The 55676-nt window shown below is 61.4% G+C and carries 57 protein-coding genes and 1 pseudogene (2 of these 58 cut by a window edge); 16 read left to right on the top strand and 42 right to left on the bottom strand.

Annotated features, from left to right (window positions below):
• From M5B96_RS24695 to M5B96_RS24670, 6 genes are all read right to left on the bottom strand, one after another.
• Positions 1 to 1310 carry the 5' portion of an EAL domain-containing protein gene (locus M5B96_RS24695; RefSeq protein ID WP_248799600.1) on the bottom strand. It extends 1150 nt beyond the left edge of the window, so 1310 of the gene's 2460 nt are visible here — the first part of the coding sequence; the start codon lies at positions 1308 to 1310; its stop codon lies off the left edge, out of view.
• A gap of 212 nt (positions 1311 to 1522) precedes the next feature.
• Positions 1523 to 3403, bottom strand: a complete 1881-nt coding sequence (locus M5B96_RS24690; RefSeq protein ID WP_248799599.1) for an ABC transporter ATP-binding protein — start codon at positions 3401 to 3403, stop codon at positions 1523 to 1525.
• Positions 3333 to 3935: a DsbA family protein gene (locus M5B96_RS24685; RefSeq protein WP_248799646.1), complete on the bottom strand. Its 603-nt coding sequence runs from the start codon at positions 3933 to 3935 to the stop codon at positions 3333 to 3335. The genes M5B96_RS24690 and M5B96_RS24685 overlap by 71 nt, the downstream gene beginning before the upstream one ends.
• 36 nt (positions 3936 to 3971) lie before the next feature.
• The gene (locus tag M5B96_RS24680) at positions 3972 to 4910 is read right to left on the bottom strand and encodes a rhodanese-related sulfurtransferase (protein WP_248799598.1); all 939 of its coding nucleotides are present in this window, start codon (positions 4908 to 4910) and stop codon (positions 3972 to 3974) included.
• A gap of 117 nt (positions 4911 to 5027) precedes the next feature.
• Positions 5028 to 5324: a BolA family protein gene (locus M5B96_RS24675; protein ID WP_121138114.1), complete on the bottom strand. Its 297-nt coding sequence runs from the start codon at positions 5322 to 5324 to the stop codon at positions 5028 to 5030.
• 12 nt (positions 5325 to 5336) lie between these two features.
• Positions 5337 to 5864, bottom strand: a complete 528-nt coding sequence (locus M5B96_RS24670; RefSeq protein ID WP_218224138.1) for a DUF2059 domain-containing protein — start codon at positions 5862 to 5864, stop codon at positions 5337 to 5339.
• Between the two features lie 191 nt (positions 5865 to 6055).
• Here M5B96_RS24670 and M5B96_RS24665 point away from each other — a divergent pair, with 191 nt between their 5' ends.
• Complete coding sequence (locus M5B96_RS24665) at positions 6056 to 7450, top strand: class II fumarate hydratase (RefSeq protein WP_248799597.1); 1395 nt, start codon at positions 6056 to 6058, stop codon at positions 7448 to 7450.
• A 125-nt stretch (positions 7451 to 7575) separates the two neighbouring features.
• Here M5B96_RS24665 and M5B96_RS24660 read toward each other — a convergent pair whose 3' ends face one another.
• On the bottom strand, positions 7576 to 8538 hold the full coding sequence (locus tag M5B96_RS24660; protein WP_248799596.1) for a DMT family transporter: 963 nt from the start codon (positions 8536 to 8538) through the stop codon (positions 7576 to 7578).
• A gap of 212 nt (positions 8539 to 8750) precedes the next feature.
• On the opposite strand from M5B96_RS24660, the gene M5B96_RS24655 reads away from it, so the two are divergent.
• Positions 8751 to 8960 carry a DUF6316 family protein gene (locus M5B96_RS24655; protein WP_248799595.1) on the top strand — a complete coding sequence of 70 codons (210 nt, stop codon included), beginning with the start codon at positions 8751 to 8753 and terminating at the stop codon, positions 8958 to 8960.
• Between the two features lie 20 nt (positions 8961 to 8980).
• Here M5B96_RS24655 and M5B96_RS24650 read toward each other — a convergent pair whose 3' ends face one another.
• Positions 8981 to 10165, bottom strand: coding sequence for a thiolase family protein (locus M5B96_RS24650; RefSeq protein ID WP_248799594.1), 1185 nt, complete (start codon positions 10163 to 10165; stop codon positions 8981 to 8983).
• Positions 10166 to 10273: 108 nt separating this feature from the next.
• On the bottom strand, positions 10274 to 11782 hold the full coding sequence (gene pap / locus M5B96_RS24645) for a polyphosphate:AMP phosphotransferase (RefSeq protein ID WP_248799593.1): 1509 nt from the start codon (positions 11780 to 11782) through the stop codon (positions 10274 to 10276).
• A 140-nt stretch (positions 11783 to 11922) separates the two neighbouring features.
• On the opposite strand from pap, the gene mnmC reads away from it, so the two are divergent.
• A complete protein-coding gene (mnmC, locus tag M5B96_RS24640; RefSeq protein WP_248799592.1) occupies positions 11923 to 13935 on the top strand; it encodes a bifunctional tRNA (5-methylaminomethyl-2-thiouridine)(34)-methyltransferase MnmD/FAD-dependent 5-carboxymethylaminomethyl-2-thiouridine(34) oxidoreductase MnmC in 2013 nt (670 codons plus the stop codon).
• Positions 13936 to 13955: 20 nt separating this feature from the next.
• Here the strand turns inward: mnmC and M5B96_RS24635 are convergent, their stop codons facing one another.
• Positions 13956 to 18815 carry an NEL-type E3 ubiquitin ligase domain-containing protein gene (locus M5B96_RS24635; protein ID WP_248799591.1) on the bottom strand — a complete coding sequence of 1620 codons (4860 nt, stop codon included), beginning with the start codon at positions 18813 to 18815 and terminating at the stop codon, positions 13956 to 13958.
• Positions 18816 to 19216: 401 nt separating this feature from the next.
• Between M5B96_RS24635 and M5B96_RS24630 the strand changes: the two genes are divergently transcribed.
• Complete coding sequence (locus M5B96_RS24630; RefSeq protein WP_248799590.1) at positions 19217 to 19444, top strand: YheU family protein; 228 nt, start codon at positions 19217 to 19219, stop codon at positions 19442 to 19444.
• Positions 19445 to 19447: 3 nt separating this feature from the next.
• Here M5B96_RS24630 and csrA read toward each other — a convergent pair whose 3' ends face one another.
• The 3 genes from csrA to M5B96_RS24615 all read right to left on the bottom strand — a co-directional run bounded on the left by csrA (position 19448) and on the right by M5B96_RS24615 (position 21030).
• A complete protein-coding gene (gene csrA, locus M5B96_RS24625; RefSeq protein WP_248799589.1) occupies positions 19448 to 19648 on the bottom strand; it encodes a carbon storage regulator CsrA in 201 nt (66 codons plus the stop codon).
• Between the two features lie 168 nt (positions 19649 to 19816).
• The gene (locus M5B96_RS24620) at positions 19817 to 20149 is read right to left on the bottom strand and encodes a YnfA family protein (protein ID WP_248799588.1); all 333 of its coding nucleotides are present in this window, start codon (positions 20147 to 20149) and stop codon (positions 19817 to 19819) included.
• A gap of 65 nt (positions 20150 to 20214) precedes the next feature.
• Positions 20215 to 21030: an SDR family oxidoreductase gene (locus M5B96_RS24615; RefSeq protein ID WP_248799587.1), complete on the bottom strand. Its 816-nt coding sequence runs from the start codon at positions 21028 to 21030 to the stop codon at positions 20215 to 20217.
• A gap of 137 nt (positions 21031 to 21167) precedes the next feature.
• Here M5B96_RS24615 and M5B96_RS24610 point away from each other — a divergent pair, with 137 nt between their 5' ends.
• Both M5B96_RS24610 and M5B96_RS24605 read left to right on the top strand, forming a co-directional pair.
• Positions 21168 to 21353: a hypothetical protein gene (locus tag M5B96_RS24610; RefSeq protein ID WP_248799586.1), complete on the top strand. Its 186-nt coding sequence runs from the start codon at positions 21168 to 21170 to the stop codon at positions 21351 to 21353.
• Positions 21350 to 21502 (top strand): DUF3309 family protein, encoded by a 153-nt coding sequence (locus tag M5B96_RS24605; protein WP_248799585.1) that lies wholly within the window; start codon positions 21350 to 21352, stop codon positions 21500 to 21502. Before M5B96_RS24610 ends, M5B96_RS24605 begins: the two co-directional genes overlap by 4 nt.
• Before the next feature lie 71 nt (positions 21503 to 21573).
• On the opposite strand, the gene speE is transcribed toward M5B96_RS24605, so the two are convergent.
• The 4 genes from speE to M5B96_RS24585 all read right to left on the bottom strand — a co-directional run bounded on the left by speE (position 21574) and on the right by M5B96_RS24585 (position 23854).
• Positions 21574 to 22449: a polyamine aminopropyltransferase gene (gene speE, locus M5B96_RS24600; RefSeq protein ID WP_248799584.1), complete on the bottom strand. Its 876-nt coding sequence runs from the start codon at positions 22447 to 22449 to the stop codon at positions 21574 to 21576.
• A gap of 177 nt (positions 22450 to 22626) precedes the next feature.
• Positions 22627 to 22815 carry a hypothetical protein gene (locus M5B96_RS24595; RefSeq protein ID WP_191488733.1) on the bottom strand — a complete coding sequence of 63 codons (189 nt, stop codon included), beginning with the start codon at positions 22813 to 22815 and terminating at the stop codon, positions 22627 to 22629.
• Between the two features lie 246 nt (positions 22816 to 23061).
• Positions 23062 to 23250, bottom strand: coding sequence for a PLDc N-terminal domain-containing protein (locus M5B96_RS24590; RefSeq protein WP_248799583.1), 189 nt, complete (start codon positions 23248 to 23250; stop codon positions 23062 to 23064).
• Between the two features lie 73 nt (positions 23251 to 23323).
• The gene (locus tag M5B96_RS24585; protein ID WP_248799582.1) at positions 23324 to 23854 is read right to left on the bottom strand and encodes a hypothetical protein; all 531 of its coding nucleotides are present in this window, start codon (positions 23852 to 23854) and stop codon (positions 23324 to 23326) included.
• 271 nt (positions 23855 to 24125) lie between these two features.
• On the opposite strand from M5B96_RS24585, the gene M5B96_RS24580 reads away from it, so the two are divergent.
• The 6 genes from M5B96_RS24580 to M5B96_RS24555 all read left to right on the top strand — a co-directional run bounded on the left by M5B96_RS24580 (position 24126) and on the right by M5B96_RS24555 (position 29332).
• Positions 24126 to 24902, top strand: a complete 777-nt coding sequence (locus M5B96_RS24580; RefSeq protein ID WP_248799581.1) for an ABC transporter substrate-binding protein — start codon at positions 24126 to 24128, stop codon at positions 24900 to 24902.
• A gap of 90 nt (positions 24903 to 24992) precedes the next feature.
• A complete protein-coding gene (locus M5B96_RS24575; RefSeq protein ID WP_248799580.1) occupies positions 24993 to 25682 on the top strand; it encodes an ABC transporter permease in 690 nt (229 codons plus the stop codon).
• A gap of 14 nt (positions 25683 to 25696) precedes the next feature.
• On the top strand, positions 25697 to 26395 hold the full coding sequence (locus tag M5B96_RS24570; protein ID WP_248799579.1) for an ABC transporter permease: 699 nt from the start codon (positions 25697 to 25699) through the stop codon (positions 26393 to 26395).
• A 9-nt stretch (positions 26396 to 26404) separates the two neighbouring features.
• Complete coding sequence (locus tag M5B96_RS24565) at positions 26405 to 27517, top strand: succinylglutamate desuccinylase/aspartoacylase family protein (RefSeq protein ID WP_248799578.1); 1113 nt, start codon at positions 26405 to 26407, stop codon at positions 27515 to 27517.
• Positions 27518 to 27536: 19 nt separating this feature from the next.
• Positions 27537 to 28301, top strand: a complete 765-nt coding sequence (locus M5B96_RS24560) for an ABC transporter ATP-binding protein (protein ID WP_248799577.1) — start codon at positions 27537 to 27539, stop codon at positions 28299 to 28301.
• Positions 28302 to 28423: 122 nt separating this feature from the next.
• Positions 28424 to 29332, top strand: a complete 909-nt coding sequence (locus tag M5B96_RS24555; protein WP_248799576.1) for a MurR/RpiR family transcriptional regulator — start codon at positions 28424 to 28426, stop codon at positions 29330 to 29332.
• 33 nt (positions 29333 to 29365) lie between these two features.
• Here M5B96_RS24555 and M5B96_RS24550 read toward each other — a convergent pair whose 3' ends face one another.
• Complete coding sequence (locus M5B96_RS24550) at positions 29366 to 29884, bottom strand: ankyrin repeat domain-containing protein (RefSeq protein ID WP_248799575.1); 519 nt, start codon at positions 29882 to 29884, stop codon at positions 29366 to 29368.
• 327 nt (positions 29885 to 30211) lie between these two features.
• Between M5B96_RS24550 and M5B96_RS24545 the strand changes: the two genes are divergently transcribed.
• A complete protein-coding gene (locus tag M5B96_RS24545; RefSeq protein ID WP_248799574.1) occupies positions 30212 to 30484 on the top strand; it encodes a DUF3509 domain-containing protein in 273 nt (90 codons plus the stop codon).
• 78 nt (positions 30485 to 30562) lie between these two features.
• Here the strand turns inward: M5B96_RS24545 and M5B96_RS24540 are convergent.
• The 6 genes and pseudogenes from M5B96_RS24540 to aroC all read right to left on the bottom strand — a co-directional run.
• A pseudogene (locus tag M5B96_RS24540) lies at positions 30563 to 30742 on the bottom strand (response regulator transcription factor); the annotation flags it as partial.
• A 427-nt stretch (positions 30743 to 31169) separates the two neighbouring features.
• Positions 31170 to 31853 carry an acireductone synthase gene (gene mtnC, locus M5B96_RS24535; RefSeq protein ID WP_248799573.1) on the bottom strand — a complete coding sequence of 228 codons (684 nt, stop codon included), beginning with the start codon at positions 31851 to 31853 and terminating at the stop codon, positions 31170 to 31172.
• 29 nt (positions 31854 to 31882) lie between these two features.
• Positions 31883 to 32428, bottom strand: a complete 546-nt coding sequence (locus M5B96_RS24530; RefSeq protein ID WP_248799572.1) for a 1,2-dihydroxy-3-keto-5-methylthiopentene dioxygenase — start codon at positions 32426 to 32428, stop codon at positions 31883 to 31885.
• Between the two features lie 102 nt (positions 32429 to 32530).
• A complete protein-coding gene (locus M5B96_RS24525) occupies positions 32531 to 33151 on the bottom strand; it encodes a methylthioribulose 1-phosphate dehydratase (RefSeq protein ID WP_248799571.1) in 621 nt (206 codons plus the stop codon).
• A complete protein-coding gene (locus M5B96_RS24520) occupies positions 33148 to 34308 on the bottom strand; it encodes an MFS transporter (RefSeq protein WP_248799570.1) in 1161 nt (386 codons plus the stop codon). The genes M5B96_RS24525 and M5B96_RS24520 overlap by 4 nt, the downstream gene beginning before the upstream one ends.
• Positions 34308 to 35399: a chorismate synthase gene (gene aroC / locus M5B96_RS24515; RefSeq protein ID WP_248799569.1), complete on the bottom strand. Its 1092-nt coding sequence runs from the start codon at positions 35397 to 35399 to the stop codon at positions 34308 to 34310. Before aroC ends, M5B96_RS24520 begins: the two co-directional genes overlap by 1 nt.
• Before the next feature lie 124 nt (positions 35400 to 35523).
• Here aroC and M5B96_RS24510 point away from each other — a divergent pair, with 124 nt between their 5' ends.
• Entirely contained in the window at positions 35524 to 36477 is a 954-nt protein-coding gene (locus M5B96_RS24510) for an alpha/beta hydrolase (RefSeq protein WP_412548647.1), read from the top strand.
• A 252-nt stretch (positions 36478 to 36729) separates the two neighbouring features.
• The gene (locus tag M5B96_RS24505) at positions 36730 to 37524 is read left to right on the top strand and encodes a hypothetical protein (RefSeq protein WP_248799568.1); all 795 of its coding nucleotides are present in this window, start codon (positions 36730 to 36732) and stop codon (positions 37522 to 37524) included.
• Between the two features lie 50 nt (positions 37525 to 37574).
• On the opposite strand, the gene M5B96_RS24500 is transcribed toward M5B96_RS24505, so the two are convergent.
• From M5B96_RS24500 to M5B96_RS24430, 15 genes are all read right to left on the bottom strand, one after another.
• Complete coding sequence (locus M5B96_RS24500; protein ID WP_248799567.1) at positions 37575 to 37967, bottom strand: DUF2802 domain-containing protein; 393 nt, start codon at positions 37965 to 37967, stop codon at positions 37575 to 37577.
• Positions 37968 to 38450: a chemotaxis protein CheW gene (locus tag M5B96_RS24495; protein WP_040069887.1), complete on the bottom strand. Its 483-nt coding sequence runs from the start codon at positions 38448 to 38450 to the stop codon at positions 37968 to 37970.
• Positions 38451 to 38523: 73 nt separating this feature from the next.
• Positions 38524 to 39414, bottom strand: a complete 891-nt coding sequence (locus M5B96_RS24490) for a CheW domain-containing protein (RefSeq protein WP_248799566.1) — start codon at positions 39412 to 39414, stop codon at positions 38524 to 38526.
• 84 nt (positions 39415 to 39498) lie between these two features.
• Positions 39499 to 40287, bottom strand: coding sequence for a ParA family protein (locus tag M5B96_RS24485; RefSeq protein WP_248799565.1), 789 nt, complete (start codon positions 40285 to 40287; stop codon positions 39499 to 39501).
• A gap of 51 nt (positions 40288 to 40338) precedes the next feature.
• Complete coding sequence (gene motD, locus M5B96_RS24480; RefSeq protein WP_248799564.1) at positions 40339 to 41226, bottom strand: flagellar motor protein MotD; 888 nt, start codon at positions 41224 to 41226, stop codon at positions 40339 to 40341.
• Positions 41227 to 41236: 10 nt separating this feature from the next.
• Positions 41237 to 41977, bottom strand: a complete 741-nt coding sequence (locus tag M5B96_RS24475; protein ID WP_248799563.1) for a flagellar motor protein — start codon at positions 41975 to 41977, stop codon at positions 41237 to 41239.
• Positions 41977 to 43110 carry a protein-glutamate methylesterase/protein-glutamine glutaminase gene (locus M5B96_RS24470; RefSeq protein ID WP_248799562.1) on the bottom strand — a complete coding sequence of 378 codons (1134 nt, stop codon included), beginning with the start codon at positions 43108 to 43110 and terminating at the stop codon, positions 41977 to 41979. Before M5B96_RS24470 ends, M5B96_RS24475 begins: the two co-directional genes overlap by 1 nt.
• 52 nt (positions 43111 to 43162) lie before the next feature.
• Entirely contained in the window at positions 43163 to 45439 is a 2277-nt protein-coding gene (locus tag M5B96_RS24465) for a chemotaxis protein CheA (protein ID WP_248799561.1), read from the bottom strand.
• Positions 45440 to 45453: 14 nt separating this feature from the next.
• A complete protein-coding gene (locus tag M5B96_RS24460; protein WP_248799560.1) occupies positions 45454 to 46242 on the bottom strand; it encodes a protein phosphatase CheZ in 789 nt (262 codons plus the stop codon).
• 22 nt (positions 46243 to 46264) lie between these two features.
• Complete coding sequence (locus tag M5B96_RS24455; RefSeq protein WP_003183998.1) at positions 46265 to 46636, bottom strand: chemotaxis response regulator CheY; 372 nt, start codon at positions 46634 to 46636, stop codon at positions 46265 to 46267.
• A gap of 172 nt (positions 46637 to 46808) precedes the next feature.
• Positions 46809 to 47549: an RNA polymerase sigma factor FliA gene (fliA, locus tag M5B96_RS24450; protein WP_017124408.1), complete on the bottom strand. Its 741-nt coding sequence runs from the start codon at positions 47547 to 47549 to the stop codon at positions 46809 to 46811.
• The gene (fleN, locus tag M5B96_RS24445; protein ID WP_040069867.1) at positions 47546 to 48379 is read right to left on the bottom strand and encodes a flagellar synthesis regulator FleN; all 834 of its coding nucleotides are present in this window, start codon (positions 48377 to 48379) and stop codon (positions 47546 to 47548) included. The genes fliA and fleN overlap by 4 nt, the downstream gene beginning before the upstream one ends.
• A 121-nt stretch (positions 48380 to 48500) precedes the next feature.
• Positions 48501 to 49829, bottom strand: a complete 1329-nt coding sequence (gene flhF / locus M5B96_RS24440; protein ID WP_248799559.1) for a flagellar biosynthesis protein FlhF — start codon at positions 49827 to 49829, stop codon at positions 48501 to 48503.
• 11 nt (positions 49830 to 49840) lie between these two features.
• Complete coding sequence (flhA, locus tag M5B96_RS24435) at positions 49841 to 51970, bottom strand: flagellar biosynthesis protein FlhA (protein WP_248799558.1); 2130 nt, start codon at positions 51968 to 51970, stop codon at positions 49841 to 49843.
• 155 nt (positions 51971 to 52125) lie between these two features.
• On the bottom strand, positions 52126 to 52785 hold the full coding sequence (locus tag M5B96_RS24430) for a hypothetical protein (protein WP_248799557.1): 660 nt from the start codon (positions 52783 to 52785) through the stop codon (positions 52126 to 52128).
• Between the two features lie 403 nt (positions 52786 to 53188).
• Here M5B96_RS24430 and M5B96_RS24425 point away from each other — a divergent pair, with 403 nt between their 5' ends.
• Positions 53189 to 53479: a hypothetical protein gene (locus M5B96_RS24425; protein WP_248799556.1), complete on the top strand. Its 291-nt coding sequence runs from the start codon at positions 53189 to 53191 to the stop codon at positions 53477 to 53479.
• 101 nt (positions 53480 to 53580) lie between these two features.
• On the opposite strand, the gene flhB is transcribed toward M5B96_RS24425, so the two are convergent.
• The 3 genes in view from flhB to fliQ are tightly spaced (at most 3 nt apart) and all read right to left on the bottom strand, a layout consistent with a single transcriptional unit that may run on beyond the window.
• Positions 53581 to 54720, bottom strand: coding sequence for a flagellar biosynthesis protein FlhB (flhB, locus tag M5B96_RS24420; protein ID WP_248799555.1), 1140 nt, complete (start codon positions 54718 to 54720; stop codon positions 53581 to 53583).
• Positions 54721 to 54723: 3 nt separating this feature from the next.
• The gene (gene fliR / locus M5B96_RS24415) at positions 54724 to 55506 is read right to left on the bottom strand and encodes a flagellar biosynthetic protein FliR (protein WP_248799554.1); all 783 of its coding nucleotides are present in this window, start codon (positions 55504 to 55506) and stop codon (positions 54724 to 54726) included.
• 1 nt (position 55507) lies between these two features.
• Positions 55508 to 55676, bottom strand: partial view of a flagellar biosynthesis protein FliQ gene (gene fliQ, locus M5B96_RS24410; protein WP_248799553.1) — the 3' portion only. It continues 101 nt past the right edge of the window; only the last 169 of its 270 coding nucleotides appear in the window; its start codon lies beyond the right edge, outside the window; its stop codon occupies positions 55508 to 55510.

Genomic DNA, 55676 nt, shown 5'->3' with positions numbered 1-55676 from the left:
GCACAGATGTGCCGGAGCAATTCATCGCCGGCGGCATGACCACAGGTATCATTGACCAGCTTGAACTGGTCCAGGTCGAGGAACATCAACGAGTGGCGTGCCGACTGGCGGCTCAGGTTATACAGCGCCTGCTCCAGGCGATACTCGAATTCGCGCCGGTTGGCCAGGCCCGTCAAGGCATCATGGGTGGCCTGCCAGGACAGGTTGGCGATGTACTGCCGCTCCTGGGTCATATCGTGCAGCACCAGCACCGTGCCACTGACCTTGCCGGCGTTGCGGATCGGCGCCCCCACCAGGGTCACCGACACGGTACTGCCGTCCAGGCGCTGGATCAGCTTGGAATGCTCGCTGCCACCGCTCAGCCGGCCACTGAGAATATGTTCGATCAGGGTAAAACCTTCGTCCTGGGCATTTTCGTCAAGCAGGTTGAACAACGCCGCCAGGGGCAGGCCATAGGCCTGTCCGGCTTTCCAGTGGGTCAGGTGTTCGGCGGCCGGATTCATGTAGGCGATGGCGCCTGCCACATCGGTGGTGATGACCCCGTCGCCGATCGACTCCAGGGTAATCTGCGCCCGCTCTTTTTCCAGCTGCAAGGCATCGGCAAAGGCATGGCGCTGGGCCAGCAACTTGTGCGTGCGTAGCAAGGCCAGGGCGATCAGGCCCAGGGCTGTAGCCAGGTTGGTGATCAACAGCAAACGGAGAATGACCCGTGAACCTTCGCCCAGGGCATCGCTGAAGGCTTTTGCAGCCGGCGTCACCCCGTCGTTGATGGCAAAGATCTGGCCCTTCCAGCGCTGGATATCGGTATTACTCTCCTGGTTCGCGGAGATCGCCCGGTGCATCTGCTGGGCGACACTGTCCAGGCGCACCAGGTAACTGTCGCCCACCGTCCATTTTTCAATGGCCCGTTCCAGATAGCTGAAGTGCCGGAAGTTCAGGTACAGCCAGATGATGCTGGAGACATCGTCGGGGTGGTTGCCGCCTTGCAGGATCCCGCGCCGGGCCGCCGCCAGGTCCGGAGTCGGCGCATCCAGGGCGATCCGCAGGTCATGACCGCCCTGGGGCACGGTAATCGACTCCTGATATTTGCGGAATATCGTTTCGTCGCGGCTATCGGCGTACAGGTTGAGGTAGTAGATGGCGTCCTTCTGGCCCTTGGACCAGAGACTCTCGCCCGCGACATAACCGCGCACGGCGGAAAGTACATACAGGCTCAGGCAACCCAGCAAGGCCTGAAACAGGACAACAGCGATAAATGGCCAGACGATACCCAACAGCCGTGGCGTTCCGAGAGTCCGCGTTTGCTTCATGAGATCCCTTGCATCAGCACTGCCAGATGAGCACTCGAGAGAAATCCACCTCTGTGATAGCACAGACTAGGCTAATTTCCACGATATCGAAGGGATCAACACCCCCTTCCAAGTATCTGGAATCCATCCATCGCTCGCACGCACAGAAAAAAAGTATTTCTATCAACCAATTCAATCACTAAGCACAGAAAACCGGGAAAAACTCAAGTGCGTCAAATTTTTTGCAGGTGCCCGTAGAGCTTGGCATATAGACCGCCATCGGCAATCAGTTGCTGATGGTCGCCGTCCTCGGCAATCCGTCCGCCGTCGAACACCAGCACCCGATCCGCCTGTTTCACCGCTGACAGGCGGTGGGCAATGATCAAGGTAGTACGACCGCTGAGAAACCGACCCAGGGCCTGGTGCAGGTTGTACTCGGTGGCCGCGTCCAGCGCCGAGGTCGCTTCGTCGAGGATCACCACCTTGGGCTCGGCCAGGACCATCCGGGCAATCGCCAGGCGCTGACGCTGGCCCCCGGACAAACGCACCCCGGAACGCCCGACAATGCTGTCCAGGCCTAGCGGCAACACTTTGATCGTAGCGTCGAGCTGGGCAATTTCCAGTGCCCGCCAGCAGGCTTCATCATTGCGCTCGCGGCCCATGGTGAGATTGGCACGGACCGTATCGTTGAACAACGCCGGGTGCTGCAACACCACCGCGACGTTCTCGCGCACGGTGTCCAGGCCGATCTCGGCCTGGGAGGCGCCGCCGAAACGAATGGTCCCGGAGCGCGGCGTGTACAGCCCCAGCAGCAGTTGCACCAGGGTGCTTTTGCCGCCGCCGCTGGCCCCGACGATCGCGACCTTTTCTCCGGGAGCGATGGACAGGTCCAACTGATCGAGTACCGGCTCCTCGCCATAGGCAAAACTCAGGGCCTGCACCTCGATGCCCACGGTATCATGCCCGGCGAAGGGGTCGACGCCACCGGGGTACTGCGGTTCGTCGGCACGCGCCAGCAGTTCGTTGATCCGTTCAAGTGCACCGCCAGCGGCATAGAAGGCATATTGCAGGTTCAACAACTGCTCCACCGGTCCGATCATGAACCAGAGGTAACTGAACACCGCGAGCATCTGGCCGATGGACAGGTCCGAGAACAGCACCGTGAGCATCGCCGCCGCGCGGAAGATATCGATACCGAACTGGAACAGCAGTCCCGTGGCCCGGCTCGATGCATCGCTTTTCCACTGCGATGCCACGGCGTAGTCCCGCACCTCCCGGGCACGGGTGCCCAAACGCCCGAGGAAAAAGCCCTGGCGATTGCCGGCACGGACTTCCTGAATGGCGTCGAGGGTCTCGGTCAGGGCCTGGGTAAACCGTGAAGTGCTGTCGTTTTCCAGCTTCTTCAGGTGCTTGACCCGCTTGCCCAATTGCACCGTGGCGTAGATCACCAAGGGGTTGAACAGCAGGATCAGCAGCGCGAGCTTCCAGTGCATCCAGACCAGGATGGCCGAAGTGCCCAGCAGCGTCAGCATCGCCACCAGGAAACGACTCAGGGTTTCGCCGACGAACTTGTCCAGGGTGTCCAGATCGGTCACCAGGTGCGTGGTCACGGTGCCGCTACCGAGGCTTTCGTACTCACCCAGGGAAATGCGCTTCAGGCGCTCGATCAGCCGGATGCGGATGCGGTAGACAATGTCCTTGGCCAGCCCGGCGAACAAGCGTGCCTGCACCACGTTGAAGACCAGGGCGCCACAGCGCAGGGTCAGGGTCACCAGCAACATCAGGCCGATATAGCCGACGGCGCGCTGCCAGGTATCGGGCAGCAGGTGGTTCATCACCTTGAGCGCGGCGTCGCCGTGCCCGAGCAGGACTTCATCCACCAACAGCGGCAACAACAGGGGAATCGGCACGCTGCACAAAGTCGCCAGCACGGCCACCGTGTTGGCGATCCACAGCGCTTTTTTATGACGCAGCGCCAGGCGCCGGATTTCCGCCCAGCTCAGGCGATCCGCAGGTGGTTTGACGGGTTTGAAGCTGGGCGGCTCAAGCACAGGCCGCACGCTCCAGCCAACGGCCGAGCAGCGGAGCAAGTTCAGCCAGTGGCTGGTAGCCATTGGTCAGCAGCGCCAACTGGCCATTACGCTCGGCCAGCAAGGTCGGGAAACCGGCAATCCCCAGGTCCTGGACCCAGGTAAAATCGGCGGCGGTGGCCGCATGCTGCTCGGCCGTGTCAAAGGCACCGGCAAATTCGATGCGCGGCAAACCGGCTTGTTCCGCCAGCTCCACCAGCACACTGGCTTGCGTGACATCCCGGCCCTCGACATAAAAAGCCCGCTGGATCAGCCCCACCAACGTCCAGGCACAGTCCGGCGCCAGGCTACGGGCAGTGATCACCGCCCGGCAGGCCGGTTCGGTGTCGTAGACAAAACCGTCGGGCAAGGCGCCGTCGAGCTTGAACGGCTGGCCGGTGGTCTCGGTGACCGCCTGCCAGTGTTCAAGGATATAACGCCGGGTCGTCGGCTCCAGCGCGGCACCGCTACCGGTGCGCAAGCCGCCCATCACCAGGTGCAGTTCGACACCCGCCGCCTGCGCCTGCTTGACCAATGCCTCGGCCACCGGGGCAAACCCCCAGCACCAGGAACACATCGGGTCCATGACATACAGCAAGCGCGCGGACATGGTTCAGCCCTCGGAAGATTGACGGTAGTTGTAACCGATCGGGTGCGGCTGGTTGCGCGCCTTGGCCAGTTCGATCTGCTTCTGGCGGTCAATCGCGCTGCGACGGGTTTTCTCGCTCAAGGTGTCCCAGCAATGCGGGCAGCTGATCCCGGCCACATAGTGCTCCGAGGCCCGTTCCTCGACGCTGATCGGCGTACGGCAGGCATGACATTGATCGTAGTCGCCTTCGCTCAGGTCATGGCGCACGGTGACGCGATTGTCAAAGACAAAGCAGTCGCCCTGCCACTTGCTCTGCTCCTGAGGCACCTCTTCGAGGTACTTGAGGATCCCGCCCTTGAGGTGATAGACCTCATCGAAACCCTGGCTGAGCATATAACTGGAAGCCTTCTCGCAGCGAATGCCACCGGTGCAGAACATCGCGACCTTCTTGTGCCTGGCAGGGTCGAAATGGGCTTTGATGTAGTCAGGGAACTCACGAAAACTGGTGGTTTTCGGGTCGATGGCGCCTTCGAAGGTGCCGATCGAGACTTCATAGTCGTTGCGGGTGTCGATCAGCAGCACTTCCGGATCGGCGATCAGTGCATTCCAGTTCCGCGGATCGACATAGGTGCCCACCTGCTTGTTCGGGTCCACGCCCTCGACACCCAGGGTGACGATTTCCTTTTTCAGCTTGACTTTGGTCCGATAGAACGGCTGGTCGTCGCAATAGGATTCCTTGTGGTCGATGTCGACCATCCGCTGATCCAGCTTGAGCCAGGCCAGCAGCCCATCGATGCCTTCGCGGCTACCGGAAACGGTGCCGTTGATACCCTCTTCGGCGATCAGCAGGGTGCCCTTGATGCCATTGTCGACCATCGCCTGCAGCAGTGGCTCGCGCAGGGCAACGTAATCTTCCAGGGTGACGAACTTATAAAGTGCCGCCACGACTATAGGGTGAGTCATGGGTGATTCTCTCCAGGTGGCTGCCCTCGCAAAGGGCGAACCGGATGCAAAAAAAACGCGCCGACAGTGCGGCGCGTTGCGGATTCTAGCAAAAAAACACCGGTCAAAAAACCAGCATCAATGCCCTCCGCCGGCGCAGACCGGCGATGCCGGCGCCGCGCCGATTTTCACCCACTCTTCAGGGGTGTAGGTATGCAGGGCCAACGCATGGAACTCACTCATCAGGTCACCCAGGCTGGCGTAGACCTTCTGGTGGCGCTTGACGCTGTTCAACCCGGCAAACTGTGCGCTGACCAGCACCGCCTTGAAGTGGGTCTGCAACCCACGGCTGTGCATGTGGCTTTCGTCCAGGACTTGCAGGTGCTCGGGTTGCAGGGCGCCCAGTGCGGTTTCGATACGTTGCTGCATGCTCATTTCAGGCTCCGCTTACGGCTTTTTCTTGGTCGCAGGCGCGGCGGCCTTGGCTGGCGTCAGCTCATTGGTCATGTCTTCCAGCAGCTTGTTCACCACCGGTACCGCGCTTTCCAGCTTGGCCTGGGTCATCTGGGCCGATTGCTGGGTCAGTTGCGGCATTTTTTCCAGGACTTTCTTGCCCAGCGGCGACTGGTAGAACGCGACCAGGTCCTTGAGTTCGGACTCGCTGAAGTTGTCGGTATAGAGCTTGACCATGTCCGGCTTCAGCTTGTTCCAGCCGATGGCCTGGTCCAGGGCCGCGTTAGCCTTGGCCTGGTAGGTGTCGAGCAACGGCTTTTTCGAGGCCGGTGCCTGGGTCTGCTCGAAACGCTGGGCAAACATTTGCTGCACTTGCGCGTAGACCGGGGTTCCCAGCTTGTCGGCATGGGCCAACGTCAGGAAAGCTTCGGCACTGGCATTGTGGCTGGCGGTATCGGCGAAAACCTGGCCGCTGGCGCATACCAGAGCAACCGCGGTACAGATGGCACGAAGACGGGTCATCGAGTGTCCTTTCTAAACAGGCGAGGTAAAACCCCAAGGGCGACCATTCTGCGCCTAACAAAGTGTGTCACTCAACCCCGGGACAAGCGCGCGGGCGCCCAACGGTCGCGAAGAGAGTAAAACCTGGAAGGGAACCCAAGCGATCGATCAGGGCCTAAACTGCGCTAACCCGCCATCAGGAGTGAAACCGAATGAGTCGCATCGAAACCGACAGCCTTGGCCAGGTGAACGTGGCCGAAGAGGCCTACTGGGGCGCCCAGACCCAGCGTTCGCTGGTCAACTTCGCCATCGGCACGGAAAAAATGCCCCTGGCGGTCATGCACGCCCTGGCACTGATCAAGAAAGCCGCGGCGCGGGTCAACAACCGCAATGGCGACCTGCCCGCCGATATCGCCCGGCTGATCGAGCAGGCCGCCGACGAAGTGCTCGCCGGCAAGCATGACGACCAGTTCCCCCTGGCGGTCTGGCAGACCGGCAGCGGTACCCAGAGCAACATGAATGCCAACGAAGTGATTGCCGGGCGCGCCAACGAGCTGGCCGGCAAGGGTCGTGGCGGCAAGTTGCCGGTACACCCCAACGATCACGTCAACCGCTCCCAGAGCTCCAACGATTGTTTCCCCACCGCCATGCACATCGCCGCCGTCCAGGCGGTGTACCTGCAGTTGCTGCCGGCGATTGCCGAGTTGTCCGGCGGACTGGCGGAACTGGCGGCACGGCACATGAAGCTGGTGAAGACCGGACGCACCCATATGATGGACGCCACGCCGATCACCTTCGGCCAGGAGGTCTCGGCCTATATCGCCCAACTGAACTACGCCGAGCGGGCGATTCGCTCGGCATTGCCGGCGGTTTGCGAGCTGGCCCAGGGCGGTACCGCCGTCGGCACCGGGCTGAATGCGCCGCATGGCTTTGCCGAGGCGGTCGCCGCCGAACTGGCGGCGCTGTCCGGCTTGCCGTTCATCAGCGCGCCGAACAAATTCGCCGCCCTGGCCGGCCATGAACCCCTGACCACCCTCTCCGGTGCGTTGAAAACCCTCGCCGTGGCCCTGATGAAAATCGCCAACGACCTGCGCCTGCTGGGCTCAGGACCACGTGCCGGATTGGCCGAGGTCAAGTTGCCGGCCAACGAACCGGGCAGTTCGATCATGCCCGGCAAGGTCAACCCGACCCAGTGCGAGGCGCTGTCGATGCTGGCCTGCCAGGTCATGGGCAATGACGTGACGATCGGCTTTGCCGCCAGCCAAGGGCACTTGCAGTTGAATGTCTTCAAACCGGTGATCATCCACAACCTGCTGCAGTCGATCCAACTGCTCGGCGATGGCTGTCGCAACTTCCAGCAGCACTGCATTGCCGGGCTGGAACCCGACCCGGTGCAGATGGCTGCGCACCTGGAGCGAGGCCTGATGCTGGTGACGGCGTTGAATCCGCATATCGGCTACGACAAGTCGGCGCAGATCGCCAAGAAGGCCTACGGCGAAAATCTCACCTTGCGTGAGGCGGCATTGGCGCTCGGTTATCTGACCGATGAGGAGTTCGACGCCTGGGTGCGGCCGGAAAACATGCTTGAGTCCGGCAAGAACGGCTGACGCCGAGCGTTAATTCGCCCTTATGGGAGCAGAGCTTGCTCGCGAAGCTTTTGGCGGCCTCAAGGGCCCCTTCGCGAGCAAGCTCTGCTCCCACTGGTTCAGGGGAACTCCTGCAAAGGTGTTCACTATGGATTCACCGTCAAACGCACGCGCCGAGCCTTGAGCCCGGCCATCAGCGAAGGCCCCAAGGCCACCAGCGCCGAGCCCAGCACCACCAGCAACGCGCCGCCATAACCCAGGCCATTGATGTCTTCGGGCTGCACGAAGCCGGGCCACAGCCAGGCGGCCAGGGCCACCGCGGCAAAGGTCACCAGGGGCGTGATCGCCAGGGTCGCGCTGACCCGCGAAGCTTCCCAATGTGCCAGGGCTTCGGCAAAGGCGCCATAAGCCACCAGGGTATTGAGGCAGCAACCGAGCAACAGCCAGGCCTGCAACGAACTCAGTTGCAGGACTTCGGCCGGGTGTACCCAAGGGGTGAGCAACAGGGCGCAAAACAGGTAGATGACCATCATCACCTGCAATGAATTCCACACCGTGAGCAGTTGCTTCTGGCTCAAGGCGTAGAAGGTCCAGATCGTGGACGCCAGCAACACCAGCAGCACCCCGGCGGTATAAGTCCCCAGGGACGTCAGCAACTCAGCCAGGCGCTGGTTGAAAAACAGGCCGAAGCCGAACAACAGCACCAGCAAGCCGATCCCCTGCCCCAGGCTGAAGCGCTCCTTGAATACGAACAGGCTGGCAATCAACAGGAAGATCGGCCCCATCTGCACCACCAACTGCGCGGTACCGGGACTGAGCCGGTTCAAACCCATCAGGTAAAACACATAGTTGCCCACCAGGCCGAGTACCGCCATCAGCACCAGCCAGCCGCCTCGCGGCCCAAGGACGTGACGGCTGGGCAAACGCCGGGTGGCCGCCAGATACACGAAAAGACAGCCCCCCGACACGATCAACCGGTACCAGGTCACGGTCACCGGATCCATCACCAGCAGTACCTGCTTGAGCTTGATCGGCAGGATGCCCCAGAGCACGGAGGTCAGCAGCGCCAGGAACAGGCCATAACCCCAGCGACCGGATGAAATGTGCATGAAGAACCCTATGGACGTATGGGGGGAAGTCGCCATTCTAGGCCTTGCAGGATCAGCAACACAGCCGGGGAACACAGCCCGATGCGACCTTGAACATGCCAGAAGCGTCGTCAATAAACTGGCTAAGACCATTGATCGGACGATCAGGCACGCTATCCTCATAAGTTTTATGCTGTATTTCTGACAGCTACGTTCACCAGCGAGATTTCGCCATGTTCGGCAAACGCGCACAAGACAACACCGAGGCCACGCACTTTCGCAGCAATCGGGTTACGGCCATCAATGGCCTGTTTTTCTTCAGTACTCGGGAAAACACCTTGGAAGGGCCGTTCTTTACTCGCACCGATGCCGAGCGCGAAACCCAATTGTATGTAAGACGCATGCAACTGGCCAATGCCATCAGGGCCAGCCAGGCCCTGTAGCAACAGGACCTGGCCCAGGCTCAGCGCAGCACTTCGAACAGCCCCGTCGCGCCCATGCCACCGCCTACGCACATGGTGACGATGCCATAGCGCAGCTTGCGTCGTTGCAGTTCGCGCACCAGGTGCCCGACCTGGCGCGAGCCGGTCATGCCGAACGGATGGCCGATGGAAATCGAACCGCCGTTGACATTGTACTTGTCGTTGTCGATGCCCAGGCGATCACGGCTGTACAGGCACTGCGAGGCGAACGCCTCGTTCAACTCCCACAGATCGATGTCCGCCACACTCAGGCCCTTGGCCTTGAGCAGCCGTGGCACCGAGAACACCGGGCCGATCCCCATCTCGTCCGGCTCGCAACCGGCCACGGCAAAACCGCGGAACAAGGCCTTGGGCGCAAGCCCCAGTTCCAGGGCTTTTTCCAGGCTCATCACCAGGGTCATCGAAGCGCCGTCGGAGAGTTGCGACGAGTTGCCCGCGGTCACCGAACCGTCTTCGGCAAACACCGGTTTCAAACCGGCCAGGCTGTCCAGCGTGGTGTCCGGACGATTGCAGTCATCACGCTCGACCACCCCCTCCAGGCGCTGGATCTGCCCGCTGGCCTTGTCTTCGACCGCGTAGGTCACGGCCATGGGCACGATTTCATCATCGAACAGCCCCGCGGCCTGGGCGGCGGCGGTGCGCTGCTGGCTTTGCAACGCGTAAAGGTCCTGCTGCTCGCGACTGACACCGTAGCGGCGGGCGACGATCTCGGCGGTCTGGCCCATGGGGAAATAGATTCCCGGCACCTGCTCCTTGAGCAGCGGGTTGATCAGGTTGTCGGTGTTGACGCTTTTCATCGTCAGGCTGATGGACTCGACCCCGCCGGCAACAATGATTTCGCTGCAACCGGAGGCGATCTGGTTGGCGGCAATGGCAATCGCCTGCAAGCCCGACGAGCAGAAACGATTGAGGGTCATGCCGGCGGTGCCGGTGCCCAGCTTCGACAACACCGCGACGTTACGCCCGATATTGTAGCCTTGGGCCCCCTCGTTGGAGCCGGCGCCGACGATGCAATCCTCGACACTGGCCGGGTCGATACCGTTGCGGCTGAGCAAGGCATTGACGCAATGGGCCGCCATGTCGTCCGGCCGGGTCTGGTTGAATTTGCCGCGAAAGGACTTGGCCAGGCCTGTCCGCACGCTGTCGACGATCACCACTTCACGCATGGCCCACCTCATTGATTGTTGTTGTCGGTTTGAAGGATCGAGCGAGCATAAGCCCACCCGATTCCCGACCGCGACAATCATTCATCCGGCGTATGCGCGGCCATCGTCCTACTTCAACTTACGCTTCTTGTCAGTCCTGGCGAACGCCCCCTCGATGGCCAGGTTGAGCGTGCGCAGCACCTTGACCCGGGCCCAGCGTTTGTCATTGGCTTCCACCAACGTCCAGGGCGCCACTTCGGTGCTGGTACGGTCGACCATATCGCCGATGGCATCGCGGTACAGGTCCCACTTCTCACGGTTGCGCCAATCGTCTTCGGTGATCTTGAAGCGCTTGAACGGAATATCCTCGCGCTCCTGGAAGCGCTCCAGTTGGGTCTGCTTGTCGATAGCCAGCCAGAACTTCACCACGATCACCCCGGCTTCGCTCAGCTGCTCCTCGAAATCGTTGATTTCACTGTAGGCGCGCATCCAGTCGGCCTGGCTGCAGAACCCTTCGATCCGCTCCACCAGCACACGGCCATACCAGGAGCGGTCGAACACGGTGAATTTGCCGCGCATCGGTAGCTGCCGCCAGAAGCGCCAGAGGTAAGGCTGGGCGCGTTCGTCCTCGGTCGGCGCGGCGATGGGAATGATGCGGTATTGCCGTGGGTCAAGCGCCGCCGCCACCCGCCGGATGGCCCCGCCCTTGCCCGCCGCGTCATTGCCTTCGAACACCGCCACCAGCGCGTGCCGACGCATGCGTTTGTCGCGCAACAAACCAGCCAGCCGCGCCTGTTCGGTAATCAGTTGCTCTTCATAATCCTCTTTCTCCAGGTGCTGGCTCAGGTCCAGGCTGTCCAACAGGCTCAGATCGTCCACCCCTTTGAGCAGGGGCGCGGCATTGGTCGGACGCGGCTTGGCGTCCCGGGTCTTGAGCGCCGTCTGCAAGCCTTCGAGCAGGATCTTGCCCGCGGTCAGGCTGCGGTAGCGGGGATCGACGCCTTCAATCACATGCCAGGGCGCATAATCATGGCTGGTGCGGCGCAGCACCCGCTCGCCGAAATGCACGAACTGGTCGTAAGTCTCCGATTGCTGCCAGTCCAGCGGGCTGATGCGCCAGCTGTGCAGCGGGTCATCCTGCAGCGATTTGAGGCGGGCCTTCATCTGCTTCTTGGACAGGTGGAACCAGAACTTGAAGATCAGCGCACCCTCGTCGCAGAGCATCCTCTCCAGGCGCTCGGCCCCGCTGATCGCCTGGTCGAGCACGGCATCCTTGAAGTGCCCATGCACCCGCCCCTGCAACATCTGGCTGTACCAGTTGCCGAAGAACACACCCATGCGGCCCTTGGCCGGCAATTGCCGCCAGTAGCGCCAGGCCGGCGGCCGGGCCAGTTCTTCATCGGTTTGCTGATCGAAAGTACGGACCTCGATCAGACGCGGGTCCATCCACTCGTTGAGTAGCTTGACCGTCTCGCCCTTGCCCGCCCCTTCGATGCCATTGATCAGCACAATGACCGGAAAGCGCTTTTGCTGCTGGAGTTCGAACTGCGCCTCCAGCAAGGCTTCGCGCAGGGCCGGGACTTCGGCGTCGTAGGTTTCTTTGTCGATGGCGTGACCGATTTCGGCGGATTCAAACATGGGCGACTCCCTTCCAAGATGGAGCAAGACTAACGGATCGGAGCGCGCTGTGTGGCGGGAAATCCGCAGGCCTTGCCGTGGATCAATCCGGCGTCCGGCAATGGGCTAGAATAGCCGCCTTGTTGCCGTCGAGCTGCCCCATGACCCGCGTATCGCCCCCCTCTCCCAGCCACGCCCAGATCGACTGGGATGACCAAGGTCGCCCGCACTCGCGGGTATTTGACGACGTATATTTCTCCGACCAGTCGGGCCTGGACGAAACCCGCTATGTGTTCCTTGAACAGAACGGCCTGAAAGAGCGCTTTGCCGCCTTGGGGCCGAACGAACGGTTGGTGATCGGTGAAACCGGCTTCGGTACCGGGCTGAATTTCCTCTGCGCCTGGCAGTTGTTCGAGGCCTGCGCGGTGCCGGATGCACGGCTGCATTTTGTCAGCGTGGAAAAATACCCGCTGAGCCGCGCCGACCTGCAACGCGCCCTTACCCTCTGGCCCGAACTGGCTGGCTTCAGCGCACAATTGCTCGGCCAGTATGTTGCCATTCACCAGGGCTTCCAGCGACTGCTGCTGGACAATGGCCGGGTGACCCTGACCCTGCTGGTCGGCGATGCCCTGGAACAGCTGCCGCAACTGGACGCCCGGATCGACGCCTGGTTCCTCGATGGTTTCGCCCCGGCCAAGAACCCCGAGATGTGGACACCCGGGCTGTTCGCTGAACTGGCGCGGTTGGCGGCGCCCGGTGCGACCCTGAGCACCTTCACCAGCACCGGCTGGGTACGGCGCTCATTGAATGCCGCCGGCTTCAAGATGCGCCGCACCCCCGGTATCGGCCACAAGTGGGAAATCCTCCGCGGCGAATTCATCGGCTGGCCCGAGGACACGACAGCACCGCCGCTGGCCAAGCCGTGGTTCGCCCGCCCACAGCCATCCGGCGGCGAGCGGCGGGCCCTGGTGATCGGCGGCGGCCTGGCCGGGTGTGCCAGTGCCGCGAGCCTGGCCATTCGTGGCTGGAAGGTCTGCCTGCTGGAGCGCCACGATGCCCTGGCCCGGGAAGCCTCGGGCAACCCGCAAGGCGTCCTCTACCTCAAGCTGTCGGCCCATGGCACCGCACTGTCACAATTGATCCTCAGCGGTTTCGGGCATACCCGGCGCTTGCTCGAACAGTTGCACAAGGGTCTGGACTGGGACGACTGCGGGGTTCTGCAATTGGCCTTCGACGAGAAAGAAGCCGAACGCCAGGCGCAATTGGCCGCCGTCTTCAGTCCCGAGTTGCTGCAAGTCCTCGATCAAGCCCAATCCGAGGCCCGCGCGGGGGTGGCCCTGGAGCACGGCGGACTGTTCTTTCCAGAAGGCGGTTGGGTCCATCCGCCGGCGTTGTGCCATTGGCAGGCCAGTCACCCGAACATTGAAGTGCGCCTCCATGGCGACGCTGTCGAACTGCGCAAGGTCGATGGCCAGTGGCAGGCCTGGGACGCCGAGACGCTGCTGGGCAGTGCCCCGGTGGTGGTCCTCGCCGGGGCCGCCGAAGTGAAACGCTTCGCCGCCAGCGCCGCGTTGCCGCTCAAGCGCATTCGTGGGCAGATCACCCGGCTGGCGCAAACCGCCGGCAGCGCCGCCTTGAACACCGTGGTCTGCGCCGAAGGTTATGTCGCGCCGGCACGTCTCGCTGAACATACCCTTGGGGCCAGCTTCGATTTCAAGAGCGAGGACCTGACCCCCACCACGGCGGAACACATCGGTAACCTGGCATTGCTACAGGACATCTCGCCCGACCTGGCCATCCGCCTGAACGTCGCGCAACTGCCCCCGGAGCACCTGCAAGGCCGGGCGGCCTTTCGCTGCACCAGCGCGGACTATCTGCCGATCGTCGGACCACTGGCGGACCCGGAGCCTTTCGCCGAAGCCTACGGCATCCTCGCCCGGGATGCCCGGCAGATACCGCCGGTTCCCTGCCCCTGGCTCGAGGGCCTGTATATCAACAGCGGCCACGGCTCGCGCGGCCTGATCAGCGCGCCACTCTCCGGCGAATTGCTCGCCGCCTGGCTGGAGAACGAGCCGTTGCCGTTGCCACGTAGCGTTGCCGAGGCCTGCCATCCGAATCGCTTCGCCTTGCGCAGCCTGATCCGCGGCCAGGGCAAGCCTCGGGCCGGTACCTGAGACCACGCCCCGACGCCGACTCAGAACGGCGCGGGGTGCTCATCCAACTCGTGCTGGGTCAGCGCTTCAAGAAAACTTTGCTCCTCGGCGATGCGGGTTTCCATCAACGTCGACAAACGCCGCGCATAGCTGGCGCTGAGCATTTCCGGAGACTGGGTCAGCAACAGCTCTTCCTGGTCATGGTAGGGTTTATTGAAGCGGGTAAAGTCACGCGGGTACCTCTTTTTCAGGTAGTCGATCCAGAAATCGCGCGAAGCAATGAAGCTCCTCAGGGCCGGTGTGCGCTCGGCCTGGCGGATGCTACTGCGGGCCGCCAGGATCTGCTCCTCGGAGACATTGGCGATGGATCTGAAGAACATTTCCTTCGGCTGCCCGGGTAAATACAGCGAACGCCCCAGACCGACCCGATAGGCCAGGTTCACTTCGAGCTCATCGACCTTGCTCGATGAGGGCAGTTCGGGGCTCTCGTGCAGTGCCAGGACATGATTCCGGGCTATATCATCGATACGTTCCAGACGAAAGAGACCGCACGCCAACTTCAACAATTCCGTCGGTTCACTGCTCTTGCTCGCCAGGGCCCGGGCCAGCAACACCCGGACCTCCAGATGGCTGAAATTCCGCGCGGCGCTATCGACGCAGGTCAGCGGGTCAGCCGCCAGGTCGAACAGTTCGTTGCGCAATGCGCCGTTCTCGGCCGCTTCCGCCAGCACCTCCCAGACCCGCCGCGTCAGATCCGCGCGAACCTTCTGATACTCCGCGCTGCCGCCCAATCGCCCGAGCAACACGAAGAACTCCTCGGAACCCGCCTCTTGCCGCAAGTCCTGCCAGAGATTGCGCAAGGCGTCACGACGCTCCCCTTCCTCGATATCAGCCAGCCAACGCTGGCGCGCGCTGTACTCATCCAACGCCAGCTCCGTCTCCGGAATGCCGAAGGTGATGCCGGTTCGTGCCCGATAAGCGGCCAGCAGATTCTGATGGTCAACGGTAAAGGGGTTGTTACGCAGAATGATCCGCCGATTGATCGGCGAAGGCGCCGTGAAAACCGCACTCGACAGACTCTGGATCCGATTGTCGCGCAGATCCGCTTCGTACAGTCGAACCCGCGTCAACAACCCCGAGGGCAGGGCGTCGATTCCCGTCCCGCGCAAATGCAAACGGCGCAGGTGCGGCATCTGGCCAACATCCAGCAAGCTGATATCGAAGTTGCCGTTCAGGTTCAACACCTCAAGATTGTGCAAGCTCGACAGCGCATTGACCGAGCCCCGGGTCAGCGTGATCCGGTTGTCCTGTGCGTGCAGCTCCCTCAGCTCGCTCATGTCCGCAATGGCGTTCGGCAAGAACTCAAGCTGATTGTTGTTCAACTCGAGGACGCGCAGATTGGAAAAATGCTCGAGAAAGTCTTCGGGAATACGCTCCACCCCCATGTTCTTCAACGACAGCTCGGTGACATGATCAAAGCTGATGCCGAAGGGCAAGCCCGGCAAGCTGTCGACACGCAACCCCGCCAGACTCAGGCTGCGACCGATAACCACGCCATTCTCGTCATAGGTCCGGGGGGTTTGCCAGCGCCAGCAACGCTCGATGATCGAGGACGCCTGTTCACGGCTTTCGTCCATGCCTCCCAGCCAGGCATGCCGCCGGTGGATACTCGCCTCCCCCCCTCGCCAACCACTGAGCGTCGAACGCAGTTGGCGGAGCTCTTCCTCAAGCCCCTCAAGCCGGTTCCTGACCTGCAGGGGATCGTCGCCAAGGGCAATATAGAGGTTGCGCGCCTCCGGCTCACAGAGGTCGGGATACAGTCGGCTCAACCGCCGCAAGCCGCGTCGCGACCCATAGACACCGCCGCGCCTGACGCGCAGGCAACCGGGAACATCGTTGTTGCGCCATACCCGCGAGCGGTATTCGGACTTGCGGGCGGGGAGCCCGAGTGTCTCTTCGAGCTCGACACGGGGACGCTCCAGCAACTTGGACATCAGCAGTTTGTGCAGCAAATCGGCCTCGCCCAGCTTGACCGCCATTGCCTCCCGTTCAATCAACCGCAGGCCGCTCAGCAAGGCCGCGCTCAGGGCATAGGGGCCCTTTGCCTTCGGTCCCAGACTCAGTCCCGTGCCGTCAAAGGCCTGATAACCCCAGGTGGTCCTGACCAGGACCCGGCGCCGGGAAAAATCAAAATCGCCCATCTCGATCAACAGCGGGCCATCAAAACGATCCCGACGAATCTCCCAGCGTACATCTTTCGGCCAGCCGCCCATCGTTTTCAGCATGGACAACTGCAACCTGACGGTATCCAGACTGTCCGGATTGTTGAGAAAACCGCCTTCCAGCGCCTGGTTGACGCGAACTTCACGCAGGCTCTCGCCCATCTCTTCAATCAACTGCAAGGGCAGGCGATCGCGAGAGCCCAGGCGCTCTACCAGCACATCGTCCATCTGCCCCAGGACTTCACGCAAGACCCCGTCCGGTAAATCGGGAAAACCACGCCGCAAGCTCTGTGGCAGACCGCTATCGGTCATGCAGCACAACCTGTAGAGGCGCTGGAACACCTTGGCGTGATGCTCCCGCACATGGCTGCGCAGCACATTCTCCAACAGCGCCGGCGCCTGTTCGGTGTCTGCCCCGGGACCGAGCAGTGTCCCGCGATCCTGGATGGTCAGTTTGTTCAAGACCACCGCCAATCCATCTGTCTCGATGTCCTGGGCCTGCACAATCAACTTCTGAGGCTGTGCCGCCAGGTCCACTCCGTATTCGCGCAACGGTTTGCCCGCCCCGTCCAGCAACATGAGCGTGCGATCCTGGGGCCAGCCCTTGAGGCTCGGCAGAATCTGCAACTTCAGGTCAAGCAGGCGTGCCTCGGCCGCCGCGGGGGCATCGGCAGGCGCGAGCAGCCAGTTCAACTCGTTGTCCAGACTGAAACGCTGAATCGAGTCGGACAGCGGGGCCGGAATCGTTGCATCAGTCATATGTATCCGACGCAACAGCGGTTCGTCGAGTCGCTGAATCGACAGGATCTGCTCGATCATCTCATCGCTCAAAAAACGGACGTCAGGCCCCAGGCGACGAAACAGGTAAACCGGATCGTGCCATTGCAAGGGCCATTCGTGAACCAGCCTCCAGGCCCCCGCGCCGTTGTGCTCGAGCAAAGGCTCATAGGCCGATGCCCGGAGCGGATGCCGCAGGCGCCAGGCACCGACCGACTCATCCCGATAGGCCCGATAAGGCTCGCCGGCGATATCCAGGTAGCGATGTCCGTCGCCCGCCTCGTCACCCTGATAGAAACCCTCCAGGTCCAGCGTCCTGTCCGCAAGCGCGGGGACATCATGGCGATAGGCGTGCAGGTCAGCCTGCCACAGCCGGTAGCGACCGTCGCTCGACCTGACCGGCAGCAGGTCCTCGAAAAAGTCCGAGCGCCGTTGGAAAAAGCCCTTGATGGCCTTGCTCCCCCAGTGCATGGCCACACCCAGGGCAACCATCGTCGCGATATCCTCGGCCACCGACATCAGGTGCGTGATGGCCTCGTCACGCTCACCGCGCCGCCAATCCTCATAACCCTCATAGGTTTCCGCCAGCAGTTGCCCCACCGCTACCCCCATCATCAGCAAACCGAGCCAGGGGTTGGCGAAAGCGGCCAGGTTCAGCAGGGTCATGCCCAGCCCCAAGTGCGACAGATACCTGGCCTGGCGGGCTTCCTGGTCAATATCCTCGGTTGGGACCGCCACGATCCGTGCGTCCTCCTGCAACCTGAGGATCTGCTGCCGGTAGAGATGAGAAAACAACTCGCCACTCAGCAGTTGCGACGTCAACTGTAGGTCGGCCTCCGGGTTCAGGGACTTCGTGACCTTGCCAGCGGCATCGTGGGTCTCAAGGGTCAGGCTCTTGCGCAACCGCGCGAGGAAACCCGGCAAGTCGCGCTGGCTGACAAACGTGCAGAAAAACGCCTCATAAGCAGGCTGCCAAAGACGGCGGCACAATTCAGCCTGAAACGCCTCGAGCGAGGCGTAGAGCTTGAATCGCGTCAGTGGATCGTTGGGAATATGCACCAGCACCCGGTTTTTCACACTGTTCTGCTCGGGTGATGGCAAATTCGCCAGGGTAAACAGACACATGCCTGACAAGGTGACACCCAGTATGCGCACCTCGTAGGCCATCATCCTAGAGCCATCCGGGGCGACGTCGACATTCAACTCGATCCATTTGCAGACCTGTTTATGAGTCATGCCATCGATGTCTTTTTTCATGTAGGCGATGTAGGCATCCACCAACATATCGGCTTTCTTTTGCTGCACGATGGCGGATTCGAGACGAAACTCATTGTTATCCGCCTCCTCCCCCTCACCTTCCGGAAGATGAAAAACCTGGCACAGGTGCTGCTGGTAGCGCCTTCCCAGATCGAGCTCGCGCACCAGCTCGACAAAGGCGCTCAGGCTGATCGTTGGCAAGGGTTTCGGATTGCAGTTCAGGCTTACATGGGATAGAGGGGGGAAGCGTTCATCGGGTTCGAAGTTCTGCAACGCCGCTTCCAGCAAACTGCGGCTGGTATAGGTCATCGGGAAGAAGTGAGTGGAGCCGATCGGCGGTGGCAGTGTGGGCCAGCGATTGGCAATTTTCAGTTGATCCCGATGGATATCCAGGCCCGGACCGAATCGATCTCGCAGTGCGCGCTCCAGCACAGGCTCGCAAAACCCCCGGACGGTTTGCAGATCCTTGAGCCACTCGGACAGCTCCTCCTTGAGAAAAAGACTGCGCCGCAGGTGTTCGCGCAGGCGGGCAATATCTTCGGCGCGGGCGGTCAACAACCAGGGCGGTGCATTGCTGTTGATCACGTCTTCGTTGGCGCTGTGTTCGTTCAGGGCGGCAGGCGCAAGATGGGTAATGGCTGACATTGCAAACATCCTTTTAAATCGTCCATGTCCATCGAGGGTATCAGCCTGCCAAGGTTTTAAAATTCAAAAAAATTCATTACTTATCATCAAGTTAAATCAAATATTCAAACCCTTCGAATAGCCGGATAACACCTCCGTCGCGCAACGCGGAGCGCGACGGCACCACGGATATTGGCAAGGGCCGGGCGCAACGCCGGCCTGAGGTGATTTACTACGAGATGATTCATTCACTCGTTCCTGATTCGGGTGATCTGCCCTTGGCAGCGCACCCGCAAGGGAACACCTTCTGCGCTACCGGTGTCTGTCAGAACCCGCTGAAATGCGCGCCAGACATGTCATTAGGTAGCCCGACACGCCGTGGCGCAGTAGCATCAGGCCCCATAGCCGCCAGAGACGATTCCATGCTGATTCCCTACGAGCAACTTGAACCCGACACCCTCACCCGCCTGATCGAAGACTTCGTCAGCCGCGACGGTACCGACAACGGTGATGACACGCCCCAGGAAACCCGCGTGCTGCGTGTGCGCCAGGCACTGAGCAAGGGCCAGGCGGTGATCTTCTTCGATATCGAAAGCGAGCAATGCCAACTGCTGCCCAAGCACGCGGTACCGAAAGAGTTCTTCGAGTGATACTCAGAGAACGGTGTCGCCAGCGGGCTCCGGCTCGGCCAACTTGGTCAGGATCCGCCGATAGATTTCCGCTCGGTGCACGTTGACGTTCTTCGGTGCCTCGACACCAAAACGAACGTGATTGCCGTTGATAGCGAGAATTCGCACGGTGATGTTATCGCCGATGGAAATCATCTCGCCCACGACGCGGCTCAGTACAAGCATGGCACTCAATCCTCAAGGGTTAATGAGCGCCAAAGACTGCCCGGCCCGCCGACCGCCTTCAATGCACGCGCAGCAAATCAGCCGGCCCTGACCGACAGGGTCGATTCGCCCTACAGAATCAGATTGCTTACTCGACACAGCGGGAGATTTTACCGACGAGCATCAGACTCAGGATTGTGAAAAACGCGGTCCCAGCAGGATGATGCTCGCGCCGAGGACGCAGAGCGCGGCACCCAGCCAGTCAGAGCCCAACGGACGAATACGTTCGATCAGACCCAACCAGGCAATGGAGGCAATGATATAGATACCGCCGTAGGCCGCGTAGGCCCGACCGGCGTAGGTTGCCTCGACCTTGGTCAACAGCAGCGCGAACAGCGTCAGGCTCAACAGCGCCGGGGCGACCCACCAGGCGCTCTTGCCCAGCCGCAGCCACAACCAGAAGGCATAGCAGCCGGCAATTTCAAACAGGGCCGCGAGAAAGAACCACAGATAATTGATCACGCTCGACACTCGTCAGGATTGCACATTGCTGGCAACCCTAACCAGCCGTCGATGGGCGAGCAAGCTCAATGCGGGACTTGTTTGGCCTTGGCCCGCATCTTGTCGGCCATCACCGTCATTTCGTCATAGAGCAACTGCGGATTTTTCTGCTTGAGGGCCCAGGCCATGCGCCCCTGTTCGTGGGGCAGAATCATGAATTCGCCCAGGCCGACCTGGGTGTAGATGTAATCGGCGATATCACTGGCGCTGATCGGCGAGCTTTCCAGCAGCTTGCCGACCTGGGCTTTCATCGCCGGCGTAGGCCCGCGGAAAGAGTCCAGCAGATTGGTCTGGAAAAATGACGGGCAGACCACATGCACGCCGACTTCCTGCTGCGCCAATTCAATCAACAGGCTTTCCGATAACGCCACCACACCGGCCTTGGCCACGTTGTAGTTGCTCATGGCCGGCCCCTGCATCAGGGCCGCCATGGAGGCAATATTGATGATCTTGCCCTTGCTCTGCTCCAGCAGCGGCAGGAACGCCTTGCAGCCCTTGACCACCCCCATCAGGTTGATCGCGATCTGCCAGTCCCAGTCTTCCAGGGACAGTTCGCTGAAGAACCCGCCCGAGGCGACCCCCGCGTTATTGACGATCACATCGATGCCGCCGAACTTGACCTCGCAGGCCTGGGCGAAAGCGGTCAGTTGGCTGTAGTCACGCACGTCGCAACGCTGGGTGAAGCCGTCGCCGCCGGCTTCACGCACCAGCCGCAGGGTTTCCAGCAGGCCAGGCTCGCTGACATCCGACAGAGCCAGACGCCAGCCTTCGCGGGCCCAGCGCAGTGCGATTTCGCGGCCAAGACCGGAGCCGGCGCCAGTGATCATGATGCGATTGTGCATAGCAGATGCCTTGTGGGTTCTGAGGACGATGAGCGGCAGTGTAGCGAAGGACACTCAAAGGCCCATGCACCATCAAATTGCTGAATGCTCCAGGCAAAGTGGCGACCGAGGGGATCGTAGGGGAAGGCGCAGGTTCATTGTTCGACACCCTCAAGGAGCGAACGGTCGATCACTGGAACAATAAGGCGAAGGGGTCGCGATTGATCGGGAAAAAACTGAATTTTCTCCCCGGCGCACAAGTCGGACTTATTGAGCAGCCTGTTATTCAACAGCTGAACGTACGCGACAGCACCTCGAAAAGCACAACAAGGAAAGCACCATGAGCCTTATTCTGATCGTCATCCTGATCCTGCTGCTGGTCGGCGGCCTGCCAGTATTCCCACACTCCAGAAGCTGGGGTTATGGGCCATCGGGCATCATCGGGACAGTCCTGATCGTCCTGTTGGTCCTGTTGCTACTGGGCAGGATATGAACATTGCAGGTTGACGCCGGCTGGCGATGGCCGGGTTGACGGTCATCACCAGCGAACAGGTTACCGCCGTATCAATCGTTGCTCGGTTTGTTCACCGCCTGCAACACGTATTGCGGCAAGGCAAACGAGCCGATATGGATCTCGGGGTTGTAGTAACGAGTGACAATACCGCTACCGGCAAAACGCTGGCGCAGGGTTTCCAGCGACAACTTGCGAGATGCGGTATCCGTTGCGCCCCAAGCGAAGGTCATGGCACCGCCGATGTAGGTCGGTACCGCGGCCTGGTAGAAATGCCAGTCCGGGAACAGGCTGCGCAGGCGCCCCGCGGTGGTCTGCACTTCGGACAACTGCATGAACGGGGTGCCATTCTGGGTCACCAGGATGCCGCCTTCGTTCAGGCAGCGTCGGCAGGCCTGGTAGAAGTTTTCGGAGAACAGCACTTCGCCGGGACCGATCGGGTCGGTGGAGTCAGAGATGATGACGTCGAACTTTTCCTCGGTGGTGGCGACAAAACGCATGCCGTCGTCGATCACCAGATTCAGCCGTGCGTCATCGAACGCGCCCTTGGAGTGCTCCGGCAGGAACTGCTTGCACATGTCGACCACGGTGGCGTCGATCTCGACCATGGTGATGTGCTCGACGCCACGGTGCTTGGCCACTTCACGCAGCATGCCGCCGTCGCCACCGCCAATGATCAGCACGCGCTTGGCGCTGCCATGGGCGAAGATCGGCACATGGGTGAGCATTTCGTGGTAGATGAATTCATCAGCTTCGGTGGTCTGGATGACACCGTCCAGGGCCATGACCCGCCCCATGCGGGCGTTTTCGAAAATCACCAGATGCTGGTGCCCGGTACGCACTTCGTGCAGCAGCTTGTCCATGCGAAAGCGCTGGCCGTAGCCTTCGTAGAGGGTTTCCTGGTAGTGGGTTTCAGGCGTGTTGCTCATGGGAAGTGCTCCGGTGAATGCGAGTGGCAACGGACGATTACCCGCCCATGGCGGGCTATCGAACCGGCAATGGGCGCTAATGGCCATTACCGTGATAATCCGAGAAAGGCGCGCATTCTACGTTGCGAACGATGACAGGTCGAACCTTCCCTGGACAAAGGCCGATGGCTTCCGCACTCAGGGAACGAGATATTTGATCAGCAATGCGGTAACAGTCGACACGGTACCGACAAAACCAACGGCAATCGCGACCGGGTACCAGAATGTTTCACGAGTCATCTTCCCCGCCTCGGCATTGAGCTTGCGTTGCTCGGCGATAAGCTTGGCAATCTCGACATGGGTCTTCTCAAGCTGGGCCTGTTCCATACTCATCTCCGGCATGGGCTAATCCTTTAGCGTAGGGTTTCGGGACAGCGCTTCCCTTGAATCCAGGAGAAGCCTGGGGGCAAAGCTTCCAAACTTTTTACCCTGTTCAAACCCTAGGACTTTATCCGTATAAACACCATCAGCCCCATACAACCAAAATCGTAGGCAATTTCCGAGATGCGATCGGAATGTGCCCCCCCCCTTTGCCCCGGGTCGACACCCAGCTCAAGCGTGCATTCACCACCACTAACGCAGATTGCCGCGCGGCCCGGCAACCGCCCAGATGATCAGGCCAAGCACCGGCAGCAGGATGATCAGCAAGATCCAGAGAATCTTCATCCCGGTCTCGGCACTGCTTTTCAGCACATTGAGGATGGCCCAGATATCCAGCGCCAGGATGATCAGGCCGATCAGGCCGTTGAAAGTGGAACCCATGGTCTTGCTCCTTGGATGAGGATCTGCCCCATAGGATAGCCGCTCACCGCCAGGGTTCACTTTATTCCGGGGCTCAGACGTGCAGCGCGACCCGCAACGCTTCCAGGGATGGCGCGGCGGCAATCCCGACTTCCTCGCACAGGGCCAGTACCCGCGGTAGGTCATTGCCGTAGACCAGCACCGCCTGGAGTTCGTCGTCCAGCAACTGGCTGAAATTCACCAGCACGTAGCCGCCCATTTCCGGATTCATGCTGCTCAGTTGAACCTGGATACGGTTCAACGCGGTCAAGGCCTCGACCTTGGCCAACTGCTTGGGCTTGATGTTGAAAGGCACATCCTTGCCGAAGGACTCGACGATCCGGGCGAACAGATCCATGTAGGTATCGGCCTGGAACAGCACGGTCTCGGGCAGGCTGCCGACTACCACCCACTCGCCCAGGGGCATCGGAAAGCTGTCGTCATAGTTGATGTCCGGGTTGGCCGCCAGGAAGCCGGCCGCGTCGGCGTAAGCCTGGGTCGCCTCATCGGCGATCTGCTGGATTTCGGCCTCGCTCATGCAGCCGGAGCTGATTTTGCTGATGAGTTCGACGAGGGCGGTTTTCATGGGCAGGTCCTGCAGCGGAGAAAATGACGGCCGCGAAGGATACACCAATTCCCTCCGAGGCCGGGCCGTCCGCTCCTGAATCCCTGTCGCCAAGCCGGCGGGCGGCATTGTCACGGCAAATAATGGCATTTTTATTTTCATAAAATTGATTTATGAAATAAAACGTGTCATTTATAGCCACGACAAGATCCTGCGGGCCCACCCGCTACGCCAGCCCGGACGGCACCTCGTTCACGTTTCAGAACCGCCCCCGACAACAGGAGTCAACAATATGAACAAGACCGGACTTCTAGGTGCCCTGGCCCTCTGCGCCTTCAGCATCCCGGCCCATGCCGACGAGGACAGTCTGCGTATCGGTATCGAAGCCGCCTACCCACCCTTTTCCTACAAGACCCCGGAAGGCAACCTCGGTGGTTTCGACTACGACATCGGCAATGCCTTGTGCGCCGAGATGAAGATCAAGTGCCAATGGGTCATCCAGGAATTCGACGGGATGATCCCTTCGCTCAAGGTGCGCAAGATCGATGCGGTGTTGTCGTCGATGTCGATCACCGAGGACCGCCTGAAGTCGGTCGACTTCAGCCAAAAGTACTACCACACGCCGGGCAAGTTCGCGATGAAGGCCGGCAGCCTGATCAACGACCCGCTGGTGGATCTCAAGGGCAGGAAAGTCGGCGTGCAGCGCTCCTCCACCTACGACCGTTTCGCCACCGAACAATTGGAGAAAGCCGGCGTCGAGATCGTGCGCTACTCCTCGCAGAACGAGGCTTTTCTTGACCTGGCCTCGGGTCGCCTGGACGCCACCCTCGCCGATATCGTCAACACCGACGAGAGCTTTATCAAAACGCCCGTAGGCAAGGGCTTTGCCCTGGTCGGGCCCGATATCAACGACCCGAAATACTTCGGCCGCGGTGCCGGTATCGCCCTGCGCAAGGGCGATACGGCGAACGCCACGCGCCTGAACGCGGCCATCGACGCCATCCGCGCCAACGGCCAGTACCAACAGATACAGGCCAAGTACTTCGCGTTCGATATCTACGGCGAGTAAGTCTCCCCGTGACCTGGCGCCGGCTTGACGCGGGCGCCCTTCTCCCGCTTGTCCCGCGCGCCATCGGCGTTTCGGGCGAGGAACTTCATCATGCTTCACGGCTACGGATCGAGCATTCTCGAGGGTGCCTGGCTGACCATCAATCTGGCCCTGAGCGCCATGGCCATGGCCATTGTCCTGGGTCTGATCGGTGCAGCGTTTCGTTTATCACCGCTCAAATGGCTGGCGAGGCTGGGCGAGGGCTATACCACCCTAATCCGCGGCATCCCCGACCTGGTCCTGATTCTGCTGATTTTCTATGGTGGTCAGGATCTGGTGAATCGCCTGGCCCTTGCGCTCGGCTACACCCACTACATCGACATCGACCCGTTCATGGCCGGTGTCGGCACCATGGGCTTCATTTTCGGGGCCTATCTCTCGGAAACCTTTCGCGGCGCCTTCCTGGCCATTCACAGCGGCCAGGGCGAAGCCGGGGCGGCCTATGGCATGAGCGGTCCGCAGGTGTTCCGGCGGATTCTGCTGCCACAGATGATTCGCCTCGCCATTCCCGGCTTCACCAACAACTGGTTGGTGCTGACCAAGTCCACCGCGCTGATCTCGGTGATCGGCCTGCAGGACATGATGTTCAAGGCCAAGAACGCCGCGGATGCGACCCATGAGCCGTTCACGTTCTTCCTGGCCGTGGCGGCGCTCTACCTGATGCTGACCAGCCTCTCGCTGCTGGTGCTGCGCTACCTGGAAAAACACTATTCGGTCGGCATCAAAGCCGCCGAGCTGTGAGTGGAGAGCAACCGATGATTCTCGATTACAACGTGATCTGGCAAAACCTGCCGCTGTATCTCAGCGGTGCCTTGCTGACCCTCAAACTGCTGCTGATTGCCCTGGGCCTGGGCCTGCTGCTGGCCATCCCCCTGGCGCTACTACGGGTCTCCCGCTCGCCGCTGCTCAATTTCCCGGCCTGGTTGTACACCTATGTGATCCGCGGCACGCCGATGCTGGTGCAATTATTCCTGATCTACTACGGCCTGGCGCAGTTCGAAGCGGTGCGTCAGAGCCTGCTCTGGCCCTACCTGTCGAGTGCGACCTTTTGCGCCTGCCTGGCCTTTGCGATCAATACCAGCGCCTACAGCGCGGAATTACTCGCCGGCAGCCTGAAGTCGACGCCCAACGGCGAGGTCGAGGCCGCCCGGGCCATGGGCATGTCGCGCTTGACCCTGTACCGGCGCATTCTCCTGCCCTCGGCCTTGCGCCGGGCGCTGCCGCAGTACAGCAACGAAGTGCTGATGATGCTGCAAACCACCAGCCTGGCGTCGATCGTCACCCTCGTCGATATCACCGGCGCGGCGCGTACCGTCAGTGCGCGCTTCTATCTGCCATTCGAAGCCTTTATCACCGCCGGCCTGATCTACCTGGCCATGACCTTCGTCCTCGTCCGTCTGTTCAAGCTGGCCGAGCGCCATTGGCTGGCGTATCTGGCCCCACGCAAGCACTAAGGAACCGCCATGCAGCCAATAAACTACGTCCTGCCCTGGAGCGCCACGGGCACCGAGCGCCGACTGTCGCTGTTTCGATTCGGCAGCGGCACGCGCAAGGCCTACATCCAGGCCGCGCTGCACGCCGACGAACTGCCGGGCATGCGCGTCGCCGTCGAACTCAAGCGCCGTCTGCGCGAACTGGAAGACCAGGGGCGCCTGACCGGGGTTATCGAACTGGTGCCGATGGCGAACCCCATCGGTATCGGACAGTTGTTCCAGGCCACCCATCAGGGCCGCTTCGAGTTCTCCAGCGGGAGCAACTTCAATCGCGACTTTGTGCAACTGACTGATGCCGTGGCCCAACGGCTGGAAGGTCAGCTGGGGGCAGACGCCGCGACCAACGTCAGGTTGATTCGCGACGCCATGCTCGAGGCCATTGAGCGCCAGCCCCCGGCGACCTCGGAACTCGACGGCTTGCGTCGACTGTTATTACGCCATGCCTGTGATGCCGATGTGGTGCTGGACCTGCACTGCGACTTCGAGTCGATCATGCTGCTCTACGCCCTGCCGCAAAACTGGTCACGCCTGCGTTCCCTGGCCGCGCGCCTGGGGGCCGGGGTCGCCTTGCTGGCCGAGGATGCCGGCGGCAATGCCTTCGACGAAGCCTGCGCCAGCCCCTGGGTGCAACTGGCCCAACGCTTCCCATGGGCCAATATCCCCCTTGCCTGCATCGCCACCACCATCGAGTTACGGGGCATGGCCGACACTGATCGCGAGTCCTGTATCGCCAGCGCCGAGCAGATCCTCGGCTACCTGGCCGAACAGGGCTTGATCAGCGGTCAATGGCCGGCCGCGCCCGACCTCTGCTGTGAAGCCACGCCGTTCGCCGGCGCGCAATACGCCTATGCGCCGCATCCGGGCGTGGTCAGCTTCCTGCAACCGCTGGGCGCGCAGGTCAAGGTCGGCGACCCGTTGTTCGAAGTCATCGACCCGCTGACCGACCAGCACAGCGTGGTGACCGCCAGCACCGACGGCATCCTCTATGCGCGCGAACGCCTGCGTTTTGCCCAACCCGGCTTGTGGCTGGCCAAAGTCGCCGGTCGTACCCCGATTCGCCAAGGTCGCTTGCTCAGCGACTGACTTCAGCAGAGTGGACAACATGTACAAACTTGAAATTCAGGACCTGCACAAAAGCTACGGAGCCCACGAAGTGCTCAAGGGGGTGTCGCTGGAAGCGAAAGCCGGTGATGTAATCAGCCTCATCGGCTCCAGCGGCTCAGGAAAAAGCACCTTCCTGCGCTGCATCAACCTGCTCGAACAACCCAACGCCGGCCAGATCCGCCTCAATGGCGAACAACTCAAGCTGGTGGCCAACGCCTCGGGCGGGCTCAAGGCCGCCGAACCGAAGCAGTTGCAACGCATGCGTTCGCGACTGGCGATGGTGTTTCAGCACTTCAATCTCTGGTCACATCTGAGTGCCGTTGAAAACGTCATGGAGGCCCCGGTGCAGGTCCTCGGCGTGCCGCGCAAGGAGGCCCGGGAAAAGGCCGAACACTATCTGAACAAGGTCGGTGTGGGGCACCGTCTGAACGCCTATCCGGCGCACATGTCCGGCGGCGAGCAGCAACGTGTGGCGATTGCCCGCGCCCTGGCCATGGAGCCAGAAGTGATGCTCTTCGATGAACCGACCTCGGCGCTCGACCCGGAGCTGGTCGGCGAGGTGCTCAAAGTCATGCAGGACCTGGCCCTGGAGGGGCGCACCATGGTCGTGGTGACCCACGAAATGGGCTTTGCCAGGGAGGTCTCGAACCAACTGGTATTCCTCCACAAGGGCCAGGTCGAAGAACGCGGCAAGCCCCGTGAAGTGCTGCTCAAGCCCCAGTCCGAACGTCTCCGACAGTTCCTCTCCGGCAGCTTGAAATAACCCTCGCGTCGCGATCCAGCCGCCGCAGTGCCCTGCACGTCGACGGCTGGCTTCGGCTACACTGGCGCGCACCCCATGCCCTGGCCCCCTCCCCTCCACCCCCAGAAAATGTTGAGCCGGATATGCCGCCCCCCTCGAAGAACACTACGGTCTATGCCGCACCGGTGATGCGCAAACTAGCGGAAATCGTTGCCGACCTGCAGCCGTCGCTACGCAAGGTGGCCGACTTCATCCTCCGCCATCCCCTGAAAGCCGCCACCCTGACCATCGAGGAGATGGCACAGGCCACCGCCACCTCGCCCGCCGCGGTCAACCGCCTGGCCAAGGCGTTGAACCTGGGGGGCTACACCGGCATGAAGGCCGAACTGGTGGCGACCTTGCAACAGATGGTGTCGCCGGTGGACAAACTGCGCAACGAACTGGCGCATCGCCCCAGCGGCGCCTTTGGCCTGCATGAACAAATCGAAGGTGCGATCAGCAACCTTGGTACCGCGGGCACCAACAACCACCCCGACACCTTCGAAGCCTTTGTCAGTTGCCTGACCCAGGCTCGCAAGATCTACATCCTCGGGTTTGGCAACAGCGTCTATATGGCCGGTCTTGCAGCCTCGACGCTGATGCCCTTCTGCGCCGACGCCAGTGCCATCAGCATGGAAGGCGGCAATGAAAACGCCGCTTATCGACTGGCCGCCATCACCGACCAGGACGTTCTCCTGGCGATCTCGTTACCACGCTATTCCCTCGACACCTTGCAGCTCTCGCGGTTTGCGCATGAGCGTGGCGCCAAGGTACTGGCCATCACCGACTCCCCGGCCTCGCCCCTGACCGGCATCGCCCGGCACGTGCTCTTTGCCCCGGCCGACCATGCCGTGTTGACCAGCTCCAACATCGCGGTCCTGGCGTTGATCGAAGGTCTGGTCGCCGGGGTGATGGCGCGCAACAAGGAAGCCGTGAAACTGGCCACCGAACTGACTGAAAGCGTGATGTCCTACCTGCACATACCCGGCAACAGCAAGCCGGCGAAAAAGTGAGCGAGGCCAGCATGCGCTGTTTGCAGCAGTGTCTCAGCCGAGGACCTTCCGCAACTGCGCCGTCGTGTCCTGCGCGCCCATGGTCTGCGCCGCGGCCAGCGCGGTGACGCCGTTGGCGTCCTGCGCCCGGGGATCGGCGCCCTGGCTCAGCAGGTAATCGACAATAGCCGTGCGATTGAACATCGCCGCCATCATCAGCGCCGTGCGACCGTCCTTCGAGGTCCCTTCGACCTGGGCGCCGCCTTCGATCAGCAAGCGGACCATCTCCAGGTCCCCCTTGAAGGCCGCGCCGGCAATCGGGCTCTGGCCGTTGTCGTTTTGTATCTGCGGGTCGGCCTGGTGCTCCAGCAACACGCGCACCGCGTCGGCATGCCCGTGATAACTGGCCAGCATCAACAAGGTGTCACCTTTATGGTTACGCAGGTTTGGCGGCAGGCCTTTGCTCAACAGGGCCGCAAGCATCGGCGCATCGCCCTTGCGCGCCACATCGAACACCTGCTCGGCGAACTCGGCGGCTTCATCTTCGGTCATTTGTCGGGCCTGGTCGGACATGGGCTTCTCCTTGGCGTCGCTTGGACAGGGCTGCAAAGGCCTGCAGTTTCCCGAGCCCCCCGTGCGCTGTCATGCGTTATTTTTCAAGCGTTTCAATAGAAACAATCAATAACAGCAAGCAGGCAGCCCGACGCCAAGGCCACGCTGAACGACCGAACACCGGCAAAATGCAGGATGCACGATGGCAGTTCTTGCAAAATGCACGACGATGTAAAATCAATAAAAACATAAGCTATTGTTTTTTATTGGTTTTATTAAAAACCCATACTGGCACAATCACTGCACCTATGACTCCATGCCCTTCATGATCTAAAGGAGTCCATAGACATGAGCCTGATCCAGGAAAAATTCGCTTCGGTATTTTCCAGCTACAAGGTCACCACCCAACCGCGTCCGGATGGAGGCATTTTGCTGACCCTGCTGGGCAGCGACGGCAAGCAAGTCAGGCGATCGGTTTCCTACGCGCAATTACACACCGCGGAACAACTGACCTGGGTGATCAGCGCCATTCGCCGTGACCTCGCCAGCGAGCCCGGTGAACTGCCGTCCATTGCACTGCTGCAAAGCCAGAACCGCTTTGCACTGCCGACCTATCAGTAAGCAGCCAACCACGAGTCGAAGCATGGCAGACTGTCTGCCGCCGCTTCTGCTTGCCGCTTGCAAGTTAGCGCCGCAGCCTCAGACCAATCCACGATTCACCGCCTCACCCACGGCATGGGCCCGGTTGCTCACACCCAGCTTGTGATAGATATTGCGTAGATGAAACTTGACCGTCGCTTCGGAAACATTGCGAATAATGCTGATTTCCCAGACCGTCTTGCCCGCTCGCGCCCAGCGCAACACTTCCAGTTCCTTTTCGCTCAAGGTCTTGCTCTTTGACAGCCGGCACCGACGGGGCTTGTCCAGCACGGGCACGACGACGACGTGGGACGCCGCCTTGGAGGATTGAATAAAATCCTGTTTATTCCGTCCTCGCGAATCGGCGATATCGACCACCCGGCACGAAACCCTGTGCACGGCATCGGCCCCCAGCAGTTCGGGAACGTTCATGATTGTTTCTCCCTCTGGCTTCAATAGATCGCCCAGCCGTGACTAACGCTTATCAGCCACAGGCGAACACCCATCAAAAAACAGAGAGTTACACAGAAAGGGGATTTAACAAGCAACCACAAACACAAACAGGGATGCCCGACATTTCAACAGGCAATTTCCTACAACTTAAAGCACACAAGGCCGACTCAAGTTTTAATCAAGCCGGCCGCCCATCCTCTGTTTATCGCCTTGACTAGAGTGCCGCCAGATCAATCGCGGCAAAGTTGCTCACGTTCGGGTGGCCGGACAACTCTCCCCCCTCGCGGACCAGGCCGCAGGTGAGCATGCCGGCCTGCCGCGCGGCGTCGAGCTCTTCGACGATATCCGAGAGGAACAGGATCTGGCTCGCCGGGCAACCGATGGCTTCGCTGATATGCCGATAGGACTGGACTTCACGCTTGGGGCCGGAGGTGGTATCGAAATAGCCGCTGAACAAGGGCGACAAGTCGCCGGCCTCGGAACAACCGAAGATCAGCTTCTGTGCCTGGATCGAACCCGAGGAGTACACATACAGTGCATACCCCTGCCCGTGCCAATCCCGCAGCGCCTGGACTGCGTCCGGGTAGACATGGCCCTTGAGCTCGCCGAGCTCATAGCCCTGCTGCCAGACCATGCCTTGCAGGGCCTTGAGCGGCGTGGCCTTGCGGTCCTCGGCGAGCCAGCCGAGGAGAATCTCGATCACTCGCTCGACATCCGCCGCCGGCTCGGCGCTATCCAGCCGCACCGCCCCCAGTTGCACCGCCACGTCCGGGCGCTCGGCGTGTTGCCGGACAAACTCCGGCAGATGCCTGGCCGCATAGGGAAACAGCACGTCGAAGACGAAGCTCACGGCACTGGTGGTGCCTTCAATATCGGTGAGGATGGCTTTGATCGGCATCTCGGGTCCTTCTGGGTGGAGTGGCGGGCTCAGTCTTCGAGACGCGGGAAACGGCTGGCGATGTCTTCGCCGGTGAACTGGGCGACCCAGCCTTCGGGGTTGTTGAACAGGCGAATGGCAACGAAATGCGGATGTTCGCCCATGTCGAACCAGTGCGCAGTGCCGGCCGGAACCGAAATCAGGTCGTTCTTTTCACAGAGCACGGCATAGACGTACTCACCGATATGCAGGGTGAACAGGCCACGACCGGCGACGAAGAAACGTACTTCGTCTTCGGCATGCCGGTGCTCGTCAAGAAACTTGGCGCGCAGTTCGGCCTTCTGCGGATGATCACTGTTCAGGCTGACGACGTCGACGGTGACGTAGCCGCGCTCGGTCATCAAGCGATCGATCTGCACCTGGTACGCGGCGATCACTTCTTCCTGGCTGGCCCCGGGCTGAATCGGCGCGGCAGCCTGCCAACGGTCGAAACGCACCCCTTGCTCGGCCAGGGTCGAACTGATGTCGTCCAAGTGGGTCAGGACCTTGTTCGGGAGATCCGGGGATGAAACGTGATAAACGGACAGGCTGCTCATGGGACTCTATTCCTCGACTGGGCTCGACGTCGGCCCGCTCTAGCGGCCGCTCCGACGTAGCGGATAATCAGACAATCAACAGGCTCGTGGAAAAGCCGCCACTCAGCAAGCGCGTAGCGAACGGACTTTCAACTCACATTCAAAGAGAAACTCGAACGCTTCGATCTGGCGCAGGGCATCACTCATCCGCGCGCCCCAGGTATAGAGACCGTGCCCACGGATCAGGTAGCCGACGCAATCGGGGTGCGCGTCGAGCCAAGGCTGCACCTTGGCCGCCAGCCGCGCAATATCCTGGTCGTTGTCGAAGATCGGCACCCGTACCCGGGACTCATGGGTCGAGACCCCGGAGAAGGCCTTTTGCAGCTCATAGTCCTCGAACTCGATGAACTCGCCGGGGCTCACCCGCGACAGCACCGTGGCATTCACCGAATGGGTGTGCAACACCGCGCCGATCTCCGCTCGCCAGGCATAGAGCTGGGTGTGCAGCAGGGTTTCGGCCGAAGGTTTCTTGCCCGGCTCCAGGCTGTTGCCCGCCAGGTCGGTGGCCAGGACGTCGTCCGCGCCCAACTGGCCCTTGTGCTTGCCGGACACCGTCAGCAGCGCCTGGCTGGCCGACAGGCGGGTCGAATAATTGCTGCTGGTGGCCGGCGACCAGCCGCGACCATACAGAAAACGCCCGGCCTCGACGATTTCCAGGCTCAATTGTTCACGGGTCAGGCTCATGGCCGCTCCTCTTGCATGCGTGTGGCAATGATAATGGCCGCGGCCAAGGCCGCGAGGCTGGCGATACTGAAAGTCCAGGTCGGCCCCAGGCTGTTCCAGCTGTAGCCGGCATACAGCGCACCCAAGGCCCCGCCGGTGCCGGCCAGTGCGGCGTACAACGCCTGCCCCTGGCCTTGCTGGCGCGCGCCGAAGCTACGTTGCACGAAATGGATGGCAGCGGCGTGAAAGCTGGCGAAGGTTGCCGCGTGCAGCACTTGCGCGAACAGCAATACCGCCAGGTGATCGGCCAACGCCCCCAGCAACAGCCAGCGCACGGCGGCCAGCAGGAAACTCGCCAGCAGCACCCGGCGCACCGAAAAACGCCCGAGGATCCGGCTCATGGCCAGGAACATCAGCACTTCCGCCACCACCCCCAGCGCCCAGAGCATACCGATCAGCCCGCGCGTGTAGCCGAGGCTTTCCAGGTGCAGGGTCAGGAAGGTGTAGTACGGACCATGGCTCATCTGCATCAGCGCGACGCAGGCATAGAAAGCCAGCACCCCGGGACTGCGCAGCTGGCGCAGAAAACCTTCGCCGGGCACTCGCGGTCCCTGGCTCGGCGGCTGGGCATTGGGGACCCAGGCGCTGCTCAGGACGATACCGGTCATGATCAGCACGATCGCCAGCGGGTAGATATCCAGGCTCAACGCCTCGAACAGGTGCCCGAGCGCGACCACCGTGAGAATGAAACCGATGGAGCCCCACAGGCGGATCTGGCTATAGCGTGCCGCTTGTCCCTGGACCTTCAGATGGGCCAGGGTGATGACCTCGAACTGCGGCAACACCGCATGCCAGAAAAAGGCATGCAGGGCCATGACCAATGCCAGCCAGCCATAGCTTTTGTCGAAGAAAATCAGCGAAAACGCCAGCAGGGTGCAGACGGCGCCGAAACGCACGATCGCCAGGCGCCGACCACTGTAGTCGCCCAGCCAGCCCCAGATATTCGGCGCCACGCAGCGCATCAGCATGGGAATTGCCACCAGCTCGCCAATCCGCGCCGGGGCAAACCCCAGATGATGGAAGTACAGCGCCAGGAACGGCGCCGTTGCTCCCAGCAACGCGAAGTAGAACAGATAGAAGCTGGACAACCGCCAGTAAGGGAGCGGCGCCCCCGGCATTACAGTTGGCCCAGTACCGGGGTGCTGACCCGCACGTCCGCGTTCTGTCCACGGTGGCGCAGCAGGTGGTCCATCAACACGATGGCCATCATCGCTTCGGCGATCGGAGTGGCGCGGATGCCCACGCAAGGGTCGTGGCGGCCCTTGGTGATCACGTCCACCGGGTTGCCGTGAATATCGATGGAACGCCCCGGCGTGGTGATGCTCGAGGTGGGCTTGAGGGCCAGGTGCGCGACAATCGGCTGACCGGAGGAAATCCCACCGAGAATGCCGCCGGCATTGTTGCTGAGGAAACCTTCGGGGGTCAGCTCGTCGCGATGTTCAGTGCCGCGTTGGGCCACGCAGGCAAAACCGGCGCCGATCTCGACGCCCTTGACCGCGTTGATGCTCATCAGCGCATGGGCCAGTTCGGCATCCAGGCGGTCGAAGATCGGCTCGCCGAGGCCAGGCATCACGCCCTCGGCGATTACGGTGATCTTCGCGCCGACCGAATCCTGGTCCCGTCGCAGTTGGTCCATATAGGCTTCCAGCTCGGGCACCTTGTCCGGATCGGGGCAGAAAAAGGCATTCTGCTCCACTGAATCCCAGGTCTTGAACGGGATTTCGATGGGGCCCAGCTGGCTCATGTAGCCGCGGATGACGATACCCTGGCTGGCCAGGAACTTCTTCGCAATGGCGCCGGCGGCCACGCGCATGGCGGTTTCCCGGGCGGAACTGCGACCGCCGCCGCGATAATCGCGCTCACCGTACTTGTGGTGGTAGGTGTAGTCGGCGTGGGCCGGGCGGAACAGGTCCTTGATCGCCGAATAATCCTTGGACTTCTGGTCGGTGTTGCGGATCAGCAGGCCGATGGCGCAGCCGGTGGTGCGGCCTTCGAAAACCCCCGAGAGGATCTCCACTTCGTCGGCTTCCTGGCGCTGGGTGGTGTGGCGACTGGTACCCGGCTTGCGGCGGTCGAGGTCACGCTGCAGATCGTCCAGGGACAGCTCGAGACCCGGAGGGCAGCCGTCGACAATGGCGACCAACGCCGGGCCATGGCTTTCGCCTGCGGTGGTGACAGTGAACAGTTTGCCGTAGGTATTGCCGGACATGCAGGGCGCTCCGCGAATCGGGTCTTGATCAAGCGTGCCAGTATACGCGGGCTATCCCTGTAGTTCATCCTCGAACCTTATCCTCGGTTGCGAGTCGAACCGACACTCTGTAAATGATGGCGTGATGATGCTCCGATTGATTCTGCTGGCCCTGACCCTGTTCACCGCTATTGCCCAAGCCTCCGTACTGCAACAGCCCATCACCCTCGACACCGGCAGCGGCGAGCTGTTCGGCTCGCTGCTGTTGCCGCGCTCCGACGCGCCGGTACCGGTGGTGCTGATCGTTGCGGGCTCCGGCCCCACCGATCGGGACGGCAACAACCCCGACGGCGGGCGCACCGACAGCCTCAAGCGCCTGGCCTGGGTGCTGGCCAGTCACAATATCGCCAGTGTGCGCTTCGACAAGCGCGGCGTGGCCGCCAGCCTCGCCGCCGCCCCCGACGAACGCACCCTGAGCATCGAGGGCTATACCGCGGATGTCGTGGCCTGGGGCGAGAAACTCAAGGCCGACCGGCGTTTTGGGCCACTGATCCTGCTCGGCCACAGCGAGGGCGCGCTGATCGCCACCCTGGCGGCGCCCAAACTGGACGCCGCGGCGCTGATCAGTGTCGCCGGCAGCGGCCGTCCGGTAGACAGCGTGCTACGCCAGCAACTGGCCAATAACCTGCCGCCGAGCTTGATGCAGCGGGCCAACGAACTGCTCGACAGCCTGAAGGCCGGGCGCCCGGACAACAACATCCCCGCACCGCTGATGCCGATTTTCCGCCCCAGCGTCCAGCCTTACCTGATCAGTCTGTTTCACCAGGACCCGGCGGCGGCCTTCGCCCGCCTGAAGATACCCGCACTGATTGTCCAGGGCCGCAACGACATCCAGGTCGGTGTCGGCGATGCCCAGGCGCTGAAGGCCGCCAAGCCGGATGCGCAGCTTGTCCTGATCGGCGGCATGAACCATGTGCTGCGCATCGTTCCCGAGGACCTCAAGAGCCAACTGGCCTCCTACCGGGACCCGCGACTGCCCCTCGCCGCCGAACTGGGCAGTCGGATCCTGGCCTTTATTGACGGGTTGCCGCGCCACTGAATATCCGGCTTGGGCCGCCAAAAGCTTCGCGGGCAAGCCCTGCTCCTACAGGTTTATGGCGTGTGCAAAGTTTGTGTTCGACACTGGACTGTAGGAGCAGGGCTTGCCCGCGAAGAGGCCTTCAAGACCGGCAGAGGAGCGGCGCCAGGCACAAGGACACTTTCCGCTCCAGTCCTGCCAAAAACTGCCGATAAGCCATTGCCGGTACCGATATTGTGACCGGCAAGCTGGATACGGACAGGATCTTGCCGAATGACTGATACCCAAGCCTCACCCGAAAGTACCGCCGAAGCCGCCGAAGCCACGCCAGTGGAACTGCCGTGGGCGGACGTCCAGGCCGAGCACTTCAAGCTGCTGCGCCTGGCGCCGCTGACCACTGACCGTGCCACCGGGGCCCGCCCGCTGCGCTTTGTCCAGTTCGGCTATGCCGAGCGGCACAGCAAGGAACGCAGCCTGCTGCGCCTGGAGATTCAACTGCCGGGACAACGGGTGCGCAAGGAACAGAACCATCTGGACATGTGGGTCGACCACAGCACCAAGCGCGTGCACTTCGGACCGGAAAGCGGCTTGCAGGTCGAACCGGCGAATCGCGGTATCGGGCGTTTCCTGGCCGCCCAGGCCGCGATCTGGGCACAGAAGAAGTGGTCACACTACTGCGTTGATGGCGCCACCCTGCAAAACAAGGACGCCTTGAACGAGGACACCCGCCTGCGCCGCGATCACTTCCTGAAGGTCCAGGGTTACCAGGTCGAGTACGCGGATGCGCCGCTGCACCTCAAGGGTAGCTACAAGGATGTGCAGGTCGGCGAACTGCGTATTCAATGGAACACCGAAAAGCTGCAATTCGTCGAAATACTCGAAGCGGCGCAGATGCTGCAAACCGCCGAGCAGAACCTGCTGGAACAGGAAGTGAAGCTGCGCCAGCAGGAAGAACGCGTGAGCAAGTTCAAGCGTGAAGACACCGGCTTGCGCTTCACCATCACCTGCCTGGTGGCCTTTGCGATGTTCCAGGCCGGCTTGCTGATCTGGATCGCGACCCGACACTGAACCTTGCGGCGCCCGGCAAGGGCGCCAGGGCCAGGCCAACAACGAAGGTCTCAACCCCGATGCAACTTGCTCATCAACTCCGCTTCGGCCTGGGTCAGGCCGCAGGATTGCGTGAGTTCGTCGACACTCGCGCCCATCCCCACCAGTCGCGCCGCCTGGGCGAAAGACAGGCTCGACGGGTCACGCTGCTCCAGTTGGGCAAGCTTTTCCGGTAGTGGTGCGACGACGGCCCGCAGCTCATGCAGGTCCTCGCCCATGCGCACGGTGCCGTTCTGGAAGTTGTCCACCCGCCGCGCCAGCTCCTTGATGCGCTGGTCCCGCAGCGCATCACCCTCGGCCTGCTGCGCGGCAATCAACCGCTGGTTGCGAGCGTAGACCACAAACATCCCTACGGTCCCGGCCCACAACAGGGCCAGGAGAATAACGGCGACCTCAAGAATCAATCAGATGCTCTCCAGCTCGGACCATTCTTCTTCGCTCATCATTTTGTCCAGCTCAACCAGAATCAGCAGTTCGTTGTTCTTGTTGCACACGCCCTGGATGAATTTGGCCGATTCGTCGTTACCCACGTTCGGCGCGGTTTCGACTTCCGACTGACGCAGATAGACCACTTCGGCAACGCTGTCGACCATGATGCCGACTACCTGCTTGTCGGCCTCGATGATGACGATCCGGGTGTTGTCGTTCACTTCGGTGGGCATCAGGCCGAAACGCTGGCGGGTGTCGATCACCGTGACCACGTTACCGCGCAGGTTGATGATCCCCAGCACGTAGCTCGGTGCACCCGGTACCGGGGCGATCTCGGTGTAGCGCAGGACTTCCTGGACGCGCATCACGTTGATCCCATAGGACTCGTTATCCAGCTTGAAGGTTACCCATTGCAGGATCGGATCTTCGGAACTCTGTGCGGACGACGACTTATTCATACCCCTGACCCTCAATGACCGTTGATACGGTGTGTGCTCTGGCGAACCTCGCGGGGGGACCGCGACGCCGCCGTTATTTGTTCGTTGGTTTGCTGGCTGGCTTGTTCGTTTGCAGGTGTTTCACCGCGCCGCTGGCAATCAGTTCGGCCAGTTCGGAGACGTCGAGCAATGCACACATGTGTTCGATGACCGTGCCCGCCAGCCACGGCCGCTGCCCACGATGGGTACGCCATTTGATTTCATTCGGGTCCAGGCGCAAGGAACGGCTGACCTGATGCACCGCCAGCCCCCATTCGTAGCCCTGGACCGAGATCACATATTGCAGGCCCTGGCGGAAATCGTCGCGATAGCGGTCCGGCATCACCCAACGCGCGGTATCCAGCACTTTCAGGTTACCGGCCTGGCTCGGCAGGATCCCGAGGAACCATTCCGGCTGACCGAACAGCGGCGTCAGCTCATGCCCGGCCAGCGAATAGATCGAGCCCAGGCACACCAGCGGCACCGCCAGGGTCAAGCCGGCGACATCGAACAGCAGGCACTCGAAAGGCTCCGCCGCCCAATGCGGACGCTCATCGCCCGCCACCGGCGGCGGCGGGATGTTCGCGGCAGGCGGCAGATGCACCTCGACCACCGGTTCCACCACCACCGGGGCGACCGGCACCACCAGCGCTGACACCGCCGGCACTTCCAACGCCCGCGGGGCCGGCGCTGGCGCCGTCACAACCGCCGCGACAGCCAGGGCCGCCGCCAAGGCGTCACGGGCTTGTTCTTCAAGCACGGCGGCCTGGAACTCGTCCAGTTCGCCGGCCGGGCTCGGCTCCACCAGCAGCGGTACCGATACCGGCACCTCGACGGCGACGGCGACCTCCAGCGGCAGCTCTTCGGTCGCCTCCTGCAGCAGGGCATCCAGATAGGATTGCAGCGCCACTTGCGGCCGTGTGGTGATTTCGACAGGACGGATCATGTGTATGCCCATGGAGATGTCCCGTTACAGTAACCTGTAAAGGGTATCGGCTGGACAGGCAGGTGACTTGAGGACTGGGTCATTTCAGGCCACCTGCGGAATGAGTTGCTGGGTCAGCAAGTGCTTGAGCAAGGCACGGTAAGCCAGCACACCGCGGCTCTTGCCGTCGAACTGCGACGGCGTGACACCGGCCCGGCTGGCATCGCGCAGGCGTGTGTCGACCGGAATATAGCCTTCCCAGATGGTTTGCGGAAACTTGTCGCGCAGGACCCGCAAGGTGCCCATGGAGGCCTGGGTCCGGCGATCGAACAAGGTCGGCACGATGGTATAGGGCAAAGCCTGCTTGCGCGAACGGTTGATCATCGCCAGGGTATTGACCATCCGTTCCAGGCCCTTGACCGCCAGGTGCTCGGTCTGCACCGGTACCACCAGTTGCTGGCTCGCCGCCAGGGCATTGACCATCAACACGCCGAGCAGCGGCGGGCTGTCGATCACCGCGTAATCGAAGTCCTGCCACAGTTGCGCCAAGCTCTTGGCGATCACCAGGCCCAGGCCGCTCTGGCCCGGTGACAGGCGCTCCAGGGTCGCCAGGGCGGTACTCGACGGCAGCAAGGAAATCCGTTCGTCGCTGGTGGACAACAACAACTGCCCGGGCAAGCCCGTGGGCACCGTGCCCCGGTGCTGGAACAGGTCGAACGTGCTGTGCTCCAGGGTATCAGGGTCATAACCGAAGTAGCTGGTCATCGAGCCGTGGGGGTCGAGGTCGACCACGACCACGCGCTTGCCCGCCTCGGCCAGCAATCCGGCTAAAGCGATGGAGGAAGTGGTCTTACCGACGCCACCCTTTTGATTGGCTACTGCCCAGACTCTCATTCAGTGTATTCCTCCCGACCGGTATCAAGCCGGTCGAGAAATAGCGCCAAGTTATAGAGCAGGTGCCGGAGATTTGACGGCGTTCTCGCGTACCGCTTGCTTTACCGCTGGCGGTGCAGTTTGTGTGCCAGCACGCTTCAAGGCCGCGTCCGGTGTTGCATTGGCGGTGCCGGTCCCTGTCAGGCTGCGACGCACATCGAGGTTGCGCGACACCACCAGCACCACCCGCCGGTTGCGCGCCCGGCCTTCGGCGGTGGCATTGTTGGCCACCGGCTGGAACTCGCCATAACCCACCGAGGCCAGGCGACCGGGGTTGACCCCATCCATGGCCATCATTCGTACGATACTCGCCGAGCGGGCCGATGACAGCTCCCAGTTGGTGGGATATTGCGCGGTACGAATCGGCTGGTCGTCGGTAAAGCCCTCGACGTGGATCGGGTTGTCGAAGGGTTTGAGGATCTTCGCCACCTTGTCGATGATATTGAACGCCATGTCGCTGGGCATCGCGTCGCCGCTGCCGAACAGCAGGCTGGAGTTGAGTTCGATCTCGACCCACAGCTCGTTACCACGCACAGTCATCTGGTTGGAGCTGATCAGGTCGCCGAATGCCGCGCTGATATCGTCGGCGATGCTCTTCAGCGGATCCTTGGCGCCCTGGCCGAAGGCCGCGTCAGTCTGCTCGCTGTCCTTGATCAGCGGCTCGGCCGGCTTGACTGTCAGCGGGCGCTCGTCACCGATAGGAATTGGCTTGAGGCTGCGATCGACGTCGCTGAACACCCCGACCAGCGCCTGGGAGATAACCTTGTACTTGCCTTCGTTGATCGAGGAAATCGAGTACATGACCACGAAAAAAGCGAACAGCAGCGTGATGAAGTCGGCGTAGGAAACCAGCCAGCGCTCGTGATTCACATGCTCTTCGTGTTGGCGACGTCTGGCCATGTCTACTCCATCAGTCCATGAAGCCTTGCAGCTTCAATTCAATGGAGCGCGGGTTCTCGCCCTCGGCAATCGACAGGATGCCTTCGAGGAGCATTTCCCGGTAACGTGACTGGCGAAAAGCAATCGACTTGAGCTTGCTCGCCACCGGCAGCAGTACCAGGTTGGCGCTGGCCACGCCGTAGATGGTGGCGACGAAGGCCACGGCAATGCCACTACCCAGTTGCGAAGGGTCGCCGAGGTTGCCCATCACGTGAATCAGGCCCATCACCGCACCGATGATGCCGATGGTCGGCGCGTAGCCGCCCATGCTTTCGAAGACTTTGGCGGCCTCGACATCACGGCTTTCCTGGGTGTAGAAATCCACTTCCAGAATGCTCCGGATAGCTTCCGGCTCAGCACCATCGACCAGCAGTTGCAGGCCCTTGCGCGAGTAGGTATCCGGCTCGGCCTCGGCAACGCCTTCCAGGCCCAGCAAGCCTTCCTTGCGCGCCGTCAGGCTCCAGTTGACCACCCGCTCGACGCCGGCCGGCAGGTCGATGCGCGGCGGAAACAGGATCCAGCCGAGGATCTGTATGGCCCGCTTGAACGCGCTCATCGGCGATTGCAGCAACGCCGCGCCAATGGTCCCGCCCAGCACGATCAAGGCCGCCGGACCGTTGGCCAGGGCGCCCAGGTGACCACCTTCGAGGAAGTTGCCACCAATAATGGCGACAAACGCCAGGATAATCCCGATAAGGCTCAACACATCCATCAGAGGCAAGCCTCGACCAGATGCTTGCCGATTTCGTCCAGGCTGTAGACCGCATCGGCCAGCTCAGCCTTGACGATGGCCATGGGCATGCCGTAGATCACACAACTGGCTTCGTCCTGGGCCCAGATGGCACTGCCGCCCTGCTTGAGCAGGCGCGCGCCTTCACGACCATCGGCGCCCATGCCGGTGAGCACCACCGCCAGAACTTTGTCACCGTAGGACTTGGCCGCGGAGCCGAAGGTGATATCCACACAGGGCTTGTAGTTCAGACGCTCATCGCCCGGCAGGATTTTCACGGCGCCGCGCCCGTCGATCATCATCTGCTTGCCACCGGGCGCGAGCAAAGCCAGGCCGGGACGCAAGATGTCACCATCCTCGGCTTCCTTGACGCTGATCTGGCAGAGCTTGTCCAGGCGTTCGGCAAAGGCCTTGGTGAAAGCCGCCGGCATGTGCTGGATCAATACGATCGGCGCCGGGAAGCTGGCCGGCAACTGGGTCAGGACCCGTTGCAGGGCCACCGGGCCACCGGTGGACGTACCGATGGCGACCAGCTTGTAGGCCTTGCGCTTCGGTGCGCCGGAGGTCGAAACCGTCGCATGTGCCGGAGCGTGTGCCGGAGCACGACTGGCCACTGGCGTGGTCCGCAGCGGCGCCGGAGCCGGACTGCCGTAGCTGCTGGCGGCCGGTGCCGGCGTCGCGGCCGGCGCGGCGGCGGGCACACTGCTGAAACGGCGGTTACTGCGCGAAATACTGTGAACCTTCTCGCACAACAGCTGCTTGACCTTCTCCGGGTTGCGCGAAATGTCTTCGAAATTCTTCGGCAGGAAGTCCACGGCCCCGGCGTCCAGCGCATCGAGGGTCACTCGGGCGCCTTCGTGGGTCAGGGACGAGAACATCAGTACCGGCGTCGGGCAGCGCTGCATGATATGCCGCACCGCCGTGATGCCATCCATCATCGGCATCTCGTAGTCCATGGTGATCACGTCCGGCTTGAGGGCCAGGGCCTGATCGATGGCTTCTTTACCGTTGGTCGCCGTACCGACGACCTGGATGCTTGGATCCGCCGAAAGGATTTCCGAGACGCGGCGGCGGAAAAACCCCGAATCATCCACCACCAGGACCTTGACTACCATAAACACTCCGTTAGGCACGGCGGCGGACTTGAGCGCCGCCGCCGGACCAGAATCAAATACGCCGTGCGGCGTAACGCTTGAGCATGCTCGGCACGTCGAGAATCAAGGCAATGCGACCGTCACCGGTAATGGTGGCGCCCGACATGCCCGGGGTCCCCTGCAGCATCTTGCCCAGCGGTTTGATGACCACTTCTTCCTGGCCGACCAACTGATCGACGACGAAGCCGATCCGCTGGGTACCCACCGAAAGGATCACCACATGGCCTTCGCGCTGCTCTTCGTGAGCGGCCGAGCTGACCAGCCAGCGCTTGAGGTAGAACAGCGGCAACGCCTTGTCGCGGACGATCACCACTTCCTGGCCGTCGACCACGTTGGTGCGCGACAGGTCGAGGTGGAAGATCTCGTTGACGTTGACCAACGGGAAGGCAAAGGCCTGGTTGCCGAGCATGACCATCAGGGTCGGCATGATCGCCAGGGTCAACGGGACCTTGATGACGATCTTCGAGCCCTTGCCCTTGGTCGAGTAGATGTTGATGGTGCCGTTGAGCTGGGCAATCTTGGTTTTCACCACGTCCATGCCCACGCCACGCCCGGACACATCGGAAATCTCGGTCTTGGTCGAGAAGCCCGGGGCGAAGATCAGGTTGAAGCAGTCGGTCTCGCTCAGGCGATCGGCCGCGTCCTTGTCCATCAGGCCCTTCTTCACCGCGATGCTGCGCAGCACGTCGGCGTCCATGCCCTTGCCGTCATCGGAGATCGACAGCAGGATGTGGTCGCCTTCCTGCTCGGCGGAGAGGATCACCCGACCGCTGCGGGACTTGCCCATGGCTTCGCGGTCGGCCGGCTCTTCGATACCGTGGTCGACCGAGTTGCGCACCAAGTGGACCAGCGGGTCGGCAAGAGCCTCGACCAGGTTCTTGTCGAGGTCGGTCTCTTCGCCCACCAGCTCCAGGTTGATCTCTTTCTTCAATTGCCGGGCCAGGTCACGAACCAGGCGCGGGAAGCGGCCGAAGACTTTCTTGATCGGCTGCATGCGGGTTTTCATCACCGCGGTCTGCAGATCGGCGGTCACCACATCGAGGTTGGACACGGCCTTGGACATGGCTTCATCGCCGCTGTTCAAGCCCAGGCGCACCAGGCGGTTACGCACCAGCACCAGTTCGCCGACCATGTTCATGATCTCGTCCAGGCGTGCGGTATCGACCCGCACAGTGGTTTCCGCTTCGCTCGCCGCCGGCTTGTCACCAGCAGCCGCGGCGGCGGGCGCCGGCGCACGGGCTGGAGCCGGTGCGGCAGCAGCAGTTGGCGCAGCCTTGGCCGGGGCCGGCGTCGCGGCGGCCGCAGCTGGCGCTTTGGCAGCAGGTGCGGCAGCGGCCGGTTTGGTCGCGGCCGGCGTGGCCGGCGCCGTGGTCGCGGCCACTTCGGTGAACTTGCCCTTGCCATGCAGCTCGTCGAGCAGCGATTCGAATTCCTGGTCGGTGATCAGGTCGCCGCTGGCGGCGCCTGTTTTCTCTGCCGCCTGGGCCGCCGCCGGGGTGGTATCGAGCGCCTCGACCTTGAACGAGCCCTTGCCATGCAGTTGGTCCAGCAAGGCTTCGAATTCGTCGTCGGTAATATCGCTACTTTCCGCCGCACCGCTGGCGGCAGCTGGCGCTGCCGGCGAAGCCGGTGCCGCGACCGCGTCCGCGGCGAACTGGCCCTTGCCGTGCAACTGGTCGAGCAGGGATTCGAACTCGGCGTCGGTGATTTCATCGCCGCCAGCCTCGCCCTGCGCCGCACCCACGGCCATGGCCATGGGTGCCTCGGCTGCGGCCTTGACGCTGTTCAGGGAGTCGAGCAGCAATTCGAATTCGTTGTCGGTGATGTCGCCGGACTCGCTCTCAGCGACCGGTTCAGGCGCCACGACCTCGGCCACTGGCGCGGCCACTGCTTCGGCAGCCGCCGGTTCCGCCAGGCGCGCCAAGGCCGCCAGCAGTTCCGGGGTCGCCGGAGTGATCGGGCCACGTTCGCGTACTTCGCTGAACATGCCGTTCACCGCATCCAGCGCTTCCAGGACCACGTCCATCAGCTCCGAGTCGACGCGTCTTTCACCCTTGCGCAGGATGTCGAACACGTTCTCGGCGATGTGACAGCACTCCACCAGCTCGTTGAGCTGGAGGAAGCCGGCGCCCCCTTTTACAGTGTGAAAACCGCGAAAGATTGCATTGAGCAGGTCCGCATCATCAGGCCGGCTTTCCAGCTCGACCAATTGTTCGGACAGTTGCTCCAGAATCTCGCCGGCCTCAACCAGAAAATCCTGAAGGATCTCTTCATCGGCGCCGAAGCTCATGTGTTTGGGTGCTCCTAGAATCCAAGACTGGAAAGCAAATCGTCGACATCGTCCTGACCGGACATAACGTCTTCACGTTTATCGGCATGAATCTGCGGACCTTCACCCTGGGCCATCTGTTTTTGTGGGTCTTTTTCGGCAAGAAGCGCATCACGGTCATGTTCGATACCGGCAAAACGGTCGACCTGACTGGCCATCAGCACCAATTTGAGCAAATTGCTTTCCACTTCGGTGACCATCTGGGTCACGCGCTTGATCACCTGGCCGGTAAGGTCCTGGTAATCCTGGGCCAGCAGAATATCGTTCAGCTCGCTCGACACTGCGCGGGTTTCCTGCTCGCTGCGGGACAGGAAAGTCTCGACCCGCCGCGCCAGCTCACGAAACTCCTGGGCACCGACTTCGCGCCGCATGAAACGGCCCCAGTCGGCACCCAGGGCCTTGGCCTCGACGTTCAGGCCGGTGACCCGCGGGGTCGCGCTCTCCACCAGGTCCATGGTGCGATTGGCCGCCGCTTCGGTCAGCCTGACCACATAGGACAGGCGTTCGGTGGCATCGGTTATCTGCGAAACTTCCTCGGCCTGCGGCATATGCGGGTCGATCTGGAAGTTGACAATGGCGCTGTGCAATTCGCGGGTGAGCTTGCCGACTTCCAGGTACAGGCCACGATCACGGGTCTGATTCAGCTCATGGATCATTTGCACCGCGTCGCCAAACCGCCCTTTTTCAAGGCTGTCGACCAGTTCGCGGGCATGTTTTTTCAGGGTTAGTTCAAAATCACCCAGTGAAGATTCGTTGTGCTCCATAGCGCCCCCGTGGTGGACTTCATCAGCCGATGCGTTCGAAGATTTTCTCGATCTTCTCTTTCAACGCCTGGGCCGTGAATGGTTTGACCACATAGCCGTTTACACCGGCCTGGGCAGCTTCGATGATCTGCTCGCGCTTGGCTTCAGCCGTGACCATCAACACCGGCAGATGCTTGAGCTTTTCATCGGCACGCACGTGGCGCAGCAGATCGATGCCGGTCATGCCGGGCATGTTCCAGTCAGTGACCAGAAAGTCGATGCTACCGCTGTTGAGGACGGGAATAGCGGTAGTACCGTCATCCGCCTCAACCGTGTTGGTGAACCCGAGGTCACGCAACAGGTTCTTGATGATCCGCCGCATCGTTGAAAAATCGTCAACGATGAGGATTTTCATGTTCTTGTCCAATTCGACCTCCAAGCAGTCTTAAACGCGTTCAGCACCTGGACGCGCTGTTCAATCAATTCGGCACAACACTCAACGACTGCATGGAAACCCCATCCGGCCGAGTCACCCGCAGGGCGTCAAACGCCATGCCGGTCTCGTTCGCAGTATTCCCACACTGCCCTCAGCGCGCTCGCCATTCCCCCAAACGCCCCCGCAAGCGGGCCGCGCACTGGCTGTGTAACTGGCTGACTCGCGACTCGCTGACCCCCAGCACCTCACCAATTTCCTTGAGGTTCAGCTCCTCGTCGTAGTACAGCGCCAACACCAGCCGCTCACGCTCCGGCAAATTGGCAATCGCATCCGCCAGCGCCGCCTGGAAGCGTTCATCTTCCAGGTCGCGCGACGGTTCGAGATGAGCACTCGCGCCGTCCTCGTGCAGCCCTTCATGTTCGCCGTCCTGCAACAGGTCGTCGAAACTGAACAGGCGGCTGCCCAAGGTATCGTTCAAAATCCCGTAATAATCGTCGAGACTCAATTGGAGTTCGGCTGCAACCTCGTGATCTTTAGCGTCACGGCCGGTTTTTGCTTCAATTGCACGAATTGCGTCACTGACCATACGGGTATTGCGGTGTACCGAACGCGGCGCCCAGTCACCCTTGCGCACTTCATCAAGCATGGCGCCGCGGATACGGATGCCGGCATAGGTCTCGAAACTGGCACCCTTGCTCGAGTCATACTTGGTCGAGACTTCCAGCAGGCCGATCATCCCGGCCTGGATCAGATCCTCGACCTGGACGCTGGCCGGCAATCGCGCCAGCAGGTGATAGGCGATACGTTTGACCAAAGGTGCGTAACGCTCGATCAGTTCATACTGGCTGTCACGCGACGACTTGGAATACATGCGATAGCCACTGGCAGTCATAGAACCGGTCCCGCACTCGTTTGATGCACCAGACGCTCGACGAAAAACTCCAAGTGCCCCCGGGGATTGGCGGGGAGCGGCCAGGTGTCGACCTTCTGAGCGATAGCCTTGAACGCCAAGGCGCATTTCGAACGAGGGAATGCCTCATAGACCGCACGCTGCTTTTGCACGGCCTTGCGCACACACTCGTCATAGGGAACGGCGCCGACGTATTGTAGGGCCACGTCCAGGAAGCGATCCGTGACCTTGGTCAACTTGGCGAACAGATTGCGGCCTTCCTGCGGGCTCTGGGCCATGTTGGCCAGCACGCGGAAGCGGTTCATGCCGTAGTCGCGATTGAGCAGCTTGATCAAGGCATAGGCGTCGGTGATCGAGGTCGGCTCGTCGCAGACCACCAGCAGCACTTCCTGGGCTGCGCGGACAAAACTGACCACCGACTCGCCAATGCCCGCCGCGGTGTCGATCACCAGCACGTCGAGGTTGTCACCGATATCGCTGAATGCCTGGATCAGACCGGCATGCTGCGCCGGGCTCAGGTGCACCATGCTCTGGGTACCCGAGGCGGCCGGCACGATGCGAATCCCGCCCGGGCCTTGCAACAGCACATCGCGCAGCTCGCAACGGCCCTCGACCACGTCGGCCAGGGTGCGCTTGGGCGTCAGGCCGAGCAGGACGTCGACATTCGCCAGTCCCAGATCCGCATCCAGCAGCATGACGCGCCGGCCGAGCTCAGCCAGCGCCAGGGATAAGTTCACTGACACGTTGGTCTTCCCGACGCCACCCTTGCCGCCGGTCACCGCGATCACCTGTACGGGATGCATGCTGCCCATGTTCTATTCTTACCTTGTCTTGCTTAGACGGAAGGCCACATAAGTGGCTGCGCGTTCACTTGTCGGAACAATGCGTGGCAGACCATCGATGTAGGTAATTTGCAACGTCTTCATACTCATCTCAGCCCACCCGCTTCGACGGGCTGTGGTAGATATCAGCGAACATATCGGCCATGGCCTCCTCGCTGGGTTCTTCCTGCATCTGCACACTGACCGCCCTGGACACCAGTTGATGCCGGCGCGGCAGGTGCAGGTCGTCCGGAATGCGTGGCCCGTCGGTCAGATAGGCCACTGGCAATTCATGACTGATGGCCAGGCTCAGCACTTCGCCGAGGCTCGCCGTTTCATCAAGTTTAGTCAGGATGCAACCGGCCAGCCCGCAGCGCTTGTAGCTGTGGTAAGCGGCGGTCAGTACCTGTTTCTGGCTGGTGGTGGCCAGGACCAGATAATTCTTCGCCTTGATCCCGCGTCCGGCGAGGCTTTCCAGTTGCATGCGCAAAGCCGGGTCGCTGGCCTGCAGACCGGCGGTATCGATCAGCACCACGCGCTTGCGCAACAGCGGATCGAGGGCCTGCGCCAGGGACTGGCCCGGGTCGACATGGGTCACCGAGACGTTGAGGATCCGCCCCAGGGTCTTGAGCTGCTCCTGGGCGCCGATGCGGAAGCTGTCCATGCTCACCAGCGCGATGTTCTGCGCGCCGTACTTGAGCACGTAGCGGGCCGCCAGCTTGGCCAGCGTGGTGGTCTTGCCCATGCCGGCAGGACCGACCATGGCAATCACACCGCCTTCTTCCAGCGGCTCGATCTCGGGCGTGACGATCATCCGCGCCAGGTGCGCCAACAACATGCGCCAGGCCTGGCGCGGCTCGTTGATCTCGGTAACCAGCTCGAGCAGGTCACGCGACAGCGGCCCGGACAGGCCGATGCGCTGCAGACGGCGCCAGAGGTTGGCCTGTTGTGGCTGGCGGCCCTGTAACTGGTTCCAGGCCAGGGAGCCAAGCTGGACTTCCAGCAGCTCGCGCAGGCCGTTGAGCTCCGAACGCATCGAGTCGAACACCCGCTGATCCACCGCCGGGGCATGCACCACCGGTGCTGGCGCCGGGCGTCGCGGCTCGTCGAAGGTCGGCTCGATCAGCGGCTCGGCGGCGGTCAGCGGCAGACCGGCGAACAGTTGGCGATTGGTCGTGGGGTCGCTATCGCCGTCGCTGCGCAGGCTCAGTTCGGCCTGGGCGGTGACAATACGCGACTGGGTCTTGCGCAGCTCGTCTTCGAGCTCCATGTTCGGCACCCGTGGCGACAGCGCCGAGAGCTTGTAGTCCAGGGCAGCCGTCAGCTCGACACCGCCCGCAATCCGGCGGTTGCCGATAATGGCCGCGTCCGAACCGAGCTCGTCACGAACGAGCTTCATGGCCTGACGCATATCGGCGGCGAAAAAACGCTTAACTTGCATAACCCACTACCTCAGCCGTTGGGCCCTACTGTCGCAACGATGGTCACTTGCTTGTTGTCCGGAATTTCCTGGTAGGCCAAGACGTGCAGACTTGGTACCGCCAGTCGCCCAAACCGCGAAAGCATCGCGCGAACCGGTCCAGCTACCAGCAGGATCACCGGCTGCCCTTGCATTTCCTGGCGCTGGGCGGCGTCGATCAGCGAACGCTGGAGTTTCTCGGCCATGCTCGGCTCCAGAAGAACGCCTTCTTCCGAGCCTTGTCCGGCCTTCTGCAGACTATTGAGCAATATCTGTTCCAACCTTGGCTCCAAGGTGATCACAGGCAGCTCGGACTCAAGCCCCACAATGCTTTGGACGATTGCGCGGGACAATCCGACGCGAACCGCGGCAACCATAGCGGCAGTATCTTGACTCTTGGTGGCATTGTTTGCGATCGCTTCGGCAATGCTGCGGATGTCGCGGACCGGCACATGTTCGGCGAGCAGCGCTTGCAGCACCTTGAGCAGATGCGACAGGGAAATGATCCCCGGCACCAGCTCCTCGGCCAGCTTGGGCGAGCCCTTGGCCAGCAATTGCATGAGTTGCTGGACTTCCTCGTGGCCGATCAGCTCGCTGGAGTGCTTGTAGAGAATCTGGTTGAGGTGCGTCGCCACCACGGTGCTGGCGTCGACCACGGTGTACCCCAGGGACTGCGCCTGGGAACGCTGGCTGACCTCGATCCAGACCGCCTCCAGGCCGAAGGCCGGGTCCTTGGCGGTAATCCCGTTGAGCGGACCGTAGACCTGACCCGGATTGATCGCCAGTTCGCGATCCGGGTAAATCTCGGCTTCGGCCAGGGTCACGCCCATCAGGGTCAGGCGGTAGGCACTGGGCGCCAGGTCGAGGTTGTCACGAATATGCACAGTGGGCATCAGGAAGCCCAGGTCCTGGGAAAGCTTCTTGCGCACCCCCTTGATCCGCGCCAGCAACTGCCCACCCTGGTTGCGGTCGACCAGCGGAATCAGGCGATAACCGACTTCCAGGCCGATCATGTCGATGGGGCTCACGTCGTCCCAGCCCAACTCCTTGGTTTCCATGGCCCGCGCCGGCGACGGCAGCAGTTCCTGCTGGCGCTGGACTTCGGCCAGGGCCTGGACCTTGGCGACATTCTGTTTTTTCCAGACCATATAAGCCATGCCGCCGGCAACCGCGGCCAGGCTGATAAAGGAAACGTGCGGCATGCCCGGGACCAGGCCCATCACCGCCATCAGGCCGGCGGCGACACCGAGGGCCTTGGGCGAAGCGAACATCTGCCGGCTGATCTGCTTGCCCATGTCTTCCGAGCCGGAAGCCCGGGTCACCATGATCGCCGCCGCTGTGGATAACAACAGTGATGGCAATTGCGCCACCAAACCGTCACCGATGGTCAGCAAGGCGTAGACCTTGCCGGCGTCGGCAAAACTCATATGGTGCTGGAAGATCCCGACCGCCATGCCGCCGATCAGATTGATGAACAGAATCAGCAGGCCGGCGACGGCGTCACCGCGGACGAATTTACTGGCACCGTCCATGGAACCGTAGAACTCGGCTTCCTGGGCGACTTCCAGGCGCCGCAGCTTGGCCTGTGGCTGATCGATCAGGCCGGCGTTGAGGTCGGCGTCGATCGCCATCTGCTTGCCGGGCATCGCATCGAGGGTGAAACGCGCGCTTACTTCGGAAATCCGCCCGGCACCCTTGGTGACCACGACGAAGTTGATGATCATCAAGATAGCGAAGACGACGATACCGACCACATAGTTGCCGCCGATCACCACCTCGCCGAAGGCCTGGATCACCTTGCCGGCCGCGGCGTGGCCTTCCTGGCCGTGGAGCATCACCACCCGGGTCGAGGCCACGTTCAACGCCAGGCGCAACAGCGTGGCGATCAGCAGGATGGTCGGGAACACCGCGAAGTCCAGCGGCCGCAGGGCATAGACGCAGACCAGCAGGACCACGATCGACAGGGCGATGTTGAAGGTGAAGAACACATCCAGCAGGAACGCCGGCACTGGCAACATCATCATCGCCAGCATGACCAACAGCAGCACCGGCACACCGAGGTTGCCCCGGCCGAGGCTGCTCAGGTTGCTGCGCGCCGAGTTGAGAAGTTGAGAGCGATCCACCGGTATTCCTCGTCACCTTGAAGCAAACTTTTGACGCCACAGGCGCCATAAGCCTGCCTCTGCAAGAAGCCTTCCAACTCTGCCGATGCGGTTTAAATGAGTGGTGAGCGGGTCCGCTGCAACAGCTCGCTCATCCTTGAGCGCGGGCGGAGTCTTCACTGGGCAACCTTGATGTCATTCACGGTCAGCTTGCCGAACTGCAGATCACTGCCTTCGAGGTACAAGATCCCGCGATGCATCTGCACGCCCTCGACCTTGACCGTGTCTCCATGAAAATACCCCAGGACGACGATACGTGTTGGCGCACGCACAAGTCGCTCGTGCCCCTGCATGATATTGAGCGCCCAGGAAAACTCGGTTAATGGCAAATCGGCAATCACGATCCGGCGCTTGCGATCCGTCCAACGAAAGTCCTGACTGACCGTGATAAATACATCATTGTCGAAAAATTCGAAAAGCGCTTTGCCATAGCGCCTCGACAAGTCGTTGCCAGACCACTCGCTCATATAATCGTCGGCACTACTGAACACCCTGCAGAGTTGTTCGAATGAATGAATATGCCCGGCATTGCCGAGAAAGTAATTGTACGAATAATGGTAAGCCAGGCCAGCCAACTCAGGGCGAATGGCATTGATCGGCGAGTCCAGGTAATCCGGAACATAGGCGTTGGCGGCTTTTTTGAAACGTTCGAAATCCAGTAACAACCTGAAGGTGATCGAATAGCCGATCGCACCGTTTTCAGGCTTATCCTCCAGCCTACCCGATACAAAGACCAAGCCCATTCCTGCCAGGTGCTCATATTGATTGTCGCTCATGATCGTTCGCTCTTTTAGTCGTCATCCCTGAGAAGAATGAAATGTCCAGCGCCCCATAGGACGCCAGACAAGCGAACGCGGTCTACTGTCAGAAATGACAGGTTTGTATTAAAAGCATTGCCGTTGGTCGCCCTCGAGAGTCATCGCCGCGAAGCCTGAAAAAAATCATTGTCACCGAGTGCAGAAGTAATCATACCCAGCCAGATATTTATTCAAAAATAAATCAACACACAAGATCACTCAGTGCAACTTGGTATAAAAAACTGTCATTTCTGACAGTAGCCAAGTCTGAATTTTAACGCCCGATGAACTCCCTCGACCTTGAACAACAGAGTGCCTGCACCATCGATCGTCGGCGCCCGGCAGCGTGCCGTATCGGCAATAACCGATTTCACGGACAAGGATGAGAAGGCTGGACACCACCGGCACACAATCCAGCGCAAACAGCTCTTGCGAAGAGGAACCAGCATATGACCAGTTCGAACAATGCGACAGCACTACGCCAACCGTTTCGGATGGTATTTTTGGGCGCATTGTCGCCAAGGGCCTCCCGGATCCGGAGGTCGGCGGCTTCGGTTTCATCGAGAGCCCGCAAAGGGAGTACTGGGCACTGACGGTACAGGACGCAGCCCGGCGCATCGTCGTGGCCGGAATGCAGGAAGGTCATCCTGTTGTCTATGGATTCCAAGCCTAGACGGGACGCCCTCCTCCGTCACCAGGCTATCGCCTAGCGCGACCACGACCAGAGGCTTCCAGATATTATCCGCGCACGACCTCAGTCTTCGTTCAATCGCATCAGGAGTCGCGGCGCAGGTCCGGCGGAATCGGCAGGTCGCCCTTCAGTGGATCCGGGCGCTTGCCCTTGCCGGCGCGGTACTGGCGGATCTGGAAGACGTACGCCAGCACCTGCGCCACTGCCAGGTACAGGCCCGCCGGAATCTCCTGATCCAACTCGGTGGAGTAGTAGATCGATCGCGCCAGGGCCGGCGACTCCAGCAGCATGATCTCGTGTTCGACGGCGATCTCGCGAATTTTCAAAGCCAGGAAATCGCTACCCTTGGCCAGCAACACCGGCGCCCCGCCCTTCTCCGCGTCGTATTTGAGCGCTACGGCATAGTGGGTCGGGTTGGTGATCACCACATCCGCCTCGGGAATCGCCGCCATCATCCGCCGCTGCGACATTTCGCGCTGCAACTGGCGAATCCGCTGCTTGACCTCCGGCCGCCCTTCCTGGTCCTTGTGCTCGTCGCGCACTTCCTGCTTGGTCATCAGCAGCCGCTGGTGCGCTTCGTAGAGCTGCACCGGCACATCCACCGCAGCAATGATCAACAGCCCCAGGGACATCCACAAGGTGCTCCAGCCCACCACCTGCAGGCTGTGAATGATCGCCAACTCCAGCGGTTCATGGGCAATGCGCACCAGATCGTCGATATCCGAAGACAGCACCGACAGGCCGACGAACAGGACGATGACAAATTTGCCGATGGCCTTGAGCAGTTCCATCAGGGCTTTGATCGAGACCATCCGCTTGATCCCCGGCAAAGGGTTCATCCGACTGAACTTCGGCGCCAGACTGCTGGCGGAGAACAACCAGCCCCCCAGGGAAATCGGCCCGACGAAGGCCGCAAACAGAATAGTGAGCAGGATCGGCTGCACTGCCCAGATCGCCATTTCCCCCGAATGCAGCAGGAAAATCGCCATGTAGCGCTGGTCGACCACCACTTCACGCGTCAGGCTGAAGTTCAACCGCATCAACTCGGCCAGGTTTTGCGCCAGGGCACCACCGAACACCAGCAAGGCCCCGGCACCGGCCATCATCACGGCAAAGGTATTGAGCTCCTTGGAACGGGCAACCTCACCCTTCTCACGGGCGTCCCTTTTCTTTTTTTCCGTGGGGTCTTCTGTCTTGTCCTGACCGCTCTCGCTCTCTGCCATGGCTCAGCGCGCCCGTGCCAATTCGCGTAAGAACTGCAGAGCCTCGACGGCCAGCGGTTGATACTGGTTGAAAATGTCCGCCAGGCAGACCCAGAGGATGAACATCCCCAGTACCAGGATCAGCGGAAAACCAATAGAGAAAATGTTCAACTGCGGCGCGGCGCGGGTCATGATGCCAAACGCAATGTTCACCACCAGCAACGCGGTGATCGCCGGCAGCACCAACACCAGCGCCGCCCCGAGTACCCAGCCGAGCTTGCCGGAAATTATCCAGAAGCCCGTGGTCGACAGCCCGCTGCCCACCGGAAAGGTGGTGAAACTCTCGGTCAGCACTTCAAGGACCACCAGATGGCCGTTCATGGCCAGGAACATCAGCGTCACCAGCATGGTGAAAAACTGCCCGATCACCGCCGTCGAGACACCGTTGACCGGATCGACCATGGAGGCGAAGCTCATACCCATCTGCACCGCAACAATCTGCCCGGCCACCACGAAGGCCTGGAAAAACAGTTGTAGGGAGAGCCCCAGCAAGGCTCCGAAGATGATCTGCTCGGCGACCAGCAGCAGCCCGCTCAGATCCAGAGGATGCACTTCGGGCATTGGCGGCAGGCCGGGGGTGATGACCACGGTGATCGCCAGGATGAAATACATGCGGATTCGCCTTGGCACCAGCGTGGTCCCGAAGATCGGCATGGTCATGATCACCGCGCCGACCCGGAACATCGGCAGCATGAAACTCGCGACCCAACTGCTGATCTGCGTATCGGTCAGCGCAAGCAGCGACATGTCAACCGATGACCTGTGGAATGCTACCGTACAGCGACAGGATGTACTCCATGAACTTCTGCACCATCCAGGGACCGCCGACGATCAGGGTGATCAGCATCACCAACAGGCGCGGCAGGAAGCTCAGGGTCTGTTCGTTGATCTGGGTGGCGGCCTGGAACATTGCCACC

The organism is Pseudomonas sp. MWU13-2105, assembly GCF_023242315.1.
Taxonomy (GTDB): domain Bacteria; phylum Pseudomonadota; class Gammaproteobacteria; order Pseudomonadales; family Pseudomonadaceae; genus Aquipseudomonas.
The sequence above is the reverse complement of the archived record's forward strand: the minus strand, read 5'-3'. Positions and strand labels throughout refer to the sequence as shown.

Excerpts from the sequence above, each read along its gene's own strand:
- M5B96_RS24585 (WP_248799582.1), bottom strand. The coding sequence starts at position 23,854 with ATGAAAACCGCCCTCGTCGAACTCATCAGCAAAATCAGCTCCGGCTGC.
- M5B96_RS24590 (WP_248799583.1), bottom strand. The coding sequence starts at position 23,250 with ATGGGTTCCACTTTCAACGGCCTGATCGGCCTGATCATCCTGGCGCTG.
- aroC (WP_248799569.1), bottom strand. The coding sequence starts at position 35,399 with ATGTCCGGCAATACCTACGGCAAACTGTTCACTGTCACCACCGCAGGC.
- M5B96_RS24580 (WP_248799581.1), top strand. The coding sequence starts at position 24,126 with ATGAACAAGACCGGACTTCTAGGTGCCCTGGCCCTCTGCGCCTTCAGC.
- mtnC (WP_248799573.1), bottom strand. The coding sequence starts at position 31,853 with ATGCCGATCAAAGCCATCCTCACCGATATTGAAGGCACCACCAGTGCC.
- pap (WP_248799593.1), bottom strand. The coding sequence starts at position 11,782 with ATGTTTGAATCCGCCGAAATCGGTCACGCCATCGACAAAGAAACCTAC.
- fleN (WP_040069867.1), bottom strand. The coding sequence starts at position 48,379 with ATGGGCAGCATGCATCCCGTACAGGTGATCGCGGTGACCGGCGGCAAG.
- motD (WP_248799564.1), bottom strand. The coding sequence starts at position 41,226 with ATGGCCAGACGTCGCCAACACGAAGAGCATGTGAATCACGAGCGCTGG.
- M5B96_RS24670 (WP_218224138.1), bottom strand. The coding sequence starts at position 5,864 with ATGACCCGTCTTCGTGCCATCTGTACCGCGGTTGCTCTGGTATGCGCC.
- M5B96_RS24555 (WP_248799576.1), top strand. The coding sequence starts at position 28,424 with ATGCCGCCCCCCTCGAAGAACACTACGGTCTATGCCGCACCGGTGATG.
- M5B96_RS24665 (WP_248799597.1), top strand. The coding sequence starts at position 6,056 with ATGAGTCGCATCGAAACCGACAGCCTTGGCCAGGTGAACGTGGCCGAA.
- M5B96_RS24680 (WP_248799598.1), bottom strand. The coding sequence starts at position 4,910 with ATGACTCACCCTATAGTCGTGGCGGCACTTTATAAGTTCGTCACCCTG.
- M5B96_RS24430 (WP_248799557.1), bottom strand. The coding sequence starts at position 52,785 with ATGAGCGACAATCAATATGAGCACCTGGCAGGAATGGGCTTGGTCTTT.
- M5B96_RS24470 (WP_248799562.1), bottom strand. The coding sequence starts at position 43,110 with ATGGTAGTCAAGGTCCTGGTGGTGGATGATTCGGGGTTTTTCCGCCGC.
- fliR (WP_248799554.1), bottom strand. The coding sequence starts at position 55,506 with ATGTCGCTGCTTGCGCTGACCGATACGCAGATCAGCAGTTGGGTCGCG.
- fliA (WP_017124408.1), bottom strand. The coding sequence starts at position 47,549 with ATGACTGCCAGTGGCTATCGCATGTATTCCAAGTCGTCGCGTGACAGC.
- M5B96_RS24660 (WP_248799596.1), bottom strand. The coding sequence starts at position 8,538 with ATGCACATTTCATCCGGTCGCTGGGGTTATGGCCTGTTCCTGGCGCTG.
- M5B96_RS24530 (WP_248799572.1), bottom strand. The coding sequence starts at position 32,428 with ATGAGCAGCCTGTCCGTTTATCACGTTTCATCCCCGGATCTCCCGAAC.
- M5B96_RS24455 (WP_003183998.1), bottom strand. The coding sequence starts at position 46,636 with ATGAAAATCCTCATCGTTGACGATTTTTCAACGATGCGGCGGATCATC.
- csrA (WP_248799589.1), bottom strand. The coding sequence starts at position 19,648 with ATGCTTGTACTGAGCCGCGTCGTGGGCGAGATGATTTCCATCGGCGAT.
- M5B96_RS24635 (WP_248799591.1), bottom strand. The coding sequence starts at position 18,815 with ATGTCAGCCATTACCCATCTTGCGCCTGCCGCCCTGAACGAACACAGC.
- M5B96_RS24575 (WP_248799580.1), top strand. The coding sequence starts at position 24,993 with ATGCTTCACGGCTACGGATCGAGCATTCTCGAGGGTGCCTGGCTGACC.
- M5B96_RS24525 (WP_248799571.1), bottom strand. The coding sequence starts at position 33,151 with ATGAGCCTGACCCGTGAACAATTGAGCCTGGAAATCGTCGAGGCCGGG.
- speE (WP_248799584.1), bottom strand. The coding sequence starts at position 22,449 with ATGAGCAACACGCCTGAAACCCACTACCAGGAAACCCTCTACGAAGGC.
- M5B96_RS24650 (WP_248799594.1), bottom strand. The coding sequence starts at position 10,165 with ATGCGTGAAGTGGTGATCGTCGACAGCGTGCGGACAGGCCTGGCCAAG.
- M5B96_RS24490 (WP_248799566.1), bottom strand. The coding sequence starts at position 39,414 with ATGATCCGTCCTGTCGAAATCACCACACGGCCGCAAGTGGCGCTGCAA.
- M5B96_RS24605 (WP_248799585.1), top strand. The coding sequence starts at position 21,350 with ATGAGCCTTATTCTGATCGTCATCCTGATCCTGCTGCTGGTCGGCGGC.
- M5B96_RS24595 (WP_191488733.1), bottom strand. The coding sequence starts at position 22,815 with ATGGAACAGGCCCAGCTTGAGAAGACCCATGTCGAGATTGCCAAGCTT.
- M5B96_RS24675 (WP_121138114.1), bottom strand. The coding sequence starts at position 5,324 with ATGAGCATGCAGCAACGTATCGAAACCGCACTGGGCGCCCTGCAACCC.
- M5B96_RS24460 (WP_248799560.1), bottom strand. The coding sequence starts at position 46,242 with ATGGAGCACAACGAATCTTCACTGGGTGATTTTGAACTAACCCTGAAA.
- mnmC (WP_248799592.1), top strand. The coding sequence starts at position 11,923 with ATGACCCGCGTATCGCCCCCCTCTCCCAGCCACGCCCAGATCGACTGG.
- M5B96_RS24485 (WP_248799565.1), bottom strand. The coding sequence starts at position 40,287 with ATGAGAGTCTGGGCAGTAGCCAATCAAAAGGGTGGCGTCGGTAAGACC.
- M5B96_RS24655 (WP_248799595.1), top strand. The coding sequence starts at position 8,751 with ATGTTCGGCAAACGCGCACAAGACAACACCGAGGCCACGCACTTTCGC.
- M5B96_RS24615 (WP_248799587.1), bottom strand. The coding sequence starts at position 21,030 with ATGCACAATCGCATCATGATCACTGGCGCCGGCTCCGGTCTTGGCCGC.
- flhF (WP_248799559.1), bottom strand. The coding sequence starts at position 49,829 with ATGCAAGTTAAGCGTTTTTTCGCCGCCGATATGCGTCAGGCCATGAAG.
- M5B96_RS24545 (WP_248799574.1), top strand. The coding sequence starts at position 30,212 with ATGAGCCTGATCCAGGAAAAATTCGCTTCGGTATTTTCCAGCTACAAG.
- M5B96_RS24565 (WP_248799578.1), top strand. The coding sequence starts at position 26,405 with ATGCAGCCAATAAACTACGTCCTGCCCTGGAGCGCCACGGGCACCGAG.
- M5B96_RS24465 (WP_248799561.1), bottom strand. The coding sequence starts at position 45,439 with ATGAGCTTCGGCGCCGATGAAGAGATCCTTCAGGATTTTCTGGTTGAG.
- M5B96_RS24560 (WP_248799577.1), top strand. The coding sequence starts at position 27,537 with ATGTACAAACTTGAAATTCAGGACCTGCACAAAAGCTACGGAGCCCAC.
- M5B96_RS24550 (WP_248799575.1), bottom strand. The coding sequence starts at position 29,884 with ATGTCCGACCAGGCCCGACAAATGACCGAAGATGAAGCCGCCGAGTTC.
- M5B96_RS24685 (WP_248799646.1), bottom strand. The coding sequence starts at position 3,935 with ATGTGTTCCTGGTGCTGGGGGTTTGCCCCGGTGGCCGAGGCATTGGTC.
- M5B96_RS24690 (WP_248799599.1), bottom strand. The coding sequence starts at position 3,403 with ATGGCTACCAGCCACTGGCTGAACTTGCTCCGCTGCTCGGCCGTTGGC.
- M5B96_RS24630 (WP_248799590.1), top strand. The coding sequence starts at position 19,217 with ATGCTGATTCCCTACGAGCAACTTGAACCCGACACCCTCACCCGCCTG.
- M5B96_RS24475 (WP_248799563.1), bottom strand. The coding sequence starts at position 41,977 with ATGGATGTGTTGAGCCTTATCGGGATTATCCTGGCGTTTGTCGCCATT.
- M5B96_RS24505 (WP_248799568.1), top strand. The coding sequence starts at position 36,730 with ATGACTGATACCCAAGCCTCACCCGAAAGTACCGCCGAAGCCGCCGAA.
- M5B96_RS24570 (WP_248799579.1), top strand. The coding sequence starts at position 25,697 with ATGATTCTCGATTACAACGTGATCTGGCAAAACCTGCCGCTGTATCTC.
- M5B96_RS24510 (WP_412548647.1), top strand. The coding sequence starts at position 35,524 with ATGATGCTCCGATTGATTCTGCTGGCCCTGACCCTGTTCACCGCTATT.
- M5B96_RS24520 (WP_248799570.1), bottom strand. The coding sequence starts at position 34,308 with ATGCCGGGGGCGCCGCTCCCTTACTGGCGGTTGTCCAGCTTCTATCTG.
- M5B96_RS24495 (WP_040069887.1), bottom strand. The coding sequence starts at position 38,450 with ATGAATAAGTCGTCGTCCGCACAGAGTTCCGAAGATCCGATCCTGCAA.
- M5B96_RS24425 (WP_248799556.1), top strand. The coding sequence starts at position 53,189 with ATGAGAAGGCTGGACACCACCGGCACACAATCCAGCGCAAACAGCTCT.
- flhB (WP_248799555.1), bottom strand. The coding sequence starts at position 54,720 with ATGGCAGAGAGCGAGAGCGGTCAGGACAAGACAGAAGACCCCACGGAA.